The organism is Nocardia sp. NPDC102475, from assembly GCF_055584605.1.
On the sequence record NZ_JBVJLS010000007.1, the window covers coordinates 346029 to 394336 of the forward strand.

General features: G+C 65.0%; 41 protein-coding genes and 3 pseudogenes (1 of these 44 only partly in view). 22 read left to right on the forward strand and 22 right to left on the reverse strand.

The genetic code is table 11. From position 1 onward, the window contains the following. On the reverse strand, positions 1–427 hold the start of the coding sequence (locus ACZ60G_RS16020) for a cytochrome P450 (protein ID WP_465810869.1). Its footprint begins 929 nt before the window's first position; 427 of the gene's 1356 nt are visible here — the first part of the coding sequence; its start codon is at positions 425–427; the stop codon falls past the left edge of the window. Between the two features lie 597 nt (positions 428–1024). Between ACZ60G_RS16020 and ACZ60G_RS16025 the strand changes: the two genes are divergently transcribed. From ACZ60G_RS16025 to ACZ60G_RS16045, 5 genes are all read left to right on the forward strand, one after another. Continuing rightward, positions 1025–1927, forward strand: coding sequence for an SGNH/GDSL hydrolase family protein (locus ACZ60G_RS16025; protein WP_465810870.1), 903 nt, complete (start codon positions 1025–1027; stop codon positions 1925–1927). Between the two features lie 332 nt (positions 1928–2259). Then, a complete protein-coding gene (locus ACZ60G_RS16030; RefSeq protein WP_465810871.1) occupies positions 2260–2859 on the forward strand; it encodes a TetR/AcrR family transcriptional regulator in 600 nt (199 codons plus the stop codon). A gap of 93 nt (positions 2860–2952) precedes the next feature. Beyond that, positions 2953–5394, forward strand: coding sequence for a beta-glucosidase H (locus tag ACZ60G_RS16035; RefSeq protein ID WP_465810872.1), 2442 nt, complete (start codon positions 2953–2955; stop codon positions 5392–5394). Next, positions 5391–6305 (forward strand): lipase family alpha/beta hydrolase, encoded by a 915-nt coding sequence (locus tag ACZ60G_RS16040; RefSeq protein ID WP_465810873.1) that lies wholly within the window; start codon positions 5391–5393, stop codon positions 6303–6305. Before ACZ60G_RS16035 ends, ACZ60G_RS16040 begins: the two co-directional genes overlap by 4 nt. 208 nt (positions 6306–6513) lie before the next feature. Further along, positions 6514–7416, forward strand: a complete 903-nt coding sequence (locus ACZ60G_RS16045; protein WP_465810874.1) for an aromatic prenyltransferase — start codon at positions 6514–6516, stop codon at positions 7414–7416. Positions 7417–7429: 13 nt separating this feature from the next. Here ACZ60G_RS16045 and ACZ60G_RS16050 read toward each other — a convergent pair whose 3' ends face one another. Both ACZ60G_RS16050 and ACZ60G_RS16055 read right to left on the reverse strand, forming a co-directional pair. Then, the gene (locus ACZ60G_RS16050; protein ID WP_465810918.1) at positions 7430–8203 is read right to left on the reverse strand and encodes a helix-turn-helix domain-containing protein; all 774 of its coding nucleotides are present in this window, start codon (positions 8201–8203) and stop codon (positions 7430–7432) included. Positions 8204–8281: 78 nt separating this feature from the next. After that, a pseudogene (locus ACZ60G_RS16055) lies at positions 8282–8416 on the reverse strand (Ada metal-binding domain-containing protein); the annotation flags it as partial. Between the two features lie 104 nt (positions 8417–8520). On the opposite strand from ACZ60G_RS16055, the gene ACZ60G_RS16060 reads away from it, so the two are divergent. Next, positions 8521–8940, forward strand: a complete 420-nt coding sequence (locus ACZ60G_RS16060; protein ID WP_465810875.1) for a nuclear transport factor 2 family protein — start codon at positions 8521–8523, stop codon at positions 8938–8940. A gap of 76 nt (positions 8941–9016) precedes the next feature. Here the strand turns inward: ACZ60G_RS16060 and ACZ60G_RS16065 are convergent, their stop codons facing one another. Beyond that, on the reverse strand, positions 9017–10414 hold the full coding sequence (locus ACZ60G_RS16065) for a lipase family protein (protein ID WP_465810876.1): 1398 nt from the start codon (positions 10412–10414) through the stop codon (positions 9017–9019). 454 nt (positions 10415–10868) lie between these two features. Between ACZ60G_RS16065 and ACZ60G_RS16070 the strand changes: the two genes are divergently transcribed. Together ACZ60G_RS16070 and ACZ60G_RS16075 are read left to right on the forward strand one after the other, a co-directional pair. Further along, complete coding sequence (locus ACZ60G_RS16070) at positions 10869–11501, forward strand: TetR/AcrR family transcriptional regulator (protein ID WP_465810877.1); 633 nt, start codon at positions 10869–10871, stop codon at positions 11499–11501. Positions 11502–11533: 32 nt separating this feature from the next. Continuing rightward, on the forward strand, positions 11534–12388 hold the full coding sequence (locus ACZ60G_RS16075; RefSeq protein WP_465810878.1) for a class I SAM-dependent methyltransferase: 855 nt from the start codon (positions 11534–11536) through the stop codon (positions 12386–12388). A gap of 1 nt (position 12389) precedes the next feature. On the opposite strand, the gene ACZ60G_RS16080 is transcribed toward ACZ60G_RS16075, so the two are convergent. From ACZ60G_RS16080 to ACZ60G_RS16110, 7 genes are all read right to left on the reverse strand, one after another. Then, entirely contained in the window at positions 12390–13097 is a 708-nt protein-coding gene (locus ACZ60G_RS16080; protein WP_465810879.1) for a haloacid dehalogenase type II, read from the reverse strand. A 7-nt stretch (positions 13098–13104) separates the two neighbouring features. Continuing rightward, positions 13105–13743 carry a class I SAM-dependent methyltransferase gene (locus tag ACZ60G_RS16085; protein ID WP_465810880.1) on the reverse strand — a complete coding sequence of 213 codons (639 nt, stop codon included), beginning with the start codon at positions 13741–13743 and terminating at the stop codon, positions 13105–13107. A gap of 350 nt (positions 13744–14093) precedes the next feature. Further along, positions 14094–14639, reverse strand: a complete 546-nt coding sequence (locus tag ACZ60G_RS16090; RefSeq protein WP_465810881.1) for an Rv3235 family protein — start codon at positions 14637–14639, stop codon at positions 14094–14096. A gap of 185 nt (positions 14640–14824) precedes the next feature. Then, positions 14825–16018 (reverse strand): ROK family protein, encoded by a 1194-nt coding sequence (locus ACZ60G_RS16095; RefSeq protein WP_465810882.1) that lies wholly within the window; start codon positions 16016–16018, stop codon positions 14825–14827. Between the two features lie 28 nt (positions 16019–16046). Next, a complete protein-coding gene (locus ACZ60G_RS16100; RefSeq protein ID WP_465810883.1) occupies positions 16047–17288 on the reverse strand; it encodes a sugar ABC transporter permease in 1242 nt (413 codons plus the stop codon). Continuing rightward, a complete protein-coding gene (locus ACZ60G_RS16105; protein ID WP_040691774.1) occupies positions 17285–18055 on the reverse strand; it encodes an ATP-binding cassette domain-containing protein in 771 nt (256 codons plus the stop codon). The genes ACZ60G_RS16100 and ACZ60G_RS16105 overlap by 4 nt, the downstream gene beginning before the upstream one ends. A 76-nt stretch (positions 18056–18131) precedes the next feature. Beyond that, positions 18132–19214, reverse strand: a complete 1083-nt coding sequence (locus ACZ60G_RS16110; protein WP_465810884.1) for a sugar ABC transporter substrate-binding protein — start codon at positions 19212–19214, stop codon at positions 18132–18134. 234 nt (positions 19215–19448) lie between these two features. Between ACZ60G_RS16110 and ACZ60G_RS16115 the strand changes: the two genes are divergently transcribed. The 4 genes from ACZ60G_RS16115 (at position 19449) to ACZ60G_RS16130 (ending at position 22185) form a co-directional block, all read left to right on the forward strand. Continuing rightward, positions 19449–19931: a VOC family protein gene (locus ACZ60G_RS16115; protein ID WP_465810885.1), complete on the forward strand. Its 483-nt coding sequence runs from the start codon at positions 19449–19451 to the stop codon at positions 19929–19931. A 149-nt stretch (positions 19932–20080) separates the two neighbouring features. Then, positions 20081–20563, forward strand: coding sequence for a hypothetical protein (locus ACZ60G_RS16120; RefSeq protein WP_465810886.1), 483 nt, complete (start codon positions 20081–20083; stop codon positions 20561–20563). Further along, complete coding sequence (locus ACZ60G_RS16125; protein WP_465810887.1) at positions 20551–21135, forward strand: hypothetical protein; 585 nt, start codon at positions 20551–20553, stop codon at positions 21133–21135. The genes ACZ60G_RS16120 and ACZ60G_RS16125 overlap by 13 nt, the downstream gene beginning before the upstream one ends. 348 nt (positions 21136–21483) lie before the next feature. Beyond that, entirely contained in the window at positions 21484–22185 is a 702-nt protein-coding gene (locus ACZ60G_RS16130) for a dihydrofolate reductase family protein (RefSeq protein ID WP_465810888.1), read from the forward strand. Between the two features lie 22 nt (positions 22186–22207). Here the strand turns inward: ACZ60G_RS16130 and ACZ60G_RS16135 are convergent. Further along, positions 22208–22543, reverse strand: a pseudogene (locus ACZ60G_RS16135) (LysR family transcriptional regulator substrate-binding protein); the annotation flags it as partial. Positions 22544–22663: 120 nt separating this feature from the next. Here ACZ60G_RS16135 and ACZ60G_RS16140 point away from each other — a divergent pair. From ACZ60G_RS16140 to ACZ60G_RS16150, 3 genes are all read left to right on the forward strand, one after another. Continuing rightward, positions 22664–23116 carry a hypothetical protein gene (locus tag ACZ60G_RS16140; protein WP_465810889.1) on the forward strand — a complete coding sequence of 151 codons (453 nt, stop codon included), beginning with the start codon at positions 22664–22666 and terminating at the stop codon, positions 23114–23116. A 187-nt stretch (positions 23117–23303) separates the two neighbouring features. Continuing rightward, positions 23304–24371, forward strand: a complete 1068-nt coding sequence (locus tag ACZ60G_RS16145) for a cytochrome P450 family protein (protein WP_465810890.1) — start codon at positions 23304–23306, stop codon at positions 24369–24371. After that, complete coding sequence (locus ACZ60G_RS16150; RefSeq protein ID WP_465810891.1) at positions 24355–24756, forward strand: hypothetical protein; 402 nt, start codon at positions 24355–24357, stop codon at positions 24754–24756. The genes ACZ60G_RS16145 and ACZ60G_RS16150 overlap by 17 nt, the downstream gene beginning before the upstream one ends. 209 nt (positions 24757–24965) lie before the next feature. Here ACZ60G_RS16150 and ACZ60G_RS16155 read toward each other — a convergent pair whose 3' ends face one another. From ACZ60G_RS16155 to ACZ60G_RS16175, 5 genes are all read right to left on the reverse strand, one after another. After that, the gene (locus tag ACZ60G_RS16155) at positions 24966–25466 is read right to left on the reverse strand and encodes a CGNR zinc finger domain-containing protein (protein WP_465810892.1); all 501 of its coding nucleotides are present in this window, start codon (positions 25464–25466) and stop codon (positions 24966–24968) included. A gap of 175 nt (positions 25467–25641) precedes the next feature. After that, a complete protein-coding gene (locus ACZ60G_RS16160) occupies positions 25642–26196 on the reverse strand; it encodes a GNAT family N-acetyltransferase (protein WP_465810893.1) in 555 nt (184 codons plus the stop codon). A gap of 19 nt (positions 26197–26215) precedes the next feature. Continuing rightward, positions 26216–27496, reverse strand: coding sequence for a diguanylate cyclase domain-containing protein (locus ACZ60G_RS16165; RefSeq protein WP_465810894.1), 1281 nt, complete (start codon positions 27494–27496; stop codon positions 26216–26218). Positions 27497–27520: 24 nt separating this feature from the next. Continuing rightward, positions 27521–28330 carry an SAM-dependent methyltransferase gene (locus tag ACZ60G_RS16170; protein WP_465810895.1) on the reverse strand — a complete coding sequence of 270 codons (810 nt, stop codon included), beginning with the start codon at positions 28328–28330 and terminating at the stop codon, positions 27521–27523. Positions 28331–28346: 16 nt separating this feature from the next. Then, the gene (locus tag ACZ60G_RS16175; protein WP_465810896.1) at positions 28347–28502 is read right to left on the reverse strand and encodes a hypothetical protein; all 156 of its coding nucleotides are present in this window, start codon (positions 28500–28502) and stop codon (positions 28347–28349) included. 131 nt (positions 28503–28633) lie between these two features. On the opposite strand from ACZ60G_RS16175, the gene ACZ60G_RS16180 reads away from it, so the two are divergent. Genes ACZ60G_RS16180 through ACZ60G_RS16190 form a run of 3 tightly spaced genes read left to right on the forward strand, consistent with a single transcriptional unit; the run spans position 28634 to position 31307 of the window. Beyond that, entirely contained in the window at positions 28634–29617 is a 984-nt protein-coding gene (locus tag ACZ60G_RS16180; RefSeq protein WP_465810897.1) for a cation diffusion facilitator family transporter, read from the forward strand. A 44-nt stretch (positions 29618–29661) separates the two neighbouring features. Next, positions 29662–30810 carry a DNA polymerase III subunit beta family protein gene (locus tag ACZ60G_RS16185; protein ID WP_465810898.1) on the forward strand — a complete coding sequence of 383 codons (1149 nt, stop codon included), beginning with the start codon at positions 29662–29664 and terminating at the stop codon, positions 30808–30810. Then, on the forward strand, positions 30807–31307 hold the full coding sequence (locus ACZ60G_RS16190) for a hypothetical protein (protein ID WP_465810899.1): 501 nt from the start codon (positions 30807–30809) through the stop codon (positions 31305–31307). The genes ACZ60G_RS16185 and ACZ60G_RS16190 overlap by 4 nt, the downstream gene beginning before the upstream one ends. A 146-nt stretch (positions 31308–31453) precedes the next feature. Here the strand turns inward: ACZ60G_RS16190 and ACZ60G_RS16195 are convergent, their stop codons facing one another. Then, a complete protein-coding gene (locus ACZ60G_RS16195) occupies positions 31454–31606 on the reverse strand; it encodes a hypothetical protein (protein ID WP_465810900.1) in 153 nt (50 codons plus the stop codon). Between the two features lie 232 nt (positions 31607–31838). Further along, entirely contained in the window at positions 31839–32567 is a 729-nt protein-coding gene (locus ACZ60G_RS16200; protein ID WP_465810901.1) for an NIPSNAP family protein, read from the reverse strand. A 142-nt stretch (positions 32568–32709) separates the two neighbouring features. Here ACZ60G_RS16200 and ACZ60G_RS16205 point away from each other — a divergent pair, with 142 nt between their 5' ends. After that, complete coding sequence (locus ACZ60G_RS16205; RefSeq protein ID WP_465810902.1) at positions 32710–33252, forward strand: P-loop nucleotide/nucleoside kinase family protein; 543 nt, start codon at positions 32710–32712, stop codon at positions 33250–33252. A gap of 264 nt (positions 33253–33516) precedes the next feature. On the opposite strand, the gene ACZ60G_RS16210 is transcribed toward ACZ60G_RS16205, so the two are convergent. Beyond that, positions 33517–34407, reverse strand: coding sequence for a sigma-70 family RNA polymerase sigma factor (locus tag ACZ60G_RS16210; protein WP_465810903.1), 891 nt, complete (start codon positions 34405–34407; stop codon positions 33517–33519). Between the two features lie 83 nt (positions 34408–34490). Here ACZ60G_RS16210 and ACZ60G_RS16215 point away from each other — a divergent pair, with 83 nt between their 5' ends. Next, the gene (locus ACZ60G_RS16215; protein WP_465810904.1) at positions 34491–36233 is read left to right on the forward strand and encodes an MFS transporter; all 1743 of its coding nucleotides are present in this window, start codon (positions 34491–34493) and stop codon (positions 36231–36233) included. A 442-nt stretch (positions 36234–36675) separates the two neighbouring features. Here ACZ60G_RS16215 and ACZ60G_RS16220 read toward each other — a convergent pair whose 3' ends face one another. Then, a complete protein-coding gene (locus ACZ60G_RS16220; protein ID WP_465810905.1) occupies positions 36676–38013 on the reverse strand; it encodes a cytochrome P450 in 1338 nt (445 codons plus the stop codon). A 128-nt stretch (positions 38014–38141) separates the two neighbouring features. Between ACZ60G_RS16220 and ACZ60G_RS16225 the strand changes: the two genes are divergently transcribed. After that, a complete protein-coding gene (locus ACZ60G_RS16225; protein WP_465810906.1) occupies positions 38142–39002 on the forward strand; it encodes a class I SAM-dependent methyltransferase in 861 nt (286 codons plus the stop codon). Continuing rightward, complete coding sequence (locus ACZ60G_RS16230) at positions 38992–39750, forward strand: thioesterase II family protein (protein ID WP_465810907.1); 759 nt, start codon at positions 38992–38994, stop codon at positions 39748–39750. The genes ACZ60G_RS16225 and ACZ60G_RS16230 overlap by 11 nt, the downstream gene beginning before the upstream one ends. Before the next feature lie 44 nt (positions 39751–39794). Here the strand turns inward: ACZ60G_RS16230 and ACZ60G_RS16235 are convergent. Next, positions 39795–48293 (reverse strand): annotated as a pseudogene (locus tag ACZ60G_RS16235) (SDR family NAD(P)-dependent oxidoreductase); the annotation flags it as partial. Between the last annotated feature and the right edge of the window lie 15 nt (positions 48294–48308).

Here is a 48308-nt window from a genome sequence, read left to right on the forward strand (position 1 = left end):
GCGACTGCCGTTCCCAGCGCTGCCGCAGCCGTCCGGTGATCGTCTCCAGGATGGGATGGAAGCTGCGCAGATGCGAGGCATTGAAGGCGGGCATCGCCAGCTTGCGACGCAGCCGCCACGCCTCACCCTCCAGCGAGAACAGTCCGTTGGACCCCATCTCGTCCATGACCGATTCGATCGCCGACTGCCGCCGGAACCCACCCGGCCGGTCCCGGAAGATCTCGCGGTTCAGATCGGGATCGCTCACGACCACGATGTGCCGCCCCGGCATCTTCAACTGATAGAGCGGGCCGTACTCATCGCACCACTCGTCGAACTGACGGTGCAGCAACGAGGGCCGCATCTGCGGGAGATTCCCCAGCAACGGCCACCGGCTCGGCCCCGGGAGATCATCCACGGTCTTGGCGGGTGAGATCGAGACGGACAAAGCTGGCGCCTAACGTCTAAAGGAACTGGTGGAGTCTCGGCGGGCGAGAAAAAGGCGCGAGAATCTTGTCTCGAAGCACAAAGAAAGGTCCGCCGAGTTTGTTCATGAATGCGACCAGGGGCGAAGAATAACGACAGCCTCCCCGCAGTCGAAACATTCGGCCAGACCGTTTGGACAGCCTGCTGCCATTAATGCCGAGGCGGGCGATGACTCAGCGCGAACAATGGCGACCGTAGCCAGCGCGAGCTGGCAGTGTCAACCCTGACGATTCGTCATCGTTGACTTTCCGCAGGTAGAGGCGAAATAGTGAGGAACGCAACAGTACCTTATCTTAGGCATGAATCTGAAACAAAGCCTGGTCGCTGACGTTCTGACGAAATGCGCTATCCCCCAACGTTGCCCGAGGTCGTCGCGCACGGCCGAGCGCGGGGCGACCAGAGAATGCGAGCGAGAAAACCGAAAGTTATTCGGGATTGGTGAATCGAGGCTAGACTCTGCCCGTATCGGTCGGATGTCCAGGGTCGATGCCGCCTGCGCGAGTTACTCCTGGGAGTTCAGATCAGAATTCGTCCGGTCATGGGTTCACAAGGAGACACCATGCAAGTTTTCGGCAGCTGGAACCATCTATTCGGAAAAGTGAGACCGGCGGTCGCCGCAGCCGCGATGACAGTCGCGGCCAGCGCCGCTATCACCGGGCAAGCGAGCGCCGAAACGGCCGCGGACGCCCACTATGTGGCCCTCGGTGATTCCTTCGCCGCGGGCGCGGGCGTATTTCCGCAAACCGAGCTCGCCACGTGTTCACGCTCCGCCGTCAACTATCCGTCGCTGGTCGCGAAGGAGCTCGGCGTCGCGACTTTCAAGGACGTCACCTGCGGTGGGGCCACCTTGGACGACCTCGCGAGCCCGCAACGCGGCGTCGTCTCCGGAACCGCCGCACCGCAGTTCGATGCGCTGACACCGGACACCACCCTGGTGACAATGACCATGGGCGGCAACGATATCGGCCTGGCGAGCCAGGCCCTGCGGTGCGGAAATCTCCTGCCGGAGCCCTACGGCACGTCATGCGCGGACTCCTTCACGGCGAACGGCGGCGACACTTTCGCGGAACGGACCAAGGCTTTGGCACCCGTCTACGGCACCGCGATCGATGAAATCCGCTCACGCGCACCCGAAGCCATGATCGTGATCGTCGGGTACCTCACCGCTTCGCGCGAAGGCGCCTGCCCGGGACAGCAGCCCGCCTGGCCGCGCGACGCCGACTACCTCCAGGACGCGCTGGTCAACCTCAATACACTGCTGCGCAATGTCTCCGCCGCACACGGCGCGATCTTCGTCGACACCGCCACCTCCAGCATCGGACACGACATGTGCGCCGCGCCCGAGCAGCAGTGGATCAACGGACTCATCCCCTCGCTGTCGACCCCATCCATTGTCCCGCTGCACCCCAACACCTTCGGTGAGCAGAACATCGCACAGCAGGTTGTCGCCGTACTGCGATGAGATCACGGCGCTGGGCGCGGTACAGCGCCCAGCGTCACTGTGACACGGCGTCAGGAATCGGCGGACGGTCGAGCCAATCGGTCAGCCGAGCAGGCACGATGCCCAGTTCCTCCCAGACCGCTCCCGTATCAACGGTCTGCGGTCGGGAATCCAACAGCGCCCCCAGCCGCATTCGCCGACCACCAAGAACACGACACGCCCACTTCTATCATTGCTCCGACATCTACCAACGCTAGATCTAGCGGTGGTAGATAGTAGACGCGCCGAAACCGCCGCTGTCAATGGCGATTCGCTAGTCTGCGAACAATGGACGCAGCAAAAGAGTGCACCGCATGAGGCGGGCCCAGGGCCGGGCCGGTCACGAGGATCGTCGTCGAGCGATCCTGGAGGCGGCACTCGAGGTTTTCGCGGAACGCGGCTATCAGGGCGCGACCATTGCGATCGTCGCGGAGCGGGTCGGGCTCAGCCAGCAGGGCGTGCTGCACTACTTCCCCAATAAGCAGACACTGCTGGCGAATGTGCTCGCATTGCGCGATCAGAACGATCTCGATGTCCTGCTCGCCACCGCACAGGGCCGTGCGACAACCCTGGAACTCCTTGCCGAACTGGTGGAACGCAATGTCGAGCGACCCGGAATCGTGCAGTCGTTCACGGTGCTCGCGGCCGAGAGCGTCACCCAGGACCATCCCGCGCGCGACTACTTCGTCGATCGGTACGCGCAGGCCCGGGAGATGCTGACCACCTTCCTGGAGCGCGCACTGAGTGGCGATCCGCCGCGTGGCGTCTCACATCGAGATGCCGCCGTATTGCTGATCGCGGTTCTGGACGGTTTGCAGCAGCAGTGGTTGCTGTCGCCGGATGAGGTGGATATGCCCGCGCTGCTGCGCAAGTTCCTGCAATTGATCCAGCCGGATGGCGGTTCGAGTTTGTAACGTATCGATAACATTACCTACTGTCCACTAGGTAAATCATCCATACTTCGAGGTAGATGCCCGCGCGTCATACGAACAAGGGAGTCGACCGACATGGCGAATCACCGAGCCGACCGCGAGGCAGTGGTCGAAAAGGCGTTGGCCGCACTGGATCTGGATGCGCGTTGCCGCCTGCTCGCCGGACAGGACATGTGGTCTCTGCCCGCGATTCCGGAGATCGGGTTGTCGTCCCTCGTGATGTCCGACGGTCCGATCGGTGTGCGCGGCGTGCACTGGAGTCCGGAGGATCCCTCGGTCGCCCTGCCGAGCCCGACCGCGCTGGCCGCCACCTGGGATCCGGCTCTGGCCCGGCGGGCCGGGCAGCTGCTCGCGCAGGAGGCACGGCGCAAGGGCGTGCACATGCTGCTGGCTCCGACGCTCAATCTGCACCGAAGTCCGCTGGGCGGCAGGCATTTCGAGTGCTACTCGGAGGATCCGCTGCTGACCGGGGCGATCGGCGCGGCCTACGTGACCGGCGTGCAGGAGGGTGGCGTGGCCGCGACGCCGAAGCATTTCGTGGCCAATGATTCCGAGACCGACCGATTCACCGTTGACGTGCGGGTGTCCCAGCGGGCACTGCATGAACTGTATCTGGCTCCGTTCGAAGCCGTGGTCGAGCAAGCCGAGCCATGGGCTTTGATGGCGGCGTACAACAGCGTCAACGGCGTCACGATGACCGAGCACAATGCGCTACAGAACGAAATCCTGCGTGCACGTTGGGGTTTCGACGGCGCTATCGTTTCGGATTGGACCGCGGCGCGCAATACTGTCGGCGCGGCCGTCGGCGGGCTCGATATTGCGATGCCGGGACCGCAGAGCGTTTTCGGCCACGCCCTCGCGGAAGCGGTTCGCGCAGACCAGGTTCCGGCCGAGACGGTCGAGCAGATGGCACGGCATGTGCTCCGGCTCGCCGCCCGGGTTGGCGCGTTGGCCGGGGCACCACCTGAAGTCGCCACGGTGCCCGCGACGATCAACGGCGATGTGCTGGCTCGCGAGATCGCCCAACGCTCGATTGTGCTGCTGCGCAACGAGAGTGGCGTGCTTCCGCTCGGCAAGGTCCGCCGCATTGCGCTGATCGGCCAGACCGCCGACCAGCCGAGGGCGCTCGGCGGCGGTAGCGCCCAGGTGTTCCCACCGCATACCGTCTCACCGCTCGAGGGTCTAAGGGCCGTACTCGATGCGGATACCGAAGTGGCCTATGCCGTCGGTGCGGATCCCCGAGTCAAGATTCCCGCCGCAAAGGAAGGTTTCGATCTGCGGGTCCAGCTATACGGCGCAGCTGACCGCCTGCTCGGTGAGCATCCGCTGCCGGAGGCCACGATCGAATGGATCGGTGAATTCCCGGACGGGATCGCGGTCGGGGAACTGCATCGGGTCGTTGTCACCGGCACCTTCACGCCACCGGCGACGGGAACGCACACCTTGGCCATCGCCGGTATCGGACCGTTCCGGCTGACGGTCGGCGATGTGACCTGTTTCGACGACGCGATCGTTCCGGAGGGCGATCCGCTGGCGGCCTTCCTCCGCCCGCCGGAGACGCTCTTCGAGGTCGAGCTCACGGCGGGACAGCAAGTTTCGATCAGTCTTACGCATACCGTCACGACGCTGCCGGAGATGCCCATTGCCTTCGAGAAGTTCTCGCTCGGACATCAGGAACCGAATATCGACCCCGAGGCCCTCATCGAAGAAGCGGTCGCCGCAGCGGCGTCGGCCGAGGTGGCCGTGGTGGTCGTCGCCACCACCCCCGAGGTGGAGAGCGAAAGCTTCGACCGCACATCGCTTTCGCTGCCCGGTCGACAGGATGAGCTCGTCGCGCGGGTCGCCGCCGCCAATCCGCGCACCGTGGTCGTGGTGAATACCGGGTCCCCCGTGCACATGCCGTGGGCCTCGGATGTCGCGGCGATTCTGCTCACCTGGTTTCCAGGGCAGGAAGGCGGTGCCGCGCTGGCCGATGTGCTAACGGGGCGGGCCGAACCGAGCGGACGACTGCCCACCACCTGGCCCGCGCATCAGGACGATGCGCCGGTGCTGAATGTCACGCCGACCGATGGTGCCCTCGCCTACGAGGAGGACATCTACATCGGATACCGCGCGTGGCAACGACTTTCGACCGCACCGGCGTACTGGTTCGGGCACGGAATCGGTTACACCACTTGGGAATACGAGAGCGCTGCCTTCGCTCCCGATCCGGCATCCGGTCTCGGCACGCTTACCGTGACGGTTCGCAATACCGGCGATCGTCGCGGCCAGGAAACGATCCAGACGTATATCGCGCATTCATCCCAACCGGAGCGCCGACTGGCCGCCTTCGCGGTCGTCGAAGCCGAGCCGGGCGAGACGGCCGAGGTGGAGATTCCGATCCCCCGCCGGGCCGCCGAATCCTGGGATGAGGCAACGGAAACCTGGGTACTACCGGCCACCGCCTACGACCTGCTGACCGGTCGATCGGTCGCCGATATCCGCCTGACTACCGCCATTCAAGGACCACACGCATGAAATTGCGCCGAATCACCTTGTTCCTCACCGGATTTGCTCTATGCGCCGCAGCGATGTTCGTGGCCGTCGCCGAGCCGGGACCATATCCGACCGCCACTTGGGAGCAGGTGCAGGACGAGGAAACCCGGTGGGCACAGGAGGGCAAGGCCGAAGCCCCGACGCCTCCCGGAGTCAACCGGTACGACTGCGTGCCCACCGTCCCTGGCGCGGTTCCCGTTGTCCTACTACATGGTTTCGCGGGCGACGAGTACCGAGCCTGGGGCTATCTCGGACCGGCACTCGCCAACGCGGGCCTGTGCGTCTATTCCTTCTCCTATGGCGGCAGCAATGCCATGCAGGGCGGCGGCAATGGTCCGCTCGCCGATTCGGCGGTCGAGATCAAGCAGAAACTGACCGCGCTGACCACCCGGCTGGGCGTCCAGAAGGTCGACCTGATCGGCCATTCCGAGGGCGGCATCATGGCGCAGTACATCGTGAAAACCGATCCGGCGATCGCCAGTGGTGTCCGTTCGGTGACCACCATTTCCTCGCCGACACACGGCACGCTCGGCGATCTCGGCGCGACTCTTGTCGGAAATCTCCGCGACAAGCTGCCGGCACCGCCCGCGGTGAAGGATCTACTGGCCGGGTCGGCCTTTCTACAGGAGCTGAACTCCGGACCGATCACCGTTCCCGGCGTCGCCTACACCACCATCAGCAGCCGTTTCGACCCGATCTCGTCCTTCGGCCAGAACCAGGCCATGATCGCGGAGCCCGGTGTCGACAACTACGTCCTCCAAAACGTCTGCCCCGGAAGCAAAGCCGGGCACAACGGCACGGCCTTCTCACCCACCACCGCCGCACTCGTGCTCAATGCGCTCGATCGTTCGACAGTGCGCCCGATTCCGTGCCAGGACGACTCAACCGGTTAGCAATACCGTTGTTGTATTTCGTTGTGCTGCAACGAGTCCAGTCCTTACCGTGGATTGCGTGGTGAACGCGAGACAACTGAGCCTGGGCCACCCTCCCCACCTTCGGCGACATCCCCGGTGCATGGAAGGCGGCTAAACTTGCTGTCTCGCCAGCTGAGGGTTGGCGAGATAGCGATGTTGTTCGTAGCACTCATCTTTGGAAGGACGCATGCCCACCACAGAATCCGAGCTGGACGATCTCTATGCGGCCATCGAGAAATCCGCGCGGTTGTGGAACGTCCCTTGCACGCGAGACACTGTCTGGCCCAACCTGACCGCATACGGCACGATGCTCACACAGTCCGTGATCTCTTTCAGAGTGGTCACCGACGCCCGCCGCTCGGGAGACCTCGACTACCGTTTTCTGACGCTGCCGAGAGACACCGACCCTTACAACATCGCCCTTGCCAACAAACTGATTCCCGAGACCGATCATCCGGTTGGCGCTCTGCTGGACCAGGTCCGGAAACAGTGCCCCATCGACAGTTACGGGATCGACATCGGTGTAGTCGGCGGCTTCAAGAAAGTCTGGCCGTTCTTTCCTGCCGATGGCGTGCAAAAGGTATCGGAGCTCGCCGCACTCCCGTCCATGCCGCCTGGTCTCGGCGAACACGTCCGCATGTTCGCACGTCACGGCTTGGAGGACAAAGTCGGCTTGCTCGGCATCGACTACCACGACAAGACGATGAACGTGTATTTCCCCGGTCTGCCTGCCGACTGCTTCGAACCCGGCGCCATCGTGTCGCTGCACCGAGATGCCGGATTTCCGGACCCGAGTGATCAATTCCTCTCGCTCACCGAGAAAGCATTCGATATATACGCCACCTTCAGCTGGGAGTCTCCCCGGATCGAGCGCCTCTGTTTCCCTGTGATAACACCGGACCCGAGAACACTCCCAGTCCAGATCGAACCGCGCTTCGAGCAACTCGTCGACAAAGTTCCGATCAGCACAAACGACCGTCGCTTCACCTACGCCGCGACCTCGTCGCCCCAGGGAGAATCCTACAAATTCAGTTGGTTTTACCAATGGCAACCCAGAATACTGGACAAGATGAAGACATCCGATTCATAAACTGCCTGGAGTGTTAGTGCACGAACGCGGTCGGGATCGCTTGTGCACCAACAGCATCGAGACCGCTCAGGTCAGCGGTGAGCATCGTCGGGGTCGGGAAGAGATAGGAAAGGCCGAACTGCTCCAGGCCGCCGACGGGTTTGCCATAGGCCGTGACGAGATCGTCGAGAACATCGCTGTCCGGCACGACACCGCGGATGTCGTCCTCGAAGGGGTCCCACGGCTCCCCCGCGAGCAGCCGTTGCACCCTGGACACCAGATGGATCAGGCCCTCGATATGCGGCACATGCACCACGAGTAGCGCGGCATCTGTTGCGGCTGAGGATATTTCGATGACACCCGGATCGCCGTCCATGTCGATCGTGCGCCGGTAGCGGGTCGGTGCGGCGCTCTCGACACCAGCGATCGCGGTGCGCGCCAGCTGTGCCAATCGCCGCTCGATGTTCGTCCCCTCGGCCACCGCTACCCGCAGCGCGAGACCGCCATCCACGACAAGCCGATCCGCACGCCGCCGACGTTTGCGCAACTCGACAGGCGTTGCGCGAAATATCGCGGCCATCACCCGATTGAATTGACGCAGGCTCCCGAATCCGGCGGCGAAGGCGATATCGGTGACCGACAGATCGGTATCGTCCAGTAGCCGTCGCGCGAAATGCGCACGCCGCGAACGGGCCAGCTGATCCGGCGTCGCACCGACCTGCTCGTGGAACATTCGCCGCAAGTGACGTTCGGACACCGCAAGCCGCGCGGCGAGTTCCGCCTCATTGCCCTCGTCCAGTGCACCCACGGCAATGAGATCGATAGCGCGACAGACCAATTCGGATGCGCTCGTGGGCTTTCGATCACTCCGATAGGGCCGACAGCGGTGGCACGCCCGAAACCCTGCCGCCTCAGCACCCGCAGCCGAGGTGAAGGGGACGACATTCTCCGCCCGGGGGCGTCCGGGACACGGCGGCAAGCAGTAGATGCCGGTCGTGACGACGCCTTCGAACGATCCCATCCCCCGAGTCTGCGCTCCGCGTCGCGCACCGACCAGCCATATCCGGACACGGTCTGTCCGGATATGGCGTGGTCGGCGGCCGCGGCCCACCCAGGATTGGCCGAATGGACGCACAGACGAGCAAAGATGTGATCATCCGAGCCTGGCGCGAATTCGCGACCCAGGACCCCGACCGCATTGCCGAGGTATTCACCCCGGATGCCGAATGGCTCGCACCGCCGCAGAACGCCACCGCCCGCGCCCTCGACGGCAGCAATCACCTGGTCGGCCGTGATCGCATTGTGCGCTTCCTCGCCAGGGAGTTTCCCACCGTGTTCGTTTCCGATCGAAGCGTGGAGTTCACCGCCGTCATCGCCGAGGGCGCGACGGTCGTAGTCGAGGAGCGGATGCGGGCGACATTGATGAACGGCAACCACTACGACAACGACTACTGCTTCATCTTCGAACTGCGCGACGGTCTGATCTACCGTGTGCGCGAGTACATGGACACCCGTCGCGCAGCGGAAATGTTCAGCGCCGACTGACGGCGACGACTTCGGCCCGATCATCGGCAACCTGGACGATTGAGCCTCCGGCCCGGATCCGGCCGGAGGGCCTAGCTCACTTCACACCGATGGGCTTACCGAAGAATGAGGCGAAGGTCTCGCCGAAGGTCGACTTCAACAGTTCGATTCCGTTCGGATCCAAGGCCAACCAGCCCACATCGGCGGTGCTGCAACCCTGTTGCGCCGGAACACCATTGAGCCGATCACGCAGCCACAGGAGGGCGGGTGCAGTGCCCGACACCTCGGTGACAACATGCTCCGCAAAGTGCTCGCGGGTGTATTGCACACTTGCGGAAGGGTTTTGGCAGTAGCTATCGACCAGCGTGTTGACCTGACCCACCGGAATGATTTCATCCGGATTGCCCTGCCAGATGTACATCGGCATATCGGGTACCGACTTACCCATGCGGGTCTTGTCGAGCACATCGACGACCGCCGGGTGCTGGATCGGATCGCCGGGCACCCGGAGCATGCCCTTCAGGTTCAGGAACGGCAGCAGCGCGGATACATACTGCACACACAACCCGCCCTGGACGGTCGATACCGCCCGGCCGAGCAGATCGATATTCCCGTCGATGAATCGGGCGAAATCCGGATACTCGCGGGCGAGCCCGTTGATTGCGCCCAGGACCAGACCGGAGGTGAGCTGGTTGTTCGCGACATTCAGCGTCACCCCGAGATCGGCGGGCACACCGCCCTCGGCCGCACCGACGATATTGAGCTCGGGTGCGTAGCCCTGCTTCAATTCGGCTGCGTGACCGGTAGCAATGGCCCCACCCGAATAGCCGTACATGCCGATCCGGGTATCCGGCGCGAGCCGCATCGGCTCGAGATTGCGCGCCGCGCGGATGCCGTCGAGGGTGATCCGCCCGGCCAGCGGTCCGGCCGCATAGGCGTTGTTCGGTCCCTGATGATCAGGAATGACAACCGCCCAGCCCTGCTGCACCGCACCCTGAGCGATCACCCATTCCGCGGGAGCGACGACCTGCCCGACGAACGGACTGATCGAAAACTGTTGCAGCGCATAGGAAGGCGCACAGTACCCGGCCAACGAATCCTCGGCGATCTGCATCGATACGAGCTTGTCCGGTGCCGAGCCGCGTGGCTTCACGACCGTCGCGACCGCTGGAATCGCCTCGTCCCGACTGTTGTTCGAGCGGTAGGAGACCTGCCACGCATCGACATTCACCGGAATCAACCCGAAGTTGGCGACATCGACCTGTCGCGCCGAGATGATCTCGCCGGGTGCCTTGCTCGCTACGAGTTCTGCGGCCGGATGGTAGAAACCCGGATCCAATTCGGGCGGCAGCGGAACCGGTGGCGCGGGTTGCACCGCCGCCGGACCCTCCGGCGGCTCGGCGACCGTGACCGCAGTCGTCGCGAGCAGTGCGATGGCCGTGACTCCGGCCGAGAACATGATTCGCCGGGCCCGACCCGCCAGCGGATTGATCAATTTCCAGCCCCTTCGCCTACTGTGAGACCACTCCGTCTCACATGTTGGCGACTATGACACAGACGTGATGTGCATCGCAACAACGGCCGCAGTCTTGGGCAGAAATAGACCCGATTCGCCGACTCGATGTGCCGAGCGGCGGAATATGCCGTAACTTTCGGTTCACCGAACCGGCCGGTTGGTGCCGGATAGCTTGCTGGGGAAGCTCCGAGGAAACATGCACGTGCTCAATGAACCGGTCTCGACGGTTCTGTATTACGTCTTCATGCTCTTCTATGGCGCACAGGATGCGCTGGGCAGATCCTTCATCCTGGGCTGACCCGAGCCGTCACAGCACACCGAGCAGTCCGCGCGGCTGCTCGGATACCGTGGTGCTTGTGACCGAGCACAGCGAGGGAACCAAAGACACCGCACCCTTGGTCGCAGCGGAGCCGAGCGCCAGCGAGGCGGAGCTGTGACCATCGTGCACAGGCAGTACGGCGGGCGCGCGGTGAGCGAGCGGAAGGCCGAGCGACGGCAGCGGTTCCTGGACGCCGCCATCCGGACCTTCGCCGAGCGCGGCTATGCGGACTGCTCGCTGGCCGATGTGTGCACCGCGGCCGGGCTGTCCAAGCGGCAGTTCTACGAGGAGTTCCAGACCAGGGAAGACGTGCTCATCGCGTCCTACGACTACATCCAGGACCAGTCCGCCGCGGTCGTCGGACAGGCCGTCGCGACGTTGGGTCCGGATACGGATATCGCGGCCGGGCTTACCGCGGTGCTGACCGCGTTCATCGGTTCGATCAGCTCCGATCCCTACCGGGCCAAGGTCGCCTTCGTCGAAGTGGTCGGGGTCAGCGAACGCATGGAGAAGCACCGCCGTGAGCGCCGCCACGCCTGGGCGGGGGCAATCGAGGCGCTGCTCATCTCGATCGCCGGCCCGGATATCCGCGTCCGTGGCGGAATCACCTGGGCGGCAAGCGCACTCATCGGCGCGATCAACGGCGTCGCGCACGAATGGATTCTGGCCGACCCGCGCCCGCCGATCACGCAACTGGTCGAGGTGCTCGCCCCCATCGCCACCTCGCTGATCATCACCGAGGAATAGCGCGACGGGCAGCGCCCACGTAAGTTCGGCGTATGCAACTCGGTCAGCCAAGTCGCACCGCGCTCGCCACGGCCTACGCTCGCGCCTACCACCAGATCGCGAGTGAGCCGCGCATCTTCACCGATCCGCTGGCCGTTCGGATCGCGGGAATCACTCCCGGTCAACTGGCCGACCTGGAGACCGCGACGTTTCAGGACGACTCCGACATGCGCCGCCGACGTCGCCTGTTCCTGGCCGCCCGTGCGCGCTTCGCCGAGGACACCGTTGCCGACGCGGTGGCGGCGGGCACCCGGCAGGTGGTGATCCTCGGTGCCGGACTGGACACCTTCGCCTATCGCAACCCGCATCCGGATGTGCGGGTGTTCGAGGTCGATCATCCCGATACCCAGGAGTGGAAGCGACTGCGGCTCGATGCGGCGAGGATCGAACTTCCATCGTCGCTGACCTTCGCGCCGGTCGACTTCGAAAGCCAAACGCTCGCAGCAGGATTGGCTGCCGCCGGATTCGATCGGAGTCGTCCGGCCGTTTTCGTGTGGCTCGGTGTCATCATGTATCTGACTCGGGATACGATCCAGGACACGCTACGGTTCGTCGCGAGTCAGGCGACACCGGTGCGGTTGGTCTTCGATTATCTCTATCCCGCTTCGGCTTCCATGGGTGAGGAGATGGATCAGCGCATCGCGCGAGCCGACTTGGTGGCGTCCATCGGCGAGCCATGGCTCAGCTTCTTTACCGCCGATGAGATCGCAAATGTCTTGCGGGAGGCGGGATTCGACCGAATCGACGATCGCGACGCACCGCATCTCGTCGCCGGTTACCTCGGTATCGAACCGCGACAGGGTTCCACCGCTCCGCCACATGTGCTGTGTGCCATGCGAACCGGGTAGGTCAGCAGCCGAGTTGGTCTGCGAGATCGAGGAAGTCGGTGGCGTTGACGTCGAAATCGTCATCGAAGGACACATCCACGTCACCATCAGCGCCGAACTCGAGCGGCCGTGCGACGAAGGCCGTACGGAAGCCCAGTGCGCCCGCGGCCTGAATGTCGTATTTGTGGCTGGCGACCATCATGATCTCGGACGGCTCCAGCCCCAGATACCGTGCGGCCATGCGATACACCGTGGGGTCGGGCTTGAACGCACCCGCCATCTCGGCGGTGAACACCGCATCCCACGGCAGCGCGGCGCGCTTCGAGATGTTCACCACGGCGGCGACATCCGCATTCGACAAGGTCGCGGTCGTGAATTTGCTTGCGAGCCTGGTCAATCCGGTGACGACATCGGGCCACGGTTCGAGTCGTTGCCAGGCGAGGGTGAGATCGGCGCGTTGGTCGGGCGATAGGTCGATGCCGTAGTCACCCAGTAGGCCGTCCAGTGCGTTGGCGTATACCGAATGCACGGTGACCCACTTGTCTCGATCGGGCTCCGCCTTCCGCAGCGCGGCGAAGTACTCGGCGCGCCAATGGTCTACGAAACCGGGCCAATCGATGTGGCGGTATCGGGCACCACCGATGCGTCGTGCTTCCGCGCAGACGGTCGAATGAAAATCCGTCGCCGTACCCTGCACATCGAAAAGCAATGCTCGCAACACAATTCGCACCTTTCCCCTACACGCGCTGGACCAGCAGATAGCTGCGTCGGCTCGGATGCTCGGTATCCGGATGCGGTTCACGGTCCAAGCGCGCCTCAGGAACCAGACCAGCTGTCGCCAAGGCTTCGGATTCAGCGTCCGGATCCAGGTAACGAAAGGTGAGGTCAACCTGCTGGCCCCACCAATCGGTGAGCGTCTTGGCCCCACCATCCGGAAAGTCCGCATCGCTGGTGTGAAACGCGATGAGCGCGTGCCCACCCGGCCGCAACACCCGCGCGAACTCCGCATAGGCCGCCGCCCGCTGCTGCTCATCCAAATGGATCACCGCGTACAGGCAAACCACCCCCGCCAACGATGCCGCCCGCACCGGCAGCGCAGTCATATCGGCCACCCCAACCGCCACCGAAGTAGTCCGCCGCGCCACCCCACACATCGCAGGCGAAAGATCCATCGCGATAGCCCGCACTCCCCGCCCCGCAAGATAAGCAGCCACATGCCCAGGCCCACAACCAATATCCGCGACCACACCCCCGGCGGTGAGTTCGGCGAACACCTCCAGCATCCCCCGATCCAACGGCTTCCCCCGCAACTCATCCCCGAGCTCATCGGCATAACGCTCGGCCACCAGGTCATAACTGCGCCGCGTGCCGATCATCCAGCCAGCGTAGTTCCGCCCCGCAACCCGCGCCCGCCGTGGACTGGCCGTCCCTGGAAGACCGCGGGGACACCCGCAGGCGAACGACACGGTGCAAACTGAAGTCTGCACCGTGGCAACCACCTGAGCGGGCGTCGGGATTTGCCGCACCCGGAAGACGGTGAGCGCCAGCCAGTACCAGCACTGCGCAGTCTCCACGGTGCGTACAGCACAGACAGACCAGGCATCCGCAGGGGTCTGCTGTGGAGCAACCGTCCGCACGCGCCGACTACCGGGGCCGCGCGTCGGCTTCGCCGCACGCAGAAGCCGACGGCCGCCACGGCTCGCACCGTGGCGACCGTGCATCAGATTTACCGCACCCGGAAAGCGGTGAGCCGCCAGTCCGTTGAGCGGGTGCGGGCGATGCGGGCGGCGATGGCGAAGTGTTGGCGGCCGCGGTCGTAGGTGGCGAAGACCTCCGCGGTCGAGGCGTCGACCATCATGAGGCCCGCGCGGTAGAGCACCGCTACGCCGAGTGTGCGGCCGGGTGCGAGGTCGGCTCGGACTATGGTCCGTACCGCGGAGACCACCGCGGGCGTAGCCATGGTGGTGAGTTGGGCGACGGGGCGGCGGTGGTCGAGTATCTCGAGCGCCAGTCGCAGGGCACGCTCGACGAATTGCTGTGCCGTCGAATCCAATTCGGCGACCGGCGGCAACTCGGCATGCCCGGCACTGAGCGCCCGCCGCACACCCGGCGGCCCGGATCGTCCGGTCTGATCATTCCGCGGTAACGGCGTACGGCACGGCGACGCACGCGGCGGATCCTCGAATTCCGCGCGGCTCCCGGCCGGACGGTACGGCAACAACGGCGGCTCGGTCCTCGGCGCATACGAAAGCCCCGACGGATGTCTCTCCATGAAGCACCCCCAAATGAGTTCGAACTACTACCCCCGAGCTCGGACCGCGACAGCATTCCACGAATATCCCCGCAGGTAAACCACCCAAGCGACCGCTCTGCCGTCAACAATCAAGATCAGGTGGCACTGGTGGATGAGGCTTCTCGACCGATGCCTGCACAGATTCCACCTGATCTTGATGCGGGTCAGCCGGAGATGCGGGCCAGAGTTTGCAGCGGGTCGGTCAGGACGTCGGCGAAGGCCAGTTCGGCGGCACCGACCAAGGGCGCATCGTCGGCAAGTGCGGAGGTGCGCAAGCGAACCCGCTCACGTACCGCGAGCAGGCCGTTCACCGCGAGCCTGCTGCGGACCTGAGCGGCGGAGGCGAGGTAGATCTCACGGAGCACGCCCCCGAACACGACCATCGTCGGATTGAAGATATTGACCAGGTTGGCAACGCCGTACCCGAGCCAATCCCCTACCTGGTGCAACGCATCTCGGGCAGTGGCATCGCCGCGCGCGGCCGCGTCCACGATCGCCTCCACCGCCGCCCGCCCGGTGAGATCCGCTCGCCCGGCAGCCGCGATCAACGCGAGCTCGCCCGCTTCGGCTTCCAAACAGCCATGCGACCCACACGTACAGGCCCGCCCACCGGGATTGACGATCATGTGCCCGACCTCGCCGCCATAACCGCCCTCACCACCGAGCAGCTTGCCGCCCATGATGATTCCGCCCCCGATACCGACCTCACCGTGCAGATAGATCATGTCCGCAACCCCGACGCCGACACCACGCTCCCGTTCGGCAAGCGCACCGAGGTTGGCATTGTTACCGACCACCACGCGCAACCCGAGTCGCTCCGAAAGCAGCGCCCCGACCGGCACATCCACCCACCCGATATTCGGCCCGTACCGAACGACCCCGTCCTCCTCACGCACCATTCCACAGAACGCGACTCCCACACCCACACACACCGTTTCGGGCCCGGAGCCGCGCATCATGTTCTCCGCGAGGTCCACCAGCGCACCGATCACATCATTCGGATCGAATGTCCCGCCGGGGCGGCGTGTTTCCCGCCGATCGAGAACCACCCCGCCCAAGCCGACCCGAGCCACCGCGAGCCGGTCCGCACCGACATCCAGCGCCAACCCGTAGACCCGCTCCGATTCGGGGCGAACCACCAGCGATGGCCGCCCCGCCTTCCCCGTCTGCGGCGGCAGCTCTTCGCTGACCAGACCGGCGGCGGCGAGGTCGGCGGTCAGCGCCAGAATGGTGCTGCGATTGAGCCCCATTCGCTCGGCGAGCGCCGTCCGGGACATGGGTCCGCTCGAGTGGACATGCCGCAGCAGCACGGCAAGGTTCTGCCGCCGGATCTCGTCCGGGGAAGGTGCAGCTCTCATTCGGGCGAACCTCCTCCCGGTCAGTCGGTCAACTTCCTGGCAACGCACGCTTGCGCGAGAGCGCATCCACTCCCGCTGCCAGCAGCAGCACGAATCCTGTCACAACGAACTTGGTGCCCGCGCTGTAGCCCATCAGGCCCATTCCGTTATTGATCACCGCGACCACCGCCGCACCGAGTACCGCGTCGAGCATCCGACCGCGCCCGCCGAACAGACTCGTACCGCCGATCACGGCCGCTCCGACAGCGGTCAGCAACACATCGCTGCCGCCGGTATTCGGATCGACAGAGTTGGCCCGCGATGCCGCGATCAGCCCGCCCACCGCGGCCATCGTCGAACACAGCACGAAGGCACAGATCTTGATCCGATCGACCGGAATGCCCGCTCGCCGAGCCGCTTCCGCACTGCCGCCCACCGCGTAGATGTGTCGGCCGAACGAGGTGCGGTTGAGCACGAACGTCCAAAGCAGTAGCAGCGCAACGATCAACGGCACCACGATCGGCATGCCTTTGAGCGAGTTGATCGCCGGGTTGCGGCTGCGTTCGTCATTGAGGATCAGCACCGCCGCACCTGCCACCACGGCGACCGCCGCGATCCGCAGCGCGATCACCGGCGCGGTTTCACCGGTGAGACCGAGTTTGGTGCGCGCCCGCAGTTTTCGGTATTGGATCAACGCGAATCCGGCAAGCAGCACCACGTACATGACCCAGCCGAGCCAAGGCGCCACATTCTTATTGGCGATCGCGACGATCGTCTCATCGTGGATCGAGATATTGCGCCCGTTGTCCATGATCTTCAGCGCGACACCCTGCAATGCCAGGAATGCCGCCAATGTCACCACGAACGAAGGAATTCCGATCTTCACCACGATCGCGCCGATGGTCGATCCGATCGCGACGCCGGTGAGCAGCGAGACGAGAACCGCTGCGTACCAAGGCCATCCCTTGTCGGTGAGCAATACCGCGAGCACCGCCGCACACACGCCACTGGCGAATCCGGCCGACAGATCGATCTCACCGAGCAACAATACGAAGATCAGTCCCATGGCGATTACCGCGATGGCCGCGCCCTGGGTCAGGAGATTCGCGAAATTGCCCTGCGTCATGAACACCGGTCGCGCGATCCAGAACACCACCGACAGCACGGCCAGGGCGATAATCGACGGCAGCGCACCCATATTCCCGCTGCGCACCCGCCCGACATACGAGTTGACCAGCTCGGCCACCGGCGAGGACGTGGCCTCGAACTTATCCGTAACCACGGCGCTCATACGCTTGCTCCATTTCCGAGGCCGAGACTTCCGCTGCGACCGGCGGTGATCAGTTCGACGACCTGCGCGTGCGTCACGTCGGCGGTGCGCACCTGGGCCGCCATCCGGCCGAGATACAGCGCGGCGATCCGATCCGAGACCGCGAAAACGTCGTTCATATTGTGCGAAATCAACACCACCGCAAGGCCTTTGTCGGCGAGTCGGCGAACCAGCTCGAGCACCTGCTGGGTCTGAGCGACACCCAGCGCGGCCGTCGGCTCGTCGAGGATCACCACTTTGCTGTTCCACAGCACGGCTTTCGCGATCGCGACCGTCTGGCGCTGACCACCGGACAGGCTGGCCACCTGCTGTCGCACCGACTTCACCGTCCGAACCGATAAGCCCGCCAAGGTCTTTCCGGCCAGCTCCTCCATCCCGTACTCGTCGAGAACCAGGCCGTGCTTCTTCTCGCGGCCGAGGAACATGTTCTGCACGATGTCGAGGTTGTCGCAGAGCGCGAGATCCTGGTACACAATCTCGATCCCGAGGTCGGCGGCGTCCCGCGGACTATGCACACGCACCGGTTTACCCTCGAACAGGAATTCACCCGAATCGATCGGATGTGTGCCGCCGATGCACTTGACCAAGGTGGACTTGCCCGCGCCGTTATCGCCGACCAGCGCCGTCACCTCACCCGAGTACGCGGAGAACGCGACCTCGTGCAGGACATGGACGGGACCGAAACTCTTTTCTATCCCGCGTAATTCGATGACCGGGGTATCCGGCATGGGTGCAGCTCCTCGAGTTGGGGCGCCCCTTCCGCGATCCCCTCATCGAAATCGCGGAAGGGGCGTGGTAATACGATCAGCGGACCCCGTTATCCGCGCAGAGCTTGGCGAATTCGCCGGTGCACAGCTCGGCCTTGGTGACATAGCCGTCCGCGACGACGTCGTTCACGTTCTCCTTGAAGATCGCCTTCGGTTCCAGCAGCACCGCGGGCACTTTCGCCTTCGCCTCGGGATCGTCGACGGTGCTGCTGGCCTCGCCCTTCTCCCCCTTCGCGAGTGCGATCGCCAACTTCGCGCCGGCATCGGCCTCCAACTTGATGGCCTTGTAGACGGTCATGCACTGATCGCCCGCGAGCACGTTCTGCAGGCCCTGGACCGTGGCATCCTGGCCGGTCACCGGGATCTGGCCGTTCAGCTTCTGCTTCTTCAGCACCGCGATCGCGGCATTACCGAGCCCGTCGTTGGCCGCGACCACACCACCGAGATTCGGCGTGCCGGTGAGCATCTGCTCGAAAATGGTGCCCGCCTTGGTGTTATCCCACTCCGGCACCGCCTGATCCGGCCCCTTCGCATACTCACCGGAATCGAACTTCGGCTTCAGCACGCTGTCGTAGCCATTCTTGAACAGCGTCGCGTTGTTGTCGGTGGGACCACCATTCAGATACGCGACGATCGGATTGACCGCCTTCTTATCGGTGAGGCACTTGGACAGCCCGTCCCCCATCAACTTGCCGACCTTCACATTGTCGAACGACACATAGAACGGTGCCCCGCCGCCGAGAGTCAGTCTGTCGTAATCGATTACGGTCACGCCCTGCGACTTCGCCTTCTGGATCACGGCCTTGCCGGTCCCGCTGTCGAGGTTGGTGATCATCAGCACCGAGGCGCCATTGGTGATCATCTGATCCGCGATGGTCTGGAAGGCGTTCTTATCCCCCTGCGCGTTCTGGATGTCCGCCTTGATCCCCGCCGCGTCGAACGCCGCCTGCAGATACTTCCGATCCGCCGTCTCCCACCGCGCGGATGTCTTGCTGTCCGGGAGGATCACCCCGATCTTGGCACCCCCACCCCCGGAGTCCTTGTTGTCGTCCCCGCAGGCAGTGAGCGAGGTGAGAAGCGCGACCGATACGGCCGCAATGCCGAGGATCCCCTTACGCATGAGGGCGAGCCTTTCGTCGAACCACCGCCCGATCAGACCGGGCAGTCGAGCAAGAGCGAATGTTGTTCGACACAACATATTGCACTGTGACCCGAAGCACAGCCGTTTCGCAAAGATATTTGTTGTTCGCGATAACAATCCGGCCACAGTGAGACGCGGCCCCGATCGACGGCCCACGCATCGCCCCACCGAGTAGCGTTACCCCAACCGCCGTCGACGCAGAGGACCCCGCCGATGCCGCTCGGAATCAACAAGATCCGCCAGGTAAAGCTCCCCGTCAGCAACCTCGCCAAGAGCGTCGCCTGGTACCGCCAACTCCTGGACCTCGAACCCGTCTTCGAGTTCTACGAGGAAGACGCCGTCCGTGGCGTAGTCCTCCTCGAACCCAACGCCGATCTCCACATCGGCCTCCGCGAACGCGCCTACTGCGCGAGTCACCCCCACCTCAACGACTTCGACGCCTTTGCCCTCAAAGTCGACTCCCTCGAGACCTTCACCGAATTGATCAAGCGCGCCGAGGAACTGGGGGCACCCCACGGCGAGATCCACGATCGCGGGCCATACGGCGCCGCCCTCGATATCAGCGACCCTGACGGCACGGTGATCCGGTTCCTGTACGAACCCGACACCTACCCAACCGGTTTCGCCGGGCTGGAGTTCGGGCCGGACGGCACACCGATCGGCTACGAGCAACCGCGGCTCAACGACAAGTCATGAATCCGCTTGGCGCCCTTGACTCTCCCAGCGAGTGCACGGCACGCGGTCGGTTGGTCGAGTTCGCTCTCCCACACGGCGCCGATCAACCTTCGGGGTCGCCGCCGAGAGGAGTCAGCCAGACGCGTCCCGCCTCTTCAGCACGAAGGAAGGTGCCCGAGCCGATTCATGATCTGGCCCACGGCGATCTCGGGGCCTCGCGCCAACTGTCCCGGGCGATTCGGGTGCTGATGGATACCGCCACCGATCCGCAATTGAAGGAGCAGCTGCGCGGTGTCCTCGAAGGCAAGGGCAGCGCACGCGAATTGATGCACAGCGAGGCATTCAATCGGGTGCTCGATCGCACGTTGCCCGCCGCCATGCAGCAGTTCGCGGACATGCCGGAGGAGGAACGGCAACGGCTGGCCGCCCAGGGCGAAGCCGAGTTGGTGCGACTCCGGTCTGAACCACTAGAGGACCAGCGGCCGTCGGACCGGCCGATGCCCCCTCCCGCGGATCGGCCGGCGCCCACCGGGAACGCCGTCATCCCGGGCACCCGCAAGCCCAACCGCGAGCGCGTCGTAACCCCGACTGATGACGACGACGAGGACGACGAATACTTCCGGGACCGCCAGCAGCGCGGATGGCTGCAGTGACCCGGGCGCGGGTGGTCTTCGACACCGAGATCAACCTGGATTGGACGCCGACTCTCGCGACGGCACCGACGGAGCTCGTTCTCACCGAGCCGATGCCGGGGTTGTGCAGCGAGCACGGTATCACCGCCAGTGAGACCCGTTCCGTCACAGTCAATTCCAGTGGCCCACTATCGGAGCTGCCGACACCGCGGGCCATGTTGCGCTCCATGAAACCCGGGCGGCGGGACCCCGTCCTGGCGCGCGTCCGCTTCGACTGCCCGGCCTGCGAGTTCTGTCTCCACGAGGTCCGGCGCTTCCGTCGAATCGCGCTGCTGGCACTGCTGGCGATACCACTGACAATCGCGGCCGCCCTCATCGCACGGGCGCTCGAACTCGAACCGCTCTATCTACCTTTGGCTTTCGTGTTCGTGCCCGGATGCATGCCGATCGCGTTGCTGGTGGCGATGCTGTCCTGGAGTCGCTCCCGATATTTCGCCGATGTCTGGATGAACGAAACAGCGGACCAGCTGATCGTTTCCGCGCACCCGGATTTCGTGGCCGCGGTCGAGCAAAATCGGGCCGGGAATCGCTGAACGCTCCATCGGAGCCCACCACAACAGGGCCCAAGCCTTTTCGCAGCTCCGCCCCGATCATTTCCCAAGATGCGTCGTTCATCGTTGAGGACATCCGCGCACTGAAGGCGGGCCGCCGAGGCCGAAGACACCTGATTGGCCACCTGCTGTACCGGCAGCGGCGTCCTAGCTGTAATTCGCAGCGGTAAGTGGCGATGATTTCGCGTCAGCAGGTGACGCAGACGAGGCCGGTCGTAGGACCGTGTGCCCGCGCCGGACCGGTCAGGACGTGTGCCCGGTGGGTGAGGACGGCGGGCACTGGTGAGTCGACGGTCACGTCGACCGGGTCGTCGTCACCGGCACGAGGGGGTGCGCGCCGACTCGGTCGGCGGCGATTCGACGTGCGACCGCTCAGAATCTGTGCGTCGCGCCGTCTACAGTCACATGAAGCTCACCGTTCAGACATTCCTGACCCTCGACGGCGTGATGCAGGCCCCCGGCGGGCCTGAGGAAGATCCCAGCGACGCGTTCACCCACGGCGGTTGGCAGGCCCCGTTCCCGGACCAGGCCGTAGGCGAGTTCGTCACCGAGCTCAACGGCCACGCCAGCGCGTTCCTGTTCGGTCGCAGAACGTTCGACATCTTCCGCGGCTACTGGCCCGATCAGACCGAACCCGGCAACCCCATTGCCACGGCGATCAACTCGCTGCCCAAGTACGTCGTGTCCGACTCGCTCAGCAAGGCCGATGCCACGTGGCGCGGCGAGCACCCTGACACCGCTCGCCTCCTGACGGGTGACGTCGTCGCGGCGGTGCGAGCGCTGAAGGACGAACCCGGCGACGAGTTGCAGATATGGGGAAGCGGCAAACTGCTCCAGACGCTGTTGCGGCACGAGCTCGTCGACCGCTTCCGCCTGATGACGTTTCCGCTGGTGCTCGGCGGCGGTCGCCGCTTGTTCAACGACGGCATCCTCCCGGCGACGATGCGCCCTGTCGAGCTCACCGTGACCGATCTCGGCATCGTCCTCGGCACCTACGAACCAGCCGGCCCGGTTCGCTACGGCCAGATGTAGGCGGCTGAGGGTGTGGCCGTCCGTCGATGATCGGACCGTCGGGCGCTGGGCGGCCGTCGGGGCGGGGATCGATGCGCCAATAGGCACTCCAGTCCGGGTTCGACTGCCGTAATCGGGGCACGGGTTCATCGGCGATGTCGTCGAGCGTGACGTATTCCTTGTCGGCCAACCGATGGTCCACCGGCATGAGCACCACGCGCGGTTCGTCGTAGAGCACGGTGACGTGCAGGCCCTCGGTGGAGAAGAGCAGGCGCGAAACCAGTGCGTCCACACGGTGATCGAGCAACGCGGCTGGAACGTCGGTCACCGACACGTGCACTGCGCGTACCTCGGCGTCGGGATGGCGGTGGCGCATCTCGCGCAGGCCGAAAACCCAGCGGCATCCGGTCTGTGGGTGATTGTTGAAACGAATATCCGGGTGGGGTCGACAGACAGGTCGGTTCGGTTTCCGCACTATCAACACTATTGAGGAGTTCGTATGCGACACATCGTGAAACGGCTTGTTGGGGTGTTTGCGGTGGTGGGGTTGGCGCCGGTGCTGTTTGCGGGGACGGCGCAGGCCGATGATGGAGATACGGTGTATTTCTCGTCTGGGTACATGAACTGCTCGATCGCGGGTGATGGCACTGTTGGGTGCGACTTCACGAGTCAGGTGCAGGTTCAGTACAGCTTCTTGCCGGTTCTTCTTCCGGTGCGGGACATGGTGATCGATCAGTCGTGGTTGCCTGCGCATCCGACGTTTGCGGTGGGGACGCATACCTTGCCGGGTGGTAATCCGGGTCTTGTGGATGTGAAGACGGGGGATGGCACGTGGGGCGCGTATATCGAGCATGCGGGGGCGCGGTGTGAGTCCGGATTCCATGGCAGTTTCAGTTGCAAGTCCAAGGGGCGGACCTGGGGTATTTACAGCGGGATCATTTCTGCTTCGTGACGTGGGCGGGGCCTGGGACGGGGACGTTCCAGGCTCGTCCGGCGCAATATCCTCGAAGGGGTGGTATTGAGGAGTTGTGGTGGATAGGTGTCCTGTCGGGACCTCCGGTCGAACTCGGTGGCGAGAGCATAGCGGGTGGCGTGGGGAGGTTCGGGACGCTGAACTTCCTGGTGGGCAACAGGTTTGGGTGGTCAGTGGGTATGACGCGGTGGCCGGGTTGTTGGCGGATGCGCAGCTCAGTGTGGATAAGCGGTACTCCGGAGGCGGGTATTCGGGGTTTTCGTTGCCACCCGCGTTGGATCGGAATCTGCTGAATTTGGATGGGGTGGAGCATGGGCGGCTGCGGCGGCTTGCGGCGCCTGCGTTTTCGCGGAGGTCGGCGGATTCGCTGAGGAAGGTTGTTCAGCGGATCAGCGAGGCCACGTTCCGGTCGCTGGATGAAAATGCCGGTGGTGCAGTCGATCTGCTGGAGAAGCTCTGTGTTCCGGTGCCCGCGCTCGTGATCGGTGAGTTGCTCGGTGTGCCCGCTGATCGGTATGGCGAGCTGCGTGATGCGGCTACTGCGATGGTGACGTTCGATGCCTCGTCGAAGGAGTCCACGGTCCGGCTGGCGGAGGCGGTCAAGTGGATGGCGGGGACGTTCACGAGTGTGGTGGAGGCCAAGCGGGATGAGCCGGGCGATGATCTGATCAGTGGGTGGGTGCGGGCTCGGGATGACGCGGACCTGTTGTCCGAGGAAGAGTTGATTTCGCTGGCCTTTCTGATGATGCTGGCGGGGCTGGAGAATGTGGTTCATCTGTGCGGCAACATATTTGCGGCGCTCTTGGCCACTGGCGTGCCAGCAGACCGGAAGGATCGGCGTGGTGAGTTGATGGAGGCTGCCAATCCGTTGCCGTTCGCTATTCGGCGATTCGCCGTCAGCGACTTGACGATTGGCGACCGGATCATCCCCAAGGGCGACACCGTGCTGTTGTCGATATTCGGTGCCGATTCGGATCCTGCCCGCAATGGGCGACCGAGCCTGATGTTCGGGCGCGGACCCCACTATTGTCTGGGCGCACAGGTCAGCGATCTGATCGTCGACGCGGTGGTGCCGGAGTTGTTCGTTCGGTATCCGCGAGTGCGCCTGGCTGTACCGGAATCCGAGCTGGAGTATCGGGCATCATGGCGGTCTCATGGGTTGGTTGCGTTGCCGGTGATGCTCCAGGTCCCAGGACAATTCGGTAAGAATGCACGGCATGAACGAAATGGTTGAAGTCAGAGCGACGAGCGCGGCTCCGGATCGTCCGGTCGACAACCCGTCCGACGAAGCCCTGCACGACCTGCTCGCCAGCATGAACTTCAGGTATCCGTATGTCATTGTCGAACGGCCGAATCTGGTTCCGCTCGGCCACTACTACATCCAGGTTCATATGGATGAGCAAGTGGATCCGGAGGATGGTCACGGATACTTCGTCGAATACCGCGACGGCGGGCCCGATCGACACTTCCGAGCCACGGCGGTGCACGACACGGAGCCGTGGGGCAGTGCATACTCGCCCGCCCTCGAGCTGGTGGTGAAAGTGGTGCAGGACTGGGCTTCTCAGCGGCCTGCGTGGCGGCAGCCACTGTCGTGGGAGCGGATCGACCTCCAGAACTAGGTGAGCCTCTATTAGCACCCCGTCCAGGTAGGTTGCCGCGCAATCAGATCCGGTTCGCTCGCCGAGCACAGTCGAAACTCGGCACGACACGCCCCGCGGCACCGCCAGATGACTGCGCTCGCGGGATCTCGATTCCCTCAGACGCGACCTGGACGCGGCACTAGCGACGACGCGATCGCAGCCGAACGCGGGCAGCCGCTCGCCGAGGATCAGGCGGAGCGACGGGTTCGGTGCTCGGCGACGTGCACGCGGGTCGAACAGCGGGTCGAACAGTATCTGCGCCTGCCATTGCGTGAGGTGTCGACGAAGACAACACCGCACCCCTCGCGGGCGCAGCGTCCGATGCGGCCCGGATCCTCACAGAAGAGCTCCGCGAGTCCGGCCGCGGTGTACGCCTTGACGCGCTCGTCGGTGGGCGCTTCCTCGCGGGCGTAGTGCAGGTGGGGCGCGCGGCCGTCGTGGGTGGAGATGTAGGGCTGGCTGGTGGTTTCGGCCAGTAAGGCGTTTAGCAGGTCGACGCTCGGTTCAGTGAAGACCTCGTCGAGACGCACGATCCAGCGGCGCAACTCTGCGGTCTGCCGGGTGTTGAGGGTGCCGAGAGGCTTGTAGCCGGAATCGGCGAGCAGTTGCAGCAGGTCTTGCCGCGGGTTCGCGTTCACCAAGCGGGTGGCTAGTTCGGCCGCCGCGCCTCCGTAAGGGTTGAAATGCACTAAGTCATTACATCAGGCTGGATGCATGATCGCTACCTGCCCGTCTTGCTCCTGGTCGTCCCCTACCGTCGTGTCGTCGCACGGCGCAACCAGCTACCTGCGCTGCATTTGCGGGCGGTGGCTGATCAGCGAGCACGGATCGGTTGTGGCGCTGGCCGGGACCAGCACAATGGGCCTAGCCGATGCCCGCCCGCCACTCGGGGGCCAGCACTGACCAGACCTCCACATCGAGCCGCTGCCCCCGATGCGGGTAAAACTCGCGCAGCACACCGTCTTTGGTCATTCCCAATCGCCGCGCCACGGCGATGCTGGCGCGGTTCGGCGACGCGACCAGCCACTCCACGCGGTGGATGCCGCGCTCCTGGATTGCCCAGTCGATGATCACGCGGGCGGCCCGGGTTGCCAGGCCACGGCCCGCGGCCGAGGGCTCCAGCCAGCAGCCCGCCTCGGCGACACCGAGCGCGAGATCCATCGTTCGGAACAGGACGCTCCCGACCAACTTGCCGTTTAGCCGAATCCCATAGATACGGCCGGTGTCGGCCGCCGCTTTCTGCGCGTACTCGCGCAGGTAGGTGCGGCTCGACTCCAGATCCGCTACGGCGTCGGCAACTTTGATGTACTGCCCGATGGACTCCCGCCCCCGGTCCATATGCTCCAGGAACTCCGCGGCATGCCGCGGTTCGAGCGGACGCAGCTCGGCGCCGTCCGCACCGAGGGATATCGCGAACATCGTGACCTTCCGTTGGTAGCTATTGCCGGAGCCTGCGTCCTCCCGTGGTCTTGTTGCGGTACATCGCGGTGTCGACGGCGTGCATCATTTCATCGATGTCGGTGGGGCGGTCTTCGGCGAAAACCGTTCCGATGCTTGCGCCTACGACAACCGGACGCCCGGCCACCTGTATCGGCGTGCCGAGCCCGTCGAGCAGGAGCGCGGAAATTGCTTCCAATTGCTCTGTGCCAGTGCACTTCTCGACGAGTACGATGAACTCGTCGCCGCCGATTCGCGCGACCAATCCGCCAACGGATTCGACGGATTCACGAAGACGCTGGGCAACGTCGCGCAGCACCCGATCCCCTACCGTATGCCCCCACACATCGTTCACTTCCTTGAACCCGTCAAGGTCCAGATAGCAAACACCAACTGGCGGAATGGCATTGGCCAGTCGATTGAAAAAGAGCACGCGGTTGGGTAGACCGGTCAGGCTGTCGTGGTTGGCATCGTGCCACAGCTGGTCGGCCAGTTGTTTGCGTTCGGTGACGTCGACGGCGACGCCGATCAGGAAGCGGACCTGCCCACTGTTGTCGCGGACCGCGGACATGGACAGGTCGATGCTGGTGATGGTGCCGTCGCGTCGGAGATGGTCGGTTTCGAGGCGGAAGCGGTCGGTCCGACCGCTGAGTAGGTGCTCCAAATTGGCATATGCGTCACCGATATTCGCGGGACCTAGCAATTCGGCGACCGACCGACCCGGCATCATCGCCGCGGGTAGTCCGAGCATATCGGCCATGGCCGCGTTCACCTCCAGTACCCGACCGGTGACGTCGACCGTCCCGATCCCAACCGACGCTCCCGCGAAGACCGCTTCGAACCTGGCCTCCGACAATTGCCTTCGCACCTCGGCCTCCTGCGCGGCCGAAAACACCGCTGCGAGTGTGGTTTCCTGCTCCCCTAACGCCGCGTTCCGCAGCGCAGAGGTGAAACCCGCGGCGAACTCGGCAGCGACAACTATCGCACGCTCGCGAACTGGCTCGTAATCGGATTCGGTTCCAGTTGGACAGATTTCACGAACGATCTCCCGGCAGATAACCAGAACTGAACGGCTGACGGCAATTTGGTCACGATAGTTCGCCGCGACGAGCACGGCGGCGGTGTCCTGCGCGACCGTGACCTCCCGCGTCCCGCGCACGGCCGCGATCAGCACATCGGCGAGTTCCGCTAGCAGAGTTTCGATTTGGCTTCGGGTGAGGATCGGAGCGACAGCGCCGTCGAGCGCCTCCGCCCATCGCATCGCCAGATCACGTGTCCCCACACGAATCCCCTGCCACGGCTCCGGTCAGACTTTCCGGCCGACGCCCGCCAGGCCGAGCGACCGGCCCGGCGTCTCGTATAGGTCGCGTTCGGATTCCGGCCGCCACGCGGGTAGCTCGACGACGCCGGGTTCGACCAGCTCCCACTCGTCGAACATCGCGGAGATGCCGTCCTTCGAGCGGAAGTGGATGCCGACGCGGGTCACATCGGCCGCATTGCGGCCGAGCTTGCCCGCATCCTCCGGGCGCGACTCCGATGTCAGGTGCGAGATCGCGACGTAGCTTCCGGCGGGGACGGCCGCATGCAGGGCGGCAACCTTCTCGACCGGCCGCTCCTCGTCGGATAGCAGGTGCAGCACCGCCACCAGCAACACTGCGACCGGTTGTTCGAAGTCGACTAGGCCGGTCTCGCGGACTCGGGCGAGCAACTCGTCGGGCTTGCGCAGGTCCGCTTCGATGGCCGCGGCCTTGTCGTTGTCCACCAGGATCGCGCGGGCGTGGGCGACGGCGACCGGATCGATATCGGCGTAGAGCACGCGAATCTCCGGATCGACCGACTGCGCGACCTCGTGCACATTGCCCGCGGTCGGAATGCCCGAACCGATATCGAGGAACTGACGCACCCCCTGGTCGGCCAGGAACCGGACCGCGCGGCGCAGGAAAGCCCGGTTGCTCAGCGCCAGGCGGGGCAGGTCGGGCACCAGCTGTTTGCCGGCCTCGGCGGCCCTGCGATCGATCTCGAAGTTGTGTGAACCGCCCAGCAAGGCGTCATACATCCGTGCCGGGCTCGCCTGTTGCAAATCCACGCCCTCGGGCGCCCACGCCGGCCTGTCCATCGCAACCCCTCTGCATTCACCATCGGACCAACCCATCCAGGTCCGCACCGCCGGATACCGCGTTGTTGATCACCGAATGGTGCAGTCCGCAATAGTAGTCGGGCCGGTCGGTCCGAATGATCACGAATTCGCCACTGTTGATCTGGGTCTTCCAGGCGCGATCCATATTCATACATGCGCATGAGTGCAAGATCCGCTACGCTGACGAACGGCAGCAATATCAACTGGAAGGGGCGTTCGACTATGGGCGAGCAGTGCGTGTCGCCGAAGCGGTCCGCAGTGGTGGTCAGCGAGGCTGAACACATGGATCATGACCACTCGCATGACCACGCACAGCCCGGCCATCCGGACAAACACGGCCACAGCCACGACCACGGTGTCTCGGCGGATTCGAATCCGCGCTGGCTGGCCATCGCGCTCGGCCTGATCGTCGCGTTCATGGTGACCGAGGTGATCGTCGGCCTGCTCGCGCAATCGCTCGCGCTGATCTCCGATGCCGCGCACATGCTCACCGATGCCGCCTCGATCGTGCTCGCGATGATCGCGATCCGGTTGGCTCGACGTCCGGCGCAGGGGCGATACACCTACGGGTTCAAGCGGGTCGAGATCCTTTCGGCGCAGGCCAATGGGATTACCTTGCTGCTGCTCGCGGCGTGGTTCGTGTACGAGGGCATCAATCGGCTGATCAATCCGCCGGATGTCGAGGGACCGCTGGTGTTGATCACGGCGTTGGTCGGGATCGTGGTCAATATCGCCGCGGCGTGGAGCATCAGCCGCGCCAACCGGACCAGCCTGAATGTCGAGGGCGCGTTCCAGCACATCCTCAACGACCTCTATGCCTTCATCGGGACCGCCATCGCGGGCGCGGTGGTGTGGCTGGCCGGATTCGCCCGTGCCGATGCGATCGCGGCGCTGGTCGTCGCGGCGTTGATGATCAAGGCGGGCTGGTCACTGGTTCGGGAATCGGGGCGGATCTTCCTGGAGGCCGCGCCCGCCCATCTGAATCCCGACGCCATCGGGGCGCGCATCGTCGCGCTCGAGCAGGTGACCGAGGTCCACGACCTGCACGTCTGGCAGATCACGTCCGGACAGCCGTCGCTGTCGGCGCATATCCTCGTCGACAACGCTGCCGACTGTCATGCGATTCGTTCGAAGATCGAGACCGTGCTGCACGACGAATTCGGGTTGGAACATACGACTTTGCAGGTGGATCACTCGTCGGACCTGACGGTTTCCGCCGACGACGCGCACTGTGCCGAGGCGCATGGGCCGGTGCACCGGTCCTGACCGCCGTTTGACCTTCGGGTTACCTGAGACTCCATGATGAGCAGGTGGCGGGCGATGGGTTGATCACGATCGGCGCGTTGGCGCGGGCCTGTGGGCTTACGGCCAGTGCGCTGCGGTTTTATGACGATTGCGGGTTGCTGGTTCCGGTTCGGGTGGATGAGGTGACCGGATATCGGTACTACGGCGAGGCGCAGATCGAGCGCGGGGTGATGATTCGGCGGCTGCGGGGAATCGGGGTGCCGCTGGAGGTTGTCTCGGAGATTTTGAACGGGGACGCGGCGCGGGCGGGGCGGTTGCTCGATGAGCATGTGGCGGAGCTTGCGCAGCGGGCTCGGGAGGCTGCTGCGGTTGCGCGGGTGATCAAGGAGGAGATCGGGGCGGGCGTGGTGTTGTCCGCGGCGGTGTTGGCGGCAGCCATCGAGCAGGTGCGGTCGGCGGCGGCGTTGGATCACGAAATACCGGTGCTGGCTGGGGTTTTGGTGGAGTCGAGTGCTGATTCGGTCACGTTGACGGCCACGGATCGGTATCGGCTTTCGACGCGGGCGATGGTGCCGGTGCGGCCGAGTGGTAGGGCGTGGTCGGTGGTTGTCGATGCGGGTGAGTTCGGCGGAATCGGTTCCTGGCTGCGGGGATTGGATGAGGTGACCGTGCGTGCTTCGGACGAAGGGCTTGTCCTGACCGGTGGTGGCTCCGAGCGTCGGTGCGGGACCATCGATTCGGCGTTTCCGGATTATCGGGCGATGTTGGCGGGGCTGGGTGCTGTTCGGACGCGGGTGGTGGTGGGGCGAGATGCGTTGCTCGCAGCGCTCGAGGCGGGGGGTGCGGCGCGGGTTGTCTTCGCCGTCGATCAGTCTGGGCTTTTTGCGACCTGCGATGGGCAACTCAGGCCCGGCTCACCCAGCTCACCCAGCTCACCCAGGTCGCCCAGCTCACCCAGGTCGCCCAGCTCACCCGGGTCGCCCCACCCACTTGCGCGCCTGCACATTCCGGCAACGGTTACCGGACCGGGTATCGAACTAGCCTTCTCCCCCAAGACATTACGGCTGGCATTGGTGAGTGCGATCGGTCCGGAAACCATGCTCGATATCGCTGCGGCCGACGCACCCGTGGTCGTTCGTTCCGCGACGGACGGTGAGTTGACCACGCTTGTTATGCCGACTGCCATTCCGAATTCGAAGGAGTACGACGCATGAATGCCGCTACGGAAACCATGGCCGCCATTACACAGGCGGTCGAGCTCGGGCGAACAGGCTCGCCCGAGGCCGCGCAGGAGGCACTGCTCGGGATATGGGCGGCGCTCGGTCCGCAGGGTGATCCATTGCATCGGTGCACGTTGGCGCACTATCTCGCCGATCTGTATGACGATGCGGCACAGGCACTTTGCTGGGATGTGCGGGCGCTGGACGCGGCGGACAGTCTGACGGATGAGCGGTTGCATCAGCAAGATGCGAATTTGGATGTGCGGGGTTTTTACCCGTCGCTGCATTTGAATCTGGCGGACAACTATCGGCGGCTCGGTTCATTCGATGCGGCGCAGTGCGAGATCGATGCGGCGCGAGAGTGTGTGGATGCGCTCGGCGATGACGGTTACGGGGCAATGATTCGCACCGCCATTGATGAAGTCGCCGAAGCGATTCGGACGAGAACGACCGCTCGACGGGCCTCCGCGCCAAATGCACGAGAACGGTGACACGCTCGGTAACCCCGGTCGCGGACTACCCCATGACCGTCCGGAAATAGCCGGACGCTTGTCGACAGCTCTGACAATCTCGGGGTTCCCGATCTGCCAGCGCGGGTTTGGGTGACGGGAGACAGCATCCGAGCCCAAGACCGACATCACCGGTCCGACACGGACGAGACGGGTTTGCCCGGGCACAGCTCGATGTAGGCGACGTCAGGTGAGATCCAGTCGTTCCACTGCTCGCGGCTCGGATTCGCGGCCAGCTTGTCGCACAGCACGTCCGCCCAGGCGACAGGCGCGGGAAGCACACCTCGTCCCGGCTGGAATGGCTCATGAACACCCGATACATGGGCAAATAGTGGCTCCGGACAGCATCAAGTATCGCGAGTAGTGGACTACTCGTTCAGCGCCTCGAGCCCTATCCCTCGCCAATTAACGGCGGGGCGGGATGACAGCCGGGGCGATATGTCCGCTCACGCCGGCAGGGGACTCGCGCGGGTGACGGATACGGCCCGCAGTGACAACAACCTGTCGTCACATTCACCGCAGAAGTGAGCGCGCGGTTGGTGCGAGTCGTAGTTGATCTTCCCGCCTGGACTGGAGTTTCGACAGTTCCGGCTGCACCTCCTCGATCCAGGTGCGGGAGCTGGACAGCGCATCGAAGTGGGCGTCGAGTGCGGCGGGATCCTCGAAAAGCGCTAACCAGACGAAGACGGTTTCCTCTCGAACTTCAAGCGCTGCAAAGGTATTGGGGGTGGGATCGGTCTGGAAGTAGGCGATCGGAGTGGCACCGGTCTCGACCAGCAGTGGCCGCAGCCGGTTCTCGAAGAACTCGGTGAACTCGTCGAGCGGGCCTTCCGGGTAGTAGACGGTTGCCAGCACTCGTGAGCGAGGCAGCTCGGTTGCCGCTGCACCAGGACGCTCGGTCGGGAGCGTGAAGTTGGATGTCGCGGTGGCGGGTTGCAGCAGCAGTGCGTTCGTCGTGTCCACCATGGTCGCGCGGACGGCCGGAGCGTGTTCACGCCATGCGGCTCCGTCGATATAGAACGCTTTCAATGCGCTGCCGCGGGATGGCATGTCGTGGAAGGCGCGGAGCCAGACGAAGCGGTCCGGATCGTCCTCGTCGCGGAATTGCGCGATTATGCGCATTCCGACCGCCTCCTGGGTCTCCACGAGTTCCCGATCGAACAGCTCGATGAGCACATCCCGCGTGCCAGGGTGCAGGGTGTACTGCCTGAGTTCGACTACCGGCCAAAGATTTTCGGTCACAAACTCATCGTGCCGAGCTCGAGTGCCGACCGCGATCGACTATCTGCCCATTTTCGCCGGATTCCTGCCAAAACACTTCAGTCCGTTTGCGCGGCCGGGGGTAACGATCGAGATATTCATCGAGGCACGGTTGACTATGCCCATGAGTCGCTTACCCACCCTCGTCGTCGTGAGCGGACCGCCGGGCGCCGGGAAGACAACACTCGCGCATGCCCTGGCCGCCGAGGTGGGGTGTCCCGCGATCTGCCGGGACGAAATCAAGGAAGGCATGGTGCACGGGCGGCCGGATTTCGCGGCAGAACCCGGCGACGAGTTAAGTCTGCTTACACTGCCGACGTTCTTCGGTGTGCCGGAGCTGTTGTTGCGAGCGGGCGTCACAGTGGTGGCGGAGGCGGCATTTCAGGATCGCCTGTGGCGGCCGGGCCTCGAGCCGCTACGTGGTCTGGCCACTATGCGAGTGGTGCACTGCGAGGTCGAGCCTGCCCTCGCGATGGCGCGGATTCATCGGCGGAAGCGCGAAAACCCTTTGCGGCGAGCACATTCCGGGCCGAATACGGTTGCATCCGATGTCCACCGCGTGTTCGACCGCGTATCGCTGGATGTGCCGGCGATCGAGGTCGACACGACGGACGGTTATCGACCTGGCCTCGATGAGATCGTGGCATTCGTCAATAGCCACCGGTAACCGCTCTCCAAGGGCCGCGTCCAGCTGGCTTCTTAGGCAACCGAGATCCGTTGAGCGCAGTCATATGGCGGTGCCGCAGGACGTGTCGTGCCGCGTTTCGACTGCGCTCGACGAGCGAACCGGACCTGATAGCGCGGCAAGCTATCTGGACGGGGTATTAGGCCGAGTGCCGTCGCTCGGGCGGGCATTGCCGTCGCGAACACGGCAGCGGAACCGAATTGCCGCCAGGGCATCGGGCCGACGAGCTTTCCGGACGCCGCGGACTTACGACTCCTCGGGAACGGCGAGAGACATATCAGCGATGCGGTTCGGGTCGGCGATGATGTCGACGGCGGTTATTCGTTGGTCGGTGATTGTAAAGGCCAGTAGGAGGTTCAGGTTTCCGCTGGGGGCGACGACCAGGCCCATGTGGCCATCGATGAGGGCAGGGCGGGTGTAGGGGGCCTGGCTGGAGAACATCAGGGCGCTCGAGGCGACGCGGCGGGCGCCACTCATGCGGATCGGGTGTCCGCTGGGGGCGGCGACGGCGTCTGCGTGTAGTTCGACGTCCGGGTCGAGTACGGCTATCAGTGCGTCGAAGTCACCGGCGCGGGCAGCCTGCAGGAAGGCGTCGACGACCACACGTTCATCGGCGATGCGGTCGGTCTCGGCCACAGGTGCGCCACGGACGCGACGGCGGGCGCGGGCGGCCAGTTGTGCGGCCGCGGCAGGGGTGCGGCCGAGAATGGGCGCGAGTTCGGCGTAGGGCAGATCGAATAGGTCGTGCAGTACAAAAGTCAGCCGCTCGGCCGGGGTAAGGGTGTCGAGTACGACCAGTAATGCGAGCCCGACCGAGTCGGCCAGCACCGCCTCGTCTTCCGGATTCACGCTGTCCGCGGGGATGGCGGGCAACTCGGTCGGTAGCGCGCCGACCGGGTCTTCGCGGCGGGCCTTGCGGGCGCGCAACATGTCCAGGCAGATGTGGGCGACGACCGCGGTCAACCAGTTCCGCAGGTTGCGCACGCCTGCGGTGTCGGCGCGGTCCAGACGCAGCCATGCCTGTTGGACGGCGTCGTCGGCCTCGTTGGCCGACCCGAGCATGCGGTAGGCGACCGCGCCGAGGTGGGCGCGGTGGTCTTCGAAGCGCTGCGCCAGCCACTGGGTCTCGTCGGTCATCGGCGGTCTCCTTCCGTCCGATTCGGCTGTCATGTCGACGGGTCGTGCTCCGTCATATCTATGACGGCCGAAACCGCGGTGACATGACATTCCCGCGGATCCACCTCGGACAGGAGGACGAGCTGATGCGCAAGACATCCGAACTGGAGCCGGCACCGGACCGGCGGCGCTGGCTCGCACTGGTGGTTTTGCTGGTAGCCGGGTTCATGGACCTACTCGATGTGACGATCGTGAATGTGGCGCTGCCGACGATCCAAAGCGATCTGAACGCACCCTACGCGGATCTGGAGTGGGTGGTGTCGGGCTATCTGCTCGGATTCGCGGCGATGCTGATCACCGGCGGCCGACTCGGCGACCTGCTCGGCCGCAAAACCATCCTGCTGGTCGGCCTCACCCTTTTCACGATCGCATCGCTGGCATGCGGAATCGCCCCGGGCCCGGCGTGGCTGATCGCCGCACGGATAGTCCAGGGCGCGACGGCGGGGCTGATGATCCCGCAGATCCTGGCGATCATGCAGGTATCGTTCCCCACCGCCGAACGCGGGAAAGTGCTCGGCATCTGGGGCGGTGTGCTCGGCTCGGCGTCGGTGGCCGGCTTGATCGTGGGCGGAATCCTGGTGCAGGCCAACCTTTTCGGCTGGGCGTGGCGGCCGATCTTCCTGGTCAATGTGCCCGTCGGTGTGCTCGCCATTCCCGCGGCGATGGTGCTGGTGCGGCAGTCGCGCTCGACCACGGCGGACCGATTGGATCCGATCGGCACCGTCCTCGCGATCGGCGCGGTGCTGCTGCTGGCGTATCCGCTGACCGAGGGACGCACCCTCGGCTGGCCGGTCTGGACCTTCGCGCTGATGGCCGCCGCCGTGCTGGTTCTCACGGTATTCGTCGCCTATGAGCGCCGCCGAAGCGAGACGGTCGGATCGCCGCTGGTGGTGCTGAATCTGTTCCGGGAGCGCACATTCAGTGCCGGTATGGCGGTGTGGCTGTTGTTCTGGATCGCCCTCGGCGGCTACTTCCTGGTGTGGACGCTGTATCTGCAAGCGGGACTCGGCTGGACGCCGCTGCGGGCCGGGCTGAGCGCAGCTCCGTTCGCGGTGGCCGCTGCCGCAGGAGCGGGCACCAGTGTGGAGGTGTTCGTGCCGCGCTATGGGCGGATGGTTCTGCTCGCGGGCGCGATGATCAATGCCGCCGGGTTCGGTCTGTACCTCTATCTGGCCGTGCACTACGGCCCCGGCATCACCTCCGCGCAGATGTTCGTACCGCTCGCGATCAGCGGATTCGGCTTCGGACTCTTCGTCGCCCCCACCGTCGACCTGATCTTGTCCGGAGTTCCCGGCCACGATGCCGGGTCCGCGTCCGGACAATTGTCGACCATCCAACAGGTCGGCATGGCGCTCGGCGTCGCGCTGGCCGGAGTCTTCTTCTTCACCCAAATCGACAACACCTCCGCCCGCGGCACCGCCGCAGCCATCCCCACTCTCCAGCAGCAACTCACCGACCTGAACATCCCGGCCAGCGCCCAAGACCAGATACTCACCCAGTTCCGTGCCTGTGTACACGATCGCTCCGCCGCCACCGACCCCACCGCCATTCCATCCAGCTGCCAGCCCGCACCCGGACAGCCGTTCTCCGAGCCGTTGCGGCAAGCGCTGACGAAGGCGGGGCTAGAAGCCAACGCGCACAACATGTCTCGTTCGTTCGCGCAAACACTGTGGTGGGCCATCGGTATTCTCGTCGTCGTCGCAGCAGGTGTGTTTGCACTCCCGCGCCGGTCGACCGCAGAACCCGAAACAACTCGGCCCGGCAAGGATTCGCTTGCTGTGCGCTGAGACAGCGTGATGCGTGGACCGCCGATTCGGCAATGCGGTGTATGGGCCGCGGCCACGCTCGGCTACGACATCGACACGCCCGTGGGCAGCGCATTCGGTGATATCGAGTTCAAAAACCAATCGCCGGTGGATGACTCATCATGGACCTCGTACCGCAGGCCCTCGTGACCGACGCCCGGGCAGATCGAGCACTGGCGGCCGACGGCCTGATCAGACTTGGTCACATGGCATATCGACGACGCGCCCACGGTGCCGATGTAGGCCGAACAGACTACAGCGGCAGGCCACTGCGGGCTGCCAGAATTATGACCGCGACAAACGCACCAGGCCTGAGGCGTGGCCCACTCAGCTTGCGGCGACCACGCGGTCGTGTTCGACTCCGAAGGCACCCGCCTGTACGAACTCGAGCGATTCTGAACCAGCCTGAATCCTGGTAGCGGAGTCAGGATTTGAACCTGCGGTCACCTGATGCCATGGACAAGACAGCCCGCGCATCCGCCGGTCGCCCCAGCCGGGCAGGCATGTGCTCATAACCGTGCAGCGTGGACAGGCCGCGGCGGCGTGGTTCGCCGTCGAGGCGCAGGTCGGGGAAGCGTTCGAACAGGGCGGGCAGCGCGTGGCTCGCTTCCAACCTGGCCAGGCTCGCACCGATGCAGGCGTGGATGCCGCTGCCGAACGAGACGTGCTCCTTGGCGTTGGCGCGGGTGATGTCGAAACGATGCGGATCGGGGAACTGCGCGGGATCACGGTTGGCGCCTGCCAGCGACACGATGATCGACTCTCCCGGCCGAAGGCGAACGCCCGCACCGAGATCCACCGGTTCCAGTGCGCGGCGACAGGTCATCTGCACCGGCGGGTCGAACCTCAGCACCTCCTCGATCGCGCCGGGCCAGCGCTGCGGCTCGGCGCGCAAAAGGTCGAGCTGGTCAGGGTGGGCCTGCAGGAGCGGGATCGCGTTGCCGATCAGATTCACCGTGGTCTCGAAGCCCGCGCCCATCAGCACGTTCGCGCTGGCTATCAGCTCGGTGGTACTCAGTTCGCCCGAGGACACCAGGGCGCTGAAGATGTCCTCGCGAGGTTCGCGGCGCAACTTCTCGATGTGGGCGGCGAGATAACCCTCCATCGCCGCCGTCGCGGCCATCGCGCGCCGATGCGCCCGCCAGGAGATCCCGACGTCCAGCAGCGGCGTGACCACGTCACCCCAGCGCAGGAACAGCTCGCGGTCGGCGGCCGGGAATCCGAGCATCTCGGCGATGACGGCGATGGGGACCCGCGCGGCGAAATCGCCGATCAGGTCGGCCGATCCGCGGGCGGCCATGGCGTCGAGTAGTTCGGTGGTGACCTCGCGCACCCGGTCGCCCAACCGGGCGACGGCGCGCGGGGTGAACGCGGAGGCGACCGGCTTGCGCAACCGGCTGTGCGCCGGCGGGTCGAGCATGAACATCGACGGCGCCTCGATCGGGTTCGGCGGCAACACGACTCGCTCGGCGTAGCGGCGCAGCGGGCCGGGCACCTTGGGGTCGATCGGGGTGCGCACCCCGAATCTGTTGTCGCGCAGGATCGTCCGGCACAGCCGGTAATCGAAGGCCGCGTATCCGACCGGGCCGGTCTGCACCCCGCTGGTCCCACGCAGCTGCTCGATCAGCGAATACGGATCGCGGTGGCCTTCCTCGCCACTGAGCAGCCGGGCGAACGGGTCGCCCAGGCGGTACTGCGCGCGCAATACCAGCCGCGGAAACCCGTGCTCGGCTACCCACCTGATCGCGTACCTTGCGTTCATCAAAACCCCTGTGCCATGGCGAAAAACCCACAGTACGTCGAGTCGGCTCACGATGAGTCCTTTTTATCCGGTTTATTCGAACTCCGTGGTCGTGAGCATCGTTTCGTACGCTGTGCAAGACTGCACTGGTGGCCGAGACCGCTGAACTAGTTACAAATGTTTCCGATACCGCCCGCTGGGTGGCCGCTTTCCGCGCCGCCGAATCCGCGCGCCCGGATGCCCTCTTTCACGATCCCCTCGCCGATCGAGTCGCCGGGGAGCGGGGCCGCGCCATAGCCGCCCACACACCGCGCTTGATGCTCAATGGCTGGAACCTGGTCACGCGGACCAAACTCATCGACGACCTGATCCTGAAGACCATCGCGGAGGGCTGCGATCGGGTGGTCAATATGGCCGCGGGTATGGATACCCGCCCGTACCGGCTGGATCTGCCGTCCGAATTCTCTTGGATAGAGGCCGATCTCCCCGAGTTGGTCGCCGAGAAGAACGAGCTGCTGAACGGGGAGTCGCCGCGCTGCGCATTCACCCGCACAGCGGTGGATCTCGCCGATCCCGAGGTGCGGGGGCAGTTTCTGGACGAGGCCCTCGCTGGTGCGCAGCGCGCGCTGGTGCTCACCGAAGGTCTGATCTACTACCTCTCCGACGACGACGTCATCGGCTTGGCCGCCGCGCTGGCTCGTCCTGAAATCGCTTGGTGGGCACTGGATGTCAATAACCAGGCGATTGTGAAGCGGATAAGCAAGGCCACCACCAAACTGCTGGCCAATGCCCCCTGGCAGTTCGGTCCGGTCGATCCGCTGGGTTTCTTCGCCGACCTCGGCTGGACAGCCGACGAGGTGGAACATCTGGCCTCGGCGGCACACCGGTTCCACCGGCTGCCCTGGTTCATGAAGCCGGCGACACTCTTCCCGCAGCCGGATCCCCGCAAGCCGATCGAAAACTCGTGGAAGCCTTGGAGTTCGGTGGTGCGGCTAACCCATGGGAAGTAGCTGGCTACGTCGCCTGTCCCCCGCGTCGGCGGCTGAATCTCATAAACTGATCTGCTTTCCGCACGCCGGCGGCTCCGCCATATCTTTCGGCCCATTGGCCGAATGCGTCGGGCCGGAGTACGAGGTTTTCGCTGTCCAGTATCCGGGGCGACAAGACAGACGGCGTGAACCGCTCGTGGGGAATATTCCGGACCTCGTCGACGGCCTGCTTCCCGAGCTGATAGCAACAGTCGGGGACGCCGAGGACTTTTCCTTGTTCGGGCACAGTATGGGGTCTGTCGTAGCTTTCGAAGCATGCCGGCGGCTCGAGCGCGAATCGGGAGCGAGCGCGCGGGTCCTGTTCGCCTCCGGTCGGCGCGCGCCTTCGGCAGCGCTGCCCGAGCAGCGAGTGCACCTGCTGAACGATCGAGAACTCGGTGAACAGCTACTGCGGTTCGGCGGTACACCGGCGGCGTTGCTCGAGGATCCCGAATTTCGAGAGCTGATCCTGTCGATCGTCAGGAACGACTATCGAGCCATCGAGACCTACGAGTGCAGTGCGGACGCGATGGTCGGCAGCCCTATCGTCGCGATTGTCGGCGACCGTGACCCCGATGCGAGTTTCGCGGAAATCGAGGTATGGGGCTCGCACACCACTGGAAGCTTCTTCGCGAAATCATTTCCAGGCGGCCATTTCTTCATCGATTCGAATCGCCACCCGATAGGACAGCTGATTCGCGATCACTGCGCCCGAGCGCTCTCGAGCTAGAGCCGAACGACCGGGTGAGCAACTCGCCCACCCGGTCGTTGTTCCTAACCCTCGAGCCAGCTCTCGATCGCCTCGGCAACATCGGCTGAACCGTCCTCCAGGATCGAGAAGTGGTCAGCCGGTACCGAAACAACGGTATGCATCGAATCCCACGGTTCAGCCTGCCAGTCCACGCGATCCGACGAGCTCCCCAGGAAGCTCTGGGCGCACTGGATGAACAGCGTGGGCGTGGCGACAGAGCCGGGCAGCATCTGCTGTAGCAACTGCACGTACCGGCCCATACCCGTCAACCGATCCCGGTCGAAGCGACCGAATGTGGCTTCGTTCGACACCATGTGTTCGGCCATCTCCCGGAGCAGCCATTCGCCGTCATCGTGCACCTTGTAGGTGTCCAGCATGACCACGCCGGCGGGCGCCGGGCCACCGGCCGCTTCCAGGTGCTCGGTGACGCGGTAGGCCAGCAGGCCGCCCGAGGAGTAGCCGAGCAGAACGAACGGATCGCCCTGCGCCGCCTCGAGGACGGAGCGCGCCAATGCTTCCGCGGCCGCCGTCGGCGTCGCCGGAAGTGGCTCTCCCGTCCGGCAACCGATCGGAGCCAGCGCCAAAACGTCACGGGCAGTTCGCAAGTGCGAGGCGACCCGGGCGTACTGATGCGCGCCGCCGGTGGCCAGCGGCGGAGCGAGGCAGATGATGCGCGGCAAGGTGGGGCCCGCGCCGAGTCGGGTGGGCACCGGCAGTCGGTCCAGTTCGTGTGCCGAGGAGAACTGCTCGCGCAGCTCCGCCGCCGCCCGCAACAAGGCGAAGCCCTTCCCGGACTGGCCGGACGCTACCGCGCCACGGAACATCCCGTACAACGAATCATCCTCGCCGGCTTGCTCATTGCCGCGTCGTGCGCCTTCGCTGAGCTCCTTCCGCAGGTATCGGGCCAGAGCCGCCGGTGTCTTGTGATCGAAGACCGCAGCGGTCGGCAGTGTCAGACCGGTGGAAGCATTGAGCGAGGTTCGCAACTCCATCGCAGCCAGGGAGTCGAACCCGGATTCGAGGAAATCCCGCTCGGGGTCGAGCGCATCGGCGCTCTCGTGCCCGAGCAGCCTGGCGGCGATCTCGAGAATGTGCGTCCGCAGCCACTGCTCCTGTTCGGACTCGGAGAGCTGCGCCAGTCGCCTGCGCAGGGCTCCCACATCCTGTGTTCCGGTGCGCTGCCGCCGCCCGGTCCGCTTGGCCAGGTCGCTGAGCAGCGCGGGCGCCGCGTCCCGAGCACGTAGTGCGGCCAAGTCGATCTCGACCGGTACGTGCACCGGACGGTCCGAAGACAATGCGGCATCGAACAATTCGAGCGCCTTGTCCGCGGCCAGTGGCGGCAGACCTTGGCGGCGCATACGCTGCCGGTCGGCCTGGCTGAGCCACTGCGAGAGTCCGGTTTCGATGTCCCACAGACCATAGGCGAGCGAGGTGGCCGGCAAACCTTCGGCGTGCCGGTGGGTCGCGAGCGCGTCGAGGAACAGGTTGGCCGCCGCATAGCCGCCCTGACCCGCGGGCAGTATCGAGCCTGCCACCGAGGAGATCATCACGAAGGCGGACAGCCCGGCTTCCCGGGTGAGCTCGTGCAAGTACCAGGCGCCGTCGGCCTTGGCGCCGAGGGAGTAGTCGATCTGCTCCGGCGTCAAGGTGTCGACCAGCCCGTTGTGGGCAACGCCCGCCACGTGGACGATCGCGCCCAGCGGATGCTCCGCGGGTATCGATGCCAGCAGGTCTCGCAGCGCATCCTGGTTTCCGACATCGCAGGCGGCTACGCGAACCTCGGCGCCGAGAGCGCCGAATTCCTCGATGAGATCCGCGGCGGCGGCTGGTCCACGTCGGCCGGCCAACAGCAGGTGTCGCACACCGTGCTCGCGCACCAGGTGCTCGACGAGGTGGCGACCGATCCCGCCGGTACCACCGGTAATCAACACGGTCCGCTCGGAATCCCAGGGTGCGGGCCGCTCCGATTCGGGTGACGCGGCGCGAATGAGCCGCGGCACCCGGGTCCCATCGTCGTGGACCTCCAGTTCTGGCTCGCCCGACAGCACTGCTGCTACCAGGTGATCCGCCGTTGTCGCCGCGGGGGCCTCGACGAGCACGATCCGACCCGGGTTCTCCGCCTGCGCCGCGCGCACCAGACCCCACACCGCAGCCGCGGCCGGATCGGCCGAGCTGTCGGTGATCACCGCCAAAGTGCTTGCGGCGTAGCGTTCTTCGCTCGAGAACTGCTGGATGACGCCGAGCGTGCGATGCAAAGCCGTCCGCAACCGGATCGGCATCTCGGCGCCGCCGACCGGCGGTCGGAATAGGAAAACCGAGGCCGACTCGGCCGCTCCCCACTCGGCCCAGGAAACTCCTGCTGCGGATCGCAGCTCCGGACCGGTCCGCCACGTGAGTTCGTAGAGCGCGTCCTGCGACCGGGGTGCGGCCGAGAGCAGTTCGGCGGACAACGGGCGCAACGCGAGGGACTGTACGGAAAGCAGTGGCGCACCACCGGAATCGGCCATTGTCAGGGTGACCGTCCCCTGATTCGGCCCGGTCAACCGGACCCGCACCCGCCGGGAGCCGTCGGCGCGCAAACGCACCGAGGACCAAGCGAAGGGAACAAGGGTCGGCCGCTCGGCATGCTCGTCCTGCGGAAGGCCGAAGGGCAGCGCGTGCATGGTCGCATCGAGCAGTGCCGGATGTACGCCATAGCCTTGTGCAGAGGTCTGCTCGGGTAGCGCGACTTCAGCGAAGAGATCCTCGCCGCGCCGCCACAGGGCTACCAGTCCTTGGAAGGCGGGCCCGTAGTTGTACCCGTTGTCGGCGAGTTTGTCGTAGGCACCATCCAATCTCACCTCCGTAGCACCGGCCGGTGGCCACTGCACGAAGTCGTCCCAGTCTTCGGGTTTGTCGATCTCCCCGCCCGGACGCACAGCGCCTTCCGCATGGCGCGTCCACGGGACCAACGGATCGTCCTCATCTTTGCGCGAGTAGATGTCGAGCCGTCGGCGACCGTTGTCATCGCCGTCACCGACGATCACCTGGATCTGCACTCCGCCGTGCCCCTGGAACACGAGCGGCGCCAGCAGCGTGAGTTCCTCCAGTTCCGGACAGTCGACCTGGTTTCCGGCGTGCAGTGCCAGCTCGACGAATCCGGTGCCGGGCAGCAGCACGGTACCGAGCACGTCATGATCGGCCAGCCAGGAATGGGTGGCCGCGGACAGGCGGCCGGTGAATCTGACGCCCCCGCTCTCGGGCTGCGCCACCAATGCGCCCAGCATGGGGTGTTCGGTGGATCGCAGACCGAGGGCGTGGGCCTCTCCGGTGTGCAGTGGGCCTGTGGTCCAGAAGTGGCGGTGCTGGAAGCTGTATGTCGGCAGATCTACCTTCGCGCCGCTGGTGCCGGTGTAGAAGCTCGACCAATCCACCGTCGAACCCGTGACGTGCAAACGGGCCAGCCCCGTCAGCAGCGTTACGGGGTTCGCGTTGTTTCTTCTGCTCAGAGCGATTGTGGTTGCGGTGTCGAGAGTTTGAGCGATCATCGGGGTCAGCACGGCGTCGGGTCCGACCTCGGTGAATCTGGAAACTCCCATATCCGCGATCGCGGCGACCGCATCGGCGAAACGCACCGTGTCGCGGACCTGACCCACCCAATACGCCGGATCCGACATCTCGTGCTCGACCCGGGCACCGGTCACCGTCGACACCAGCGCAATGCTCGGCCGGGCGAATGCCAAACCCGCTATCGCCGTGGCGAATTCGGCCAGCATCGGCTCCATCAACGCCGAATGAAAAGCATGCGACACCCGCAACCGATGCGTCCGCCACCCACGCTCGACACAACGATCGACAACAGCGACGACATCATCCTCGACACCCGAGAGCACTACCGACGACGGACCGTTCACCGCCGCGATCGACACCCCACCAACCAGCAGCGGCAGCACCTCGGCCTCGGGCGCACCGACGGCCACCATCGCCCCACCGGCGGGCAGCGCCTGCATCAACCGGCCACGCGCCGCCACCAGCACACACGCATCCACCAACGACAACACACCCGCCACATGCGCGGCGGCCACTTCCCCGATCGAATGACCGGCGACGACATCGGCGCGGACACCCCATGACTGGAGCAGCCGGTACAGCGCCACCTCGAACGCGAACAAACCCGCCTGCGCGAACACCGTCTGGTCGACGAGATCATTGCTCGCCAACGCCACGCCCAGTGAAACCGATTGCCCCAAAAGCGGATCCAGTTCGGCGACGATCGCGTCGAAGTGCTCGGCGAACAGCGGATATGCAGCACGTAGCTCGGTGGCCATACCGGCCCACTGCGCGCCCTGACCGGAAAACACGACGCCCGTCGAACCCGACACTGCGCGACCGGACACCACACCGGGAGCCTGCTCTCCCGCAGCCAACGCCCGCACACCGGCGAGCAGACCATCACGATCCTCGGCCACGACTACAGCCCGGTGCTCGAAGACGCTGCGGGTGGATGCCAGCGAGAAACCGACATCGATCGGATCGTGTTCGCCCACATGCGATGTCAAACGATCGGCCTGGCCGGCAAGAGCCTCGCCACTGCGCGCCGAAACCACCCACGGCAGCACGGCCGGAACGGTTTCGACCACCGGCACCGGAGCCAGGTCCGCGACCGGTGCTTGCTCGATGATGACGTGCGCGTTGGTCCCGCTGATACCGAACGAGGACACACCCGCACGAAGCGGCCGATCGCCCACCTTCCACGGCACCGATTCGGTCAACAACCGGATATGACCCTGGGTCCAATCGACTTTGGTGCTGGGTGCATCGACGTGCAGCGTTTTCGGCAACACACCGTGGCGCATCGCCATCACCATCTTGATCACACCACCCACACCCGCGGCAGCCTGAGCGTGACCGATATTGGACTTCAACGACCCCAACCACAACGGACGATCCGCATCACGGCCCTGCCCATAGGTCGCCAGCAACGCCTGCGCCTCGATCGGATCACCCAAAGTCGTTCCCGTGCCATGAGCCTCGACCACATCGACCTCGACCGGAGACACGGCGGCATTAGCCAACGCCTGCCGGATCACCCGCCGCTGCGACGGACCATTCGGCGCGGTCAAACCATTCGACGCACCATCCTGATTCACCGCCGAACCAGCGATCACCGCAAGAACTTCATGCCCATTGCGGCGCGCATCGGACAAACGCTCCAACACCAGCACACCAACACCCTCAGACCAACCCACCCCGTCGGCCGCGTCCGCGAAGGACTTACAGCGCCCATCCGGAGACAGCCCGCGCTGACGGCTGAATTCGACCAAGGTCTCCGGTGTCGCCATCACCGTCACACCACCGGCCAACGCCAGATCGGACTCCCCCGACCGCAGCGACTGAGCGGCAAGATGCATCGCCACCAGCGACGACGAACACGCCGTATCCACCGAAACGGCAGGCCCCTCCAGCCCCAGCGTGTAGGCGACGCGACCGGAGACCAAGCTCCCGCCGGCGTTATTACCGGTTCCCTGGGCGTAGTCGTGGTACATCACGCCGGTGAACACCCCGGTCGCGCTGCCACGCAGCACCGCCGGATCCACACCGGCGCGCTCCAACGCCTCCCACGTCGTTTCCAATAGTTGCCGCTGCTGGGGATCCATCATCGTGGCTTCGTTGGGGCTGATTCCGAAGAAATCCGGATCGAAATCGGCAGCGGTGTGCAGGAACCCGCCTTCCCGGGTGTAGGACTTGCCCACGCGGCCAGGCTCCGGATCGTAGATGCCGGTGACATCCCAGCCACGGTCCACCGGGAGCGTCGATACCGCATCCTCGCCGAGACGGACCAATTCCCAGAGTCCTTCGGGGGAAGTGACCCCGCCAGGGTAGCGGCAGGCCATTCCGACCACGGCGATCGGCTCGTGGTCGACAGTCCTGCCGGCGGTGACCTCGACGTCCTGACCGGTGCCGGTGAGCTCGTCGGCCAGATACTTCGCCAGCGCCTGCGGTGAGGGGTAATCGAACACCAGGGTCGCGGGCAACGGCAGACCCGTCACGGTTTTCAGGGCATTGCGGAACTCGATCGCGGTGATCGAGTCGAATCCCAGTTCGTTGAAGGCCTTGTCGTCTGCGATCGCATTCGCGTCCTGGTGGCCGAGAATGGTCGCGACCTGACCACGAACGATCTCGACCAGCACACCGAGGCGTGCACTGTCCGGCGTATCGACCAAACGAGCGCGAAGTGCCGTAGCCGCACCCGAGACGGCTTTGCGGCGAGCCGGAATCAGACCGGCGAACAGCGCGGGCGCGGTGAACCCCGTGCTGCGCATGGCATCCAGATCCAGACGGGCGAGCACGGGAGCCGCTGCGTCGACCTCGGCGGCCGCGTCGAACAGCGCGAGTCCTTGCTCTTTCGAGAGCGGCAGCAATCCCGAGCGCGACATGCGGCGCCGGTCGACATCGCTGAGCTCCGCGGCCATGCCCCCGTCCATGTCCCAGAGACCCCAGGCAAGAGACTGCCCGCAGCGACCGGATGCCCTGCGGTATGCCGCCAGTGCATCCAGGCACGCGTTGGCCGCGGCGTAGTTGCCCTGACCTGGGTTACCGAACGCACCGGCCACCGAACTGAACAGCACGAATGCCTTCAAAGGCAGATCGGCGGTCAATTCGTGCAGGTGCAGGGCAGCATCGACCTTCGGTCCCAACACCGTGTCCATGCGATCCGCGGTCAGCGAACCGATGGCACCGTCGTCGAGCACACCCGCCATGTGGAACACACCGGTGAGTGGACGGCCCGCCGGAATATCGGCCAATACCTCGGCAAGGGCACTGCGGTCGGCGACATCGCAGGCGGCGAACTCGACCTCGGCGCCGAGACCCCGCAACTCTGCCCGCAGTTCGGCGGCGCCGGGAGCGGATTCGCCACGCCTGCTCAACAGCAGCAGGTGACGGACACCGCGTGTGTCGACCAGGTGCCGGGCGAACAACCCACCGAGGAAGCCGCCCGCACCGGTGATCAGGACGGTGTCGTCCGGATCGAAGACCGAAACGGCTGTGCCCGAAGAGGCTGTGGTGGAAGCCGTTCGGCTCAGCCGCGCACTGTGTGCTCGCCCGTCACGCACCGCCACCTGAGGTTCGGCCGTGGCCAGGATCCCGCCGAGCAGCCCACCGAGTTCGGAGTCGGTGTCGATCAATACGATCCGGCCGGGATTCTCCGCCTGCGCTGAACGGACCAGACCGTGCACCGCGGCACCGGCCAAGTTCGTGACATCTTCCCCGGCCACCGAGACAGCGCCACCGGTCCGGACCACCAGCACCGCATCGGCGAAGCGATGCTCTGCCGTCCAGGATTGCAGTACCTCCAAAACCCCATGCGTCGCAGCGTGGATGGCGGCGGGATCATTACCCGCCGGGCTGTCCAGCACCACTACCCGCGGGACCTCGTCACCGAGATCCGCCCACGACACGGCGCTGACCTCGGCCTCGGCTACCGACATCGGCGTCCAACCGACCTGGAAGAGAGCGGTGCGGGCAATGGGAGTGCCGACGGTGAGTTGCGTGGGATCGATTGGCCGGGAGGCCAAATGCCGCACCGTCGCCACCGGGGCACCGGTGGTGTCCGCCAGATCCAAAGCAACACCGCGCTCACCGACACGGGTGAGCCGAACACGCAACGCGTCGGCCCCGGCCGCATACACGCTGACGCCGGACCACTCGAAGGGCAACGTCAGACCGGTCCCCTCTGGTGTGTCGTCGGCGAAACGCAAAGCATGCAAAGCGGAATCGAGCAACGCGGGATGCACACCGAACCGTTGCGCCTCGGCCCGAGCCGCCTCGGGCAACTCGACCTCGGCATAGAGCAACCCGTCGGCCCCCCGCCACACCGACCGCAGCGCCTGGAACACCGGGCCGTAGTGATAGCCCTGCGCATCCAGCACGTCGTAGACACCATCGATATCCACGGCGACCGCACCGGCCGGTGGCCATTGCGCCAGATCCACTGTCGCGCTGTCGACTCCGGACGCGAGCGCACCCTCGGCGTTCAGCGTCCACGACGACGCCGAATCGACACCGTCATCGGGGCGGGAGAAGATCCGCACCGCGCGACGGCCGTTCCCGTCCTCGCCATCGACGACGACACGCACCGCCACCCCTGCCGACTCCGACAGCACCAGCGGCGCCCGCAGCACCAACTCCTCCAGCAGCGAGCAGTCGAGCTGTTCTCCGGCGTGCAGAGCGAGTTCGACCAAACCGGTGCCGGGGAACAACACGGTGTCCACTACCGTGTGATCGGCGAGCCATGGGTGAGTCTGCACCGACAGACGGCCACCGAGTGCGACCGCGTCGGAGTCCGGTTGCGAAACCACCGCCGAAACAAGGGGATGCCCGGTAGCCGCGAAACCCATCGAACGGGCGTCACCACCGGCTGCGGCCCCTTCGGCCATCCAGTAGCGCCGATGCTGGAAGGCATAGGTGGGCAATTCGATTCGCTGGGCTCCGGTACCGGAATACATACCGGCCCAGTCGACGTGCGCGCCGGAGACGAACAACCCGGCCACCCCGGC

Bases quoted from the DNA above. Each gene is read 5' to 3' on its own strand.
- ACZ60G_RS16075 (WP_465810878.1), top strand. From the start codon at position 11,534: ATGCAACTCGGTCAGCCAAGTCGCACCGCGCTCGCCACGGCCTACGCT.
- ACZ60G_RS16205 (WP_465810902.1), top strand. From the start codon at position 32,710: ATGAGTCGCTTACCCACCCTCGTCGTCGTGAGCGGACCGCCGGGCGCC.
- ACZ60G_RS16140 (WP_465810889.1), top strand. From the start codon at position 22,664: ATGCGACACATCGTGAAACGGCTTGTTGGGGTGTTTGCGGTGGTGGGG.
- ACZ60G_RS16150 (WP_465810891.1), top strand. From the start codon at position 24,355: ATGAACGAAATGGTTGAAGTCAGAGCGACGAGCGCGGCTCCGGATCGT.
- ACZ60G_RS16180 (WP_465810897.1), top strand. From the start codon at position 28,634: ATGGATCATGACCACTCGCATGACCACGCACAGCCCGGCCATCCGGAC.
- ACZ60G_RS16220 (WP_465810905.1), bottom strand. From the start codon at position 38,013: ATGAACGCAAGGTACGCGATCAGGTGGGTAGCCGAGCACGGGTTTCCG.
- ACZ60G_RS16160 (WP_465810893.1), bottom strand. From the start codon at position 26,196: ATGTTCGCGATATCCCTCGGTGCGGACGGCGCCGAGCTGCGTCCGCTC.
- ACZ60G_RS16170 (WP_465810895.1), bottom strand. From the start codon at position 28,330: ATGGACAGGCCGGCGTGGGCGCCCGAGGGCGTGGATTTGCAACAGGCG.
- ACZ60G_RS16090 (WP_465810881.1), bottom strand. From the start codon at position 14,639: ATGGAGAGACATCCGTCGGGGCTTTCGTATGCGCCGAGGACCGAGCCG.
- ACZ60G_RS16045 (WP_465810874.1), top strand. From the start codon at position 6,514: ATGCCCACCACAGAATCCGAGCTGGACGATCTCTATGCGGCCATCGAG.
- ACZ60G_RS16025 (WP_465810870.1), top strand. From the start codon at position 1,025: ATGCAAGTTTTCGGCAGCTGGAACCATCTATTCGGAAAAGTGAGACCG.
- ACZ60G_RS16110 (WP_465810884.1), bottom strand. From the start codon at position 19,214: ATGCGTAAGGGGATCCTCGGCATTGCGGCCGTATCGGTCGCGCTTCTC.
- ACZ60G_RS16040 (WP_465810873.1), top strand. From the start codon at position 5,391: ATGAAATTGCGCCGAATCACCTTGTTCCTCACCGGATTTGCTCTATGC.
- ACZ60G_RS16085 (WP_465810880.1), bottom strand. From the start codon at position 13,743: ATGATCGGCACGCGGCGCAGTTATGACCTGGTGGCCGAGCGTTATGCC.
- ACZ60G_RS16190 (WP_465810899.1), top strand. From the start codon at position 30,807: ATGAATGCCGCTACGGAAACCATGGCCGCCATTACACAGGCGGTCGAG.
- ACZ60G_RS16230 (WP_465810907.1), top strand. From the start codon at position 38,992: ATGGGAAGTAGCTGGCTACGTCGCCTGTCCCCCGCGTCGGCGGCTGAA.
- ACZ60G_RS16125 (WP_465810887.1), top strand. From the start codon at position 20,551: ATGGCTGCAGTGACCCGGGCGCGGGTGGTCTTCGACACCGAGATCAAC.
- ACZ60G_RS16035 (WP_465810872.1), top strand. From the start codon at position 2,953: ATGGCGAATCACCGAGCCGACCGCGAGGCAGTGGTCGAAAAGGCGTTG.
- ACZ60G_RS16115 (WP_465810885.1), top strand. From the start codon at position 19,449: ATGCCGCTCGGAATCAACAAGATCCGCCAGGTAAAGCTCCCCGTCAGC.
- ACZ60G_RS16215 (WP_465810904.1), top strand. From the start codon at position 34,491: ATGACATTCCCGCGGATCCACCTCGGACAGGAGGACGAGCTGATGCGC.
- ACZ60G_RS16030 (WP_465810871.1), top strand. From the start codon at position 2,260: ATGAGGCGGGCCCAGGGCCGGGCCGGTCACGAGGATCGTCGTCGAGCG.
- ACZ60G_RS16060 (WP_465810875.1), top strand. From the start codon at position 8,521: ATGGACGCACAGACGAGCAAAGATGTGATCATCCGAGCCTGGCGCGAA.
- ACZ60G_RS16095 (WP_465810882.1), bottom strand. From the start codon at position 16,018: ATGAGAGCTGCACCTTCCCCGGACGAGATCCGGCGGCAGAACCTTGCC.
- ACZ60G_RS16100 (WP_465810883.1), bottom strand. From the start codon at position 17,288: ATGAGCGCCGTGGTTACGGATAAGTTCGAGGCCACGTCCTCGCCGGTG.
- ACZ60G_RS16105 (WP_040691774.1), bottom strand. From the start codon at position 18,055: ATGCCGGATACCCCGGTCATCGAATTACGCGGGATAGAAAAGAGTTTC.
- ACZ60G_RS16210 (WP_465810903.1), bottom strand. From the start codon at position 34,407: ATGACCGACGAGACCCAGTGGCTGGCGCAGCGCTTCGAAGACCACCGC.
- ACZ60G_RS16175 (WP_465810896.1), bottom strand. From the start codon at position 28,502: ATGAATATGGATCGCGCCTGGAAGACCCAGATCAACAGTGGCGAATTC.